Annotated in this window: 59 protein-coding genes and 2 pseudogenes (1 of these 61 running past the window's edge); 28 read left to right on the top strand and 33 right to left on the bottom strand. The window is 62.9% G+C overall.

Translation table 11 applies throughout. The annotated features are described in order from the left end of the window. A protein-coding gene (locus P9230_RS18480; RefSeq protein WP_245322389.1) for an efflux RND transporter periplasmic adaptor subunit crosses the window boundary here: on the bottom strand, positions 1-679 show its 5' portion. Its footprint begins 458 nt before the window's first position; 679 of the gene's 1,137 nt are visible here — the first part of the coding sequence; its start codon is at positions 677-679; its stop codon lies off the left edge, out of view. Between the two features lie 9 nt (positions 680-688). On the opposite strand from P9230_RS18480, the gene P9230_RS18475 reads away from it, so the two are divergent. Continuing rightward, positions 689-916: a hypothetical protein gene (locus tag P9230_RS18475; RefSeq protein WP_127240133.1), complete on the top strand. Its 228-nt coding sequence runs from the start codon at positions 689-691 to the stop codon at positions 914-916. Here P9230_RS18475 and P9230_RS18470 read toward each other — a convergent pair. From P9230_RS18470 to P9230_RS18445, 6 genes are read right to left on the bottom strand one after another with little or no spacing between them, the layout of a single operon-like run. Further along, on the bottom strand, positions 898-1,833 hold the full coding sequence (locus tag P9230_RS18470; protein WP_278120325.1) for a phosphatidate cytidylyltransferase: 936 nt from the start codon (positions 1,831-1,833) through the stop codon (positions 898-900). The genes P9230_RS18475 and P9230_RS18470 overlap by 19 nt on opposite strands. Next, positions 1,833-2,492 carry a lysophospholipid acyltransferase family protein gene (locus P9230_RS18465; RefSeq protein ID WP_067324862.1) on the bottom strand — a complete coding sequence of 220 codons (660 nt, stop codon included), beginning with the start codon at positions 2,490-2,492 and terminating at the stop codon, positions 1,833-1,835. The genes P9230_RS18470 and P9230_RS18465 overlap by 1 nt, the downstream gene beginning before the upstream one ends. Next, complete coding sequence (locus P9230_RS18460) at positions 2,489-2,932, bottom strand: hypothetical protein (protein WP_278120323.1); 444 nt, start codon at positions 2,930-2,932, stop codon at positions 2,489-2,491. Before P9230_RS18460 ends, P9230_RS18465 begins: the two co-directional genes overlap by 4 nt. Next, positions 2,929-4,260: a phosphatase PAP2/dual specificity phosphatase family protein gene (locus P9230_RS18455; protein WP_278120321.1), complete on the bottom strand. Its 1,332-nt coding sequence runs from the start codon at positions 4,258-4,260 to the stop codon at positions 2,929-2,931. The genes P9230_RS18460 and P9230_RS18455 overlap by 4 nt, the downstream gene beginning before the upstream one ends. Positions 4,261-4,272: 12 nt before the next feature. Beyond that, the gene (locus P9230_RS18450) at positions 4,273-6,060 is read right to left on the bottom strand and encodes a bifunctional alpha/beta hydrolase/class I SAM-dependent methyltransferase (RefSeq protein WP_278120320.1); all 1,788 of its coding nucleotides are present in this window, start codon (positions 6,058-6,060) and stop codon (positions 4,273-4,275) included. A 36-nt stretch (positions 6,061-6,096) separates the two neighbouring features. Beyond that, positions 6,097-6,705 carry a CDP-alcohol phosphatidyltransferase family protein gene (locus P9230_RS18445; RefSeq protein WP_278120318.1) on the bottom strand — a complete coding sequence of 203 codons (609 nt, stop codon included), beginning with the start codon at positions 6,703-6,705 and terminating at the stop codon, positions 6,097-6,099. 272 nt (positions 6,706-6,977) lie between these two features. Here P9230_RS18445 and P9230_RS18440 point away from each other — a divergent pair, with 272 nt between their 5' ends. The 8 genes from P9230_RS18440 to P9230_RS18405 all read left to right on the top strand — a co-directional run bounded on the left by P9230_RS18440 (position 6,978) and on the right by P9230_RS18405 (position 17,789). Then, positions 6,978-7,457, top strand: a complete 480-nt coding sequence (locus P9230_RS18440) for a MarR family transcriptional regulator (RefSeq protein WP_095801336.1) — start codon at positions 6,978-6,980, stop codon at positions 7,455-7,457. Next, positions 7,454-8,638: an HlyD family secretion protein gene (locus P9230_RS18435; RefSeq protein WP_278120316.1), complete on the top strand. Its 1,185-nt coding sequence runs from the start codon at positions 7,454-7,456 to the stop codon at positions 8,636-8,638. The genes P9230_RS18440 and P9230_RS18435 overlap by 4 nt, the downstream gene beginning before the upstream one ends. A 298-nt stretch (positions 8,639-8,936) precedes the next feature. After that, positions 8,937-10,469, top strand: a complete 1,533-nt coding sequence (locus tag P9230_RS18430) for a DHA2 family efflux MFS transporter permease subunit (RefSeq protein WP_278120314.1) — start codon at positions 8,937-8,939, stop codon at positions 10,467-10,469. 303 nt (positions 10,470-10,772) lie between these two features. Further along, a complete protein-coding gene (locus P9230_RS18425) occupies positions 10,773-13,934 on the top strand; it encodes an AAA family ATPase (protein WP_278120312.1) in 3,162 nt (1,053 codons plus the stop codon). Between the two features lie 23 nt (positions 13,935-13,957). After that, positions 13,958-15,112 (top strand): YcaO-like family protein, encoded by a 1,155-nt coding sequence (locus tag P9230_RS18420; RefSeq protein WP_278120310.1) that lies wholly within the window; start codon positions 13,958-13,960, stop codon positions 15,110-15,112. 5 nt (positions 15,113-15,117) lie between these two features. Next, positions 15,118-15,840 carry a TfuA-like protein gene (locus P9230_RS18415; RefSeq protein ID WP_278120308.1) on the top strand — a complete coding sequence of 241 codons (723 nt, stop codon included), beginning with the start codon at positions 15,118-15,120 and terminating at the stop codon, positions 15,838-15,840. A 79-nt stretch (positions 15,841-15,919) separates the two neighbouring features. Continuing rightward, positions 15,920-17,101 carry a hypothetical protein gene (locus tag P9230_RS18410; protein ID WP_164748165.1) on the top strand — a complete coding sequence of 394 codons (1,182 nt, stop codon included), beginning with the start codon at positions 15,920-15,922 and terminating at the stop codon, positions 17,099-17,101. Positions 17,102-17,135: 34 nt separating this feature from the next. After that, complete coding sequence (locus P9230_RS18405; protein WP_127334840.1) at positions 17,136-17,789, top strand: hypothetical protein; 654 nt, start codon at positions 17,136-17,138, stop codon at positions 17,787-17,789. A gap of 230 nt (positions 17,790-18,019) precedes the next feature. Here the strand turns inward: P9230_RS18405 and P9230_RS18400 are convergent, their stop codons facing one another. Beyond that, positions 18,020-18,148, bottom strand: a complete 129-nt coding sequence (locus tag P9230_RS18400) for a hypothetical protein (RefSeq protein WP_278120304.1) — start codon at positions 18,146-18,148, stop codon at positions 18,020-18,022. A 121-nt stretch (positions 18,149-18,269) separates the two neighbouring features. Beyond that, positions 18,270-18,776 carry a CAP domain-containing protein gene (locus P9230_RS18395; RefSeq protein ID WP_278056957.1) on the bottom strand — a complete coding sequence of 169 codons (507 nt, stop codon included), beginning with the start codon at positions 18,774-18,776 and terminating at the stop codon, positions 18,270-18,272. Positions 18,777-18,942: 166 nt separating this feature from the next. On the opposite strand from P9230_RS18395, the gene P9230_RS18390 reads away from it, so the two are divergent. Together P9230_RS18390 and P9230_RS18385 are read left to right on the top strand one after the other, a co-directional pair. Next, positions 18,943-19,767 carry a DUF2189 domain-containing protein gene (locus P9230_RS18390; protein ID WP_278120302.1) on the top strand — a complete coding sequence of 275 codons (825 nt, stop codon included), beginning with the start codon at positions 18,943-18,945 and terminating at the stop codon, positions 19,765-19,767. 55 nt (positions 19,768-19,822) lie between these two features. Then, positions 19,823-20,704 (top strand): dienelactone hydrolase family protein, encoded by an 882-nt coding sequence (locus P9230_RS18385; protein ID WP_278120300.1) that lies wholly within the window; start codon positions 19,823-19,825, stop codon positions 20,702-20,704. A 25-nt stretch (positions 20,705-20,729) separates the two neighbouring features. On the opposite strand, the pseudogene P9230_RS18380 reads toward P9230_RS18385, so the two are convergent. The 3 genes and pseudogenes from P9230_RS18380 to P9230_RS18370 form a co-directional block, all read right to left on the bottom strand. Beyond that, positions 20,730-21,284: pseudogene (locus tag P9230_RS18380) on the bottom strand (LysE family translocator); the annotation flags it as partial. Between the two features lie 209 nt (positions 21,285-21,493). Beyond that, complete coding sequence (locus P9230_RS18375) at positions 21,494-21,709, bottom strand: hypothetical protein (protein ID WP_278120299.1); 216 nt, start codon at positions 21,707-21,709, stop codon at positions 21,494-21,496. Next, positions 21,706-22,539, bottom strand: a complete 834-nt coding sequence (locus P9230_RS18370) for a hypothetical protein (protein ID WP_278120297.1) — start codon at positions 22,537-22,539, stop codon at positions 21,706-21,708. The genes P9230_RS18375 and P9230_RS18370 overlap by 4 nt, the downstream gene beginning before the upstream one ends. A gap of 128 nt (positions 22,540-22,667) precedes the next feature. Here P9230_RS18370 and P9230_RS18365 point away from each other — a divergent pair, with 128 nt between their 5' ends. Both P9230_RS18365 and P9230_RS18360 read left to right on the top strand, forming a co-directional pair. Next, positions 22,668-22,910: a helix-turn-helix transcriptional regulator gene (locus tag P9230_RS18365; protein WP_278120295.1), complete on the top strand. Its 243-nt coding sequence runs from the start codon at positions 22,668-22,670 to the stop codon at positions 22,908-22,910. A 14-nt stretch (positions 22,911-22,924) separates the two neighbouring features. Next, entirely contained in the window at positions 22,925-23,077 is a 153-nt protein-coding gene (locus P9230_RS18360; protein ID WP_278120293.1) for a hypothetical protein, read from the top strand. A gap of 38 nt (positions 23,078-23,115) precedes the next feature. Here P9230_RS18360 and P9230_RS18355 read toward each other — a convergent pair whose 3' ends face one another. The 14 genes from P9230_RS18355 to P9230_RS18290 all read right to left on the bottom strand — a co-directional run bounded on the left by P9230_RS18355 (position 23,116) and on the right by P9230_RS18290 (position 30,048). Beyond that, entirely contained in the window at positions 23,116-23,553 is a 438-nt protein-coding gene (locus P9230_RS18355) for a hypothetical protein (RefSeq protein WP_278120291.1), read from the bottom strand. Between the two features lie 183 nt (positions 23,554-23,736). Next, positions 23,737-24,387 carry a LamG domain-containing protein gene (locus P9230_RS18350; RefSeq protein ID WP_127324822.1) on the bottom strand — a complete coding sequence of 217 codons (651 nt, stop codon included), beginning with the start codon at positions 24,385-24,387 and terminating at the stop codon, positions 23,737-23,739. Positions 24,388-24,389: 2 nt separating this feature from the next. Continuing rightward, positions 24,390-24,605 (bottom strand): hypothetical protein, encoded by a 216-nt coding sequence (locus P9230_RS18345; RefSeq protein ID WP_278120288.1) that lies wholly within the window; start codon positions 24,603-24,605, stop codon positions 24,390-24,392. Next, a complete protein-coding gene (locus tag P9230_RS18340; RefSeq protein WP_278120286.1) occupies positions 24,602-24,901 on the bottom strand; it encodes a hypothetical protein in 300 nt (99 codons plus the stop codon). Before P9230_RS18340 ends, P9230_RS18345 begins: the two co-directional genes overlap by 4 nt. Positions 24,902-25,047: 146 nt before the next feature. Further along, positions 25,048-25,287, bottom strand: coding sequence for a hypothetical protein (locus tag P9230_RS18335; RefSeq protein ID WP_278120284.1), 240 nt, complete (start codon positions 25,285-25,287; stop codon positions 25,048-25,050). Next, complete coding sequence (locus P9230_RS18330; RefSeq protein ID WP_278120282.1) at positions 25,284-25,493, bottom strand: hypothetical protein; 210 nt, start codon at positions 25,491-25,493, stop codon at positions 25,284-25,286. The genes P9230_RS18335 and P9230_RS18330 overlap by 4 nt, the downstream gene beginning before the upstream one ends. Beyond that, a complete protein-coding gene (locus P9230_RS18325) occupies positions 25,490-25,669 on the bottom strand; it encodes a hypothetical protein (protein WP_278120280.1) in 180 nt (59 codons plus the stop codon). Before P9230_RS18325 ends, P9230_RS18330 begins: the two co-directional genes overlap by 4 nt. A 17-nt stretch (positions 25,670-25,686) precedes the next feature. After that, positions 25,687-26,586 (bottom strand): HK97 family phage prohead protease, encoded by a 900-nt coding sequence (locus P9230_RS18320; RefSeq protein ID WP_278120279.1) that lies wholly within the window; start codon positions 26,584-26,586, stop codon positions 25,687-25,689. Between the two features lie 10 nt (positions 26,587-26,596). Continuing rightward, on the bottom strand, positions 26,597-27,640 hold the full coding sequence (locus tag P9230_RS18315) for a phage major capsid protein (RefSeq protein ID WP_278120277.1): 1,044 nt from the start codon (positions 27,638-27,640) through the stop codon (positions 26,597-26,599). Positions 27,641-27,715: 75 nt separating this feature from the next. Further along, positions 27,716-27,952, bottom strand: coding sequence for a hypothetical protein (locus P9230_RS18310; RefSeq protein WP_278120275.1), 237 nt, complete (start codon positions 27,950-27,952; stop codon positions 27,716-27,718). Between the two features lie 94 nt (positions 27,953-28,046). Next, positions 28,047-29,258 (bottom strand): DUF3631 domain-containing protein, encoded by a 1,212-nt coding sequence (locus P9230_RS18305; protein WP_278120273.1) that lies wholly within the window; start codon positions 29,256-29,258, stop codon positions 28,047-28,049. Then, a complete protein-coding gene (locus P9230_RS18300) occupies positions 29,174-29,449 on the bottom strand; it encodes a hypothetical protein (protein WP_278120271.1) in 276 nt (91 codons plus the stop codon). Before P9230_RS18300 ends, P9230_RS18305 begins: the two co-directional genes overlap by 85 nt. Before the next feature lie 174 nt (positions 29,450-29,623). After that, a complete protein-coding gene (locus P9230_RS18295) occupies positions 29,624-29,845 on the bottom strand; it encodes a hypothetical protein (protein WP_278120269.1) in 222 nt (73 codons plus the stop codon). Continuing rightward, positions 29,845-30,048, bottom strand: a complete 204-nt coding sequence (locus tag P9230_RS18290; RefSeq protein WP_278120267.1) for a hypothetical protein — start codon at positions 30,046-30,048, stop codon at positions 29,845-29,847. The genes P9230_RS18295 and P9230_RS18290 overlap by 1 nt, the downstream gene beginning before the upstream one ends. Positions 30,049-30,163: 115 nt before the next feature. Between P9230_RS18290 and P9230_RS18285 the strand changes: the two genes are divergently transcribed. Further along, complete coding sequence (locus tag P9230_RS18285) at positions 30,164-30,463, top strand: Arc family DNA-binding protein (RefSeq protein ID WP_278120265.1); 300 nt, start codon at positions 30,164-30,166, stop codon at positions 30,461-30,463. A gap of 8 nt (positions 30,464-30,471) precedes the next feature. After that, complete coding sequence (locus P9230_RS18280) at positions 30,472-31,587, top strand: site-specific integrase (protein ID WP_278120263.1); 1,116 nt, start codon at positions 30,472-30,474, stop codon at positions 31,585-31,587. Between the two features lie 76 nt (positions 31,588-31,663). On the opposite strand, the pseudogene P9230_RS18275 reads toward P9230_RS18280, so the two are convergent. The 4 genes and pseudogenes from P9230_RS18275 to P9230_RS18260 form a co-directional block, all read right to left on the bottom strand. Beyond that, positions 31,664-31,750 (bottom strand): annotated as a pseudogene (locus P9230_RS18275) (LysE family translocator); the annotation flags it as partial. A gap of 144 nt (positions 31,751-31,894) precedes the next feature. Continuing rightward, entirely contained in the window at positions 31,895-32,245 is a 351-nt protein-coding gene (locus tag P9230_RS18270; protein WP_278120260.1) for a nuclear transport factor 2 family protein, read from the bottom strand. A 177-nt stretch (positions 32,246-32,422) separates the two neighbouring features. After that, entirely contained in the window at positions 32,423-34,396 is a 1,974-nt protein-coding gene (locus P9230_RS18265) for a pilus assembly protein TadG-related protein (RefSeq protein ID WP_278120498.1), read from the bottom strand. A gap of 26 nt (positions 34,397-34,422) precedes the next feature. After that, entirely contained in the window at positions 34,423-36,384 is a 1,962-nt protein-coding gene (locus P9230_RS18260) for a pilus assembly protein (protein WP_278120258.1), read from the bottom strand. Positions 36,385-36,682: 298 nt separating this feature from the next. Here P9230_RS18260 and P9230_RS18255 point away from each other — a divergent pair, with 298 nt between their 5' ends. Both P9230_RS18255 and P9230_RS18250 read left to right on the top strand, forming a co-directional pair. After that, positions 36,683-37,543: a TIGR01459 family HAD-type hydrolase gene (locus P9230_RS18255; protein ID WP_095801161.1), complete on the top strand. Its 861-nt coding sequence runs from the start codon at positions 36,683-36,685 to the stop codon at positions 37,541-37,543. Positions 37,544-37,590: 47 nt separating this feature from the next. Then, a complete protein-coding gene (locus P9230_RS18250) occupies positions 37,591-38,574 on the top strand; it encodes a bifunctional riboflavin kinase/FAD synthetase (RefSeq protein ID WP_278120255.1) in 984 nt (327 codons plus the stop codon). A 192-nt stretch (positions 38,575-38,766) separates the two neighbouring features. Here the strand turns inward: P9230_RS18250 and P9230_RS18245 are convergent, their stop codons facing one another. Continuing rightward, the gene (locus tag P9230_RS18245) at positions 38,767-39,321 is read right to left on the bottom strand and encodes an HdeD family acid-resistance protein (protein WP_066996639.1); all 555 of its coding nucleotides are present in this window, start codon (positions 39,319-39,321) and stop codon (positions 38,767-38,769) included. 143 nt (positions 39,322-39,464) lie between these two features. On the opposite strand from P9230_RS18245, the gene P9230_RS18240 reads away from it, so the two are divergent. The 3 genes from P9230_RS18240 (at position 39,465) to P9230_RS18230 (ending at position 42,184) form a co-directional block, all read left to right on the top strand. Further along, positions 39,465-41,015: an acid phosphatase gene (locus tag P9230_RS18240; RefSeq protein ID WP_278120253.1), complete on the top strand. Its 1,551-nt coding sequence runs from the start codon at positions 39,465-39,467 to the stop codon at positions 41,013-41,015. A gap of 23 nt (positions 41,016-41,038) precedes the next feature. Beyond that, the gene (locus P9230_RS18235; protein ID WP_278120251.1) at positions 41,039-41,251 is read left to right on the top strand and encodes a hypothetical protein; all 213 of its coding nucleotides are present in this window, start codon (positions 41,039-41,041) and stop codon (positions 41,249-41,251) included. 135 nt (positions 41,252-41,386) lie between these two features. After that, entirely contained in the window at positions 41,387-42,184 is a 798-nt protein-coding gene (locus P9230_RS18230; RefSeq protein ID WP_095778378.1) for a MipA/OmpV family protein, read from the top strand. Position 42,185: 1 nt separating this feature from the next. On the opposite strand, the gene P9230_RS18225 is transcribed toward P9230_RS18230, so the two are convergent. Beyond that, positions 42,186-42,383: a hypothetical protein gene (locus P9230_RS18225; RefSeq protein ID WP_067325119.1), complete on the bottom strand. Its 198-nt coding sequence runs from the start codon at positions 42,381-42,383 to the stop codon at positions 42,186-42,188. 53 nt (positions 42,384-42,436) lie between these two features. Here P9230_RS18225 and ileS point away from each other — a divergent pair, with 53 nt between their 5' ends. Beyond that, complete coding sequence (ileS, locus tag P9230_RS18220; RefSeq protein ID WP_278120249.1) at positions 42,437-45,421, top strand: isoleucine--tRNA ligase; 2,985 nt, start codon at positions 42,437-42,439, stop codon at positions 45,419-45,421. A 247-nt stretch (positions 45,422-45,668) separates the two neighbouring features. After that, positions 45,669-46,346, top strand: a complete 678-nt coding sequence (locus P9230_RS18215) for a hypothetical protein (RefSeq protein ID WP_082980518.1) — start codon at positions 45,669-45,671, stop codon at positions 46,344-46,346. A gap of 113 nt (positions 46,347-46,459) precedes the next feature. On the opposite strand, the gene P9230_RS18210 is transcribed toward P9230_RS18215, so the two are convergent. Continuing rightward, positions 46,460-46,921: a nucleoside deaminase gene (locus tag P9230_RS18210; RefSeq protein ID WP_066996659.1), complete on the bottom strand. Its 462-nt coding sequence runs from the start codon at positions 46,919-46,921 to the stop codon at positions 46,460-46,462. A 181-nt stretch (positions 46,922-47,102) separates the two neighbouring features. Between P9230_RS18210 and P9230_RS18205 the strand changes: the two genes are divergently transcribed. The 6 genes from P9230_RS18205 to P9230_RS18180 form a co-directional block, all read left to right on the top strand. Continuing rightward, complete coding sequence (locus tag P9230_RS18205) at positions 47,103-49,178, top strand: pseudouridine synthase (protein WP_278120247.1); 2,076 nt, start codon at positions 47,103-47,105, stop codon at positions 49,176-49,178. After that, positions 49,159-49,713, top strand: a complete 555-nt coding sequence (rsmD, locus tag P9230_RS18200) for a 16S rRNA (guanine(966)-N(2))-methyltransferase RsmD (RefSeq protein ID WP_067325125.1) — start codon at positions 49,159-49,161, stop codon at positions 49,711-49,713. The genes P9230_RS18205 and rsmD overlap by 20 nt, the downstream gene beginning before the upstream one ends. 125 nt (positions 49,714-49,838) lie before the next feature. After that, a complete protein-coding gene (locus P9230_RS18195) occupies positions 49,839-51,200 on the top strand; it encodes a pitrilysin family protein (RefSeq protein ID WP_066996668.1) in 1,362 nt (453 codons plus the stop codon). Between the two features lie 209 nt (positions 51,201-51,409). Beyond that, a complete protein-coding gene (locus tag P9230_RS18190; RefSeq protein ID WP_278056268.1) occupies positions 51,410-52,735 on the top strand; it encodes a pitrilysin family protein in 1,326 nt (441 codons plus the stop codon). Next, the gene (locus tag P9230_RS18185) at positions 52,732-53,583 is read left to right on the top strand and encodes a patatin-like phospholipase family protein (RefSeq protein ID WP_127215101.1); all 852 of its coding nucleotides are present in this window, start codon (positions 52,732-52,734) and stop codon (positions 53,581-53,583) included. Before P9230_RS18190 ends, P9230_RS18185 begins: the two co-directional genes overlap by 4 nt. A gap of 459 nt (positions 53,584-54,042) precedes the next feature. Next, a partial coding sequence (locus P9230_RS18180) for a VCBS domain-containing protein (protein WP_278120245.1) occupies positions 54,043-55,031 on the top strand: 989 nt, incomplete at its 3' end.

The following is a 55,031-nucleotide window of genomic DNA, read 5'->3' as shown; positions in this document are numbered from 1 at the left end:
CGATCGAGAACACGGCGTCGCGGCTCTCCGGATCGGCAACCCGCGCCACCATCTGTCCGACATTGACCGACTGGCCGGCTTCGGCACCGGTGGCGGTGACGATGCCGTCGAATTCCGCATGCAGCTCGGTATAGCCGAGTTGGTCCTTGGCCATCTCGAAGGCGATGTTCGCCGACTTGAGCTTGGCCTGCGCCGAACGCAGATTCTTCAGTGTCGCGTCATAATTGGCTCGGGTGGTAAAACCCTTGCCGAGCAGCGCACCGATCCGGGCCTCCGCAGCTTTTGCTTCGACAAGCACGGCCTGTGCCGCCGCGACATCGGCCTCGGCGCTGGCGAGCCGGTTGCGATAGTCCTGGTCTTCGATGCGGGCCAGCACCTCGCCTTTCTTCACCGTCGAACCGATCTCGGCGACACGTTCGAGCAGCTTGCCCGACACGCGGAAGCCGAGGTCGCTTTCTAGCCTCGGCCGGATCTCGCCGATGGCGATGCGGGTATCGGCGCTGAGCATCGGGACGGCCGCGATGGCCTTGACAAGCTTTGTCTCGGCTGCGGCGGGCTTCACGTTCGAGGCCTCGCTTCTGGCGCCGTGCCAGACCATGGCGCCGCCGCAGGCAAGAACGGCGATCGATCCGGCGACAAGGCGGCGCCGCAGCGGCCTGTTATGAAAAAGTGCAATCATGTTGTCTCCATGACCAAGGTTGCGGCCGCGCTGGGAGGATGCGGCGACCGGGAAATCAGTTGGCTGGAGAGGGAGATCGGGCTTTGCGGCCTGTCTTTTCGCCAGCCCGATCTTCTTGGCGCTTCCGGCTCCGGAAATCCCGAACGGTTTCTGAAAATTTTCCGATGTTTGGGTGAGGCGACCTTGGAATTGCGCAGGGGAGACGCCGATGCCGACGCTCAAACCGTCCAGAAATAGCGCACCAGGTGGAAGAAGATCGGCGCGGCGAAGACCAGGCTGTCGGTGCGGTCGAGCATGCCGCCATGGCCCTCGATCAGATGCCCCCAATCCTTCACGCCCTGGTCGCGCTTGATGGCGGAAGCGACCAACCCGCCGAGGAACCCCATCGTGCAGGCGACGAAGGCGACGGCCGAGGCCTGCAATGGCGAGAAGGGCGTGATGAAGGCGAGCAGCGCGCCGAGCAGGCTCGAGGCGAAGAGCCCGCCGATCAGCCCCTCCCAGGTCTTCGACGGCGAGACCTTTGGCGAGAAGCGGTGCTTTCCGAACAGCTTGCCGAAGATGTACTGCAGCACGTCGCTGCCCTGCACGACGATGATCAGGAAGGCGACGAGCAGCAGGTTGCGGCCCTCGAAGCCGGGCACGTTCAGCGTCAGCAGAGCAGGGACGTGGCTGACGCAATAGACCGCGATCATGATAGCCCATTGCTGCGCCGACACGCGCTCCAGGAAGCGCTCGGTATCGCCGTGCAGCGCCGTGATCGCCGGCATCAGCAGGAAGCAGTAGACCGGGATGAAGATCACGAACAGCCCGTACCAGGCCGTCCACACCAGCCAGTACTGGAACGGAATGACGATGCCGAACATGCCGAGCAGAACCCAATGGTCGCTGCGGCGGCTGTGCGTCAAGGTCACGAACTCGCGCAGCGCCGCGAACGAGATCAGCGCGAACAGGATAGTCATGCCGTAGCGGCCGAAGAAGAAGGCGACCGTCATCAGCGCCACCATCACCCACCAGGCATTGATGCGCTGGGTGAGGTTGGTGAGCGTCGCGCTGAGCGGCTTCGGCGCGCGCGCCGACAGCACGGCGGCGGTGGCGCTGGCGGTGGTCAGCACCACGAAAAGGCCGATGATCAGGATGCTGATTTCGTGGCGCATCATTCGTCTCGATCAGGGCGGGGATTGAGCGCCAGAAGTTCGGCCCGGGCGCGTTCGAGGAAGGCGCGGCGTTCCTCGCCCGGCGCTACCGCCACCGGCGCGCCGAATACCACGCGGCAAAGCAGCGGCACCGGCAGGAACTGGCCCTTGGGCAACACGCGCGACATGTTCTCGATCCAGCACGGGATCAGCTCCACTTCCGGCCGCGCCATCGACAGATTGTAGAGCCCGGAGCGGAACGGCAGCAGCTCGTCGCTCATGTTGCGCGTGCCTTCCGGGAAGATGATCAACGAATGACCCCGGTCGAGGACGGAAAGCATGACGGAGATCGGGTTCTCTTCCGGGCTCGTCCATTGCCGGCTGATCAGCACGGAGGACAGCATGTCCTCGGCGATGAAGCGGCGCAGCCGCGACTTTCGCCAATATTCGGCGGCGGCGATCGCATGTGTGGTGGCGCGTTCTCTTTCGCTGAGGCAGGCCGACAAAAGGATGAAATCGCCATGGCTGGTGTGGTTGGCGAAATAGATGCGCTGCCGGTCCGATGGCTGGCAGCCGCTCCAGATCGGACGCACGCCGGTCACCGCCCGGGCCAGCGCCGACAGGCCGACCGAAGTCGCCGTCTGCAGCAGCGTGAAGGTCCGGAGCGACAGCTTGTTCATCCCGGCATCCAGAATCCGGCTGTCAGGAACGCGATGACGAAGATCGCGAAGGCGATGCGCTGCCGGGCAAGCAGGCGGCGCGTTCCGGCGATGCGGTCCTCGAGCGGGCGCGGAGACGAGGAGACAGGCTTGAGCCGCATGCGCGCCAGCACGTCGTCGACCGCGGCGCATCCCGAACGCTCATTGTCATGGCTCGTCATCAGCCGGAACAACAGCGCGTCGAAGGCGAGAAGCGCCGAAAACCCAAGCACCACGACGGCGCTTGCCGCGGCGACCAGCAGCGCCAGCACCGCGATCGGCGCCTGGAGCGCGCCGCGCGCCGAAGCGACCAAAGGCGCGAAGCCGTCGCAGACGAGCACGATCGCGGCCGGCCATGCGGCGTGCTTGATCAGCATCGCGGCAAAGGCGGCTGTCCGCTGCTGATAGGCTTCGTCCGTCATGCCGGCTCGTCCAGTCCGACCTGAAGATGCACCGGTCGTCCGGACGCGGCGAGCTGCTTGCGCGCCTGTGACGGCGTGTGCGAGCGGCCGCTCGCGACGAGCCATCCGGCGATGACGGTGGCACTGCGCTGGAAGCCGAGCGCGCAGCAGACCAGCACCGTGCCATGCCGGCGCGCCGGCTCGATCGCCGCCACCGCTTGGTCGAGCGTGTCCGCCGGCGGCGACAGCAGATCGAGCATGCCGAAGCTTTGCCAGCGGCCCGGCGCGTCGCCCGGCCGCTCAAGCTCGGCGGCGAGATCGATCACCGTGCCGAAGCCGTCAGCCTCGGCGGCGTTCGGGAACCGCCCAAGGAAGACGCCGTCGCTGACCGGCACGACCGGTGGCAGCTTGCGCGTCCATGCCCAGACATTGACCCTGGCGCCTAGGCGATAAGGCCAAAGCAGGATGCGGCTTGCCAGCGACACACGGCCATCAACCGCCTTCTGGAACACTTTCGCGCCGGCCCCGGCATAGGCGAAGGCGACGATGGCCAGCGCCAGCGAAGGCCATAGGAGCAACAAGGCGAGGGCGGAGAAGAAGACGCCGACCACAGCGCCCGTTAGCGCCAGGGCGGCGCCCAGCGCGTAGTATAGCGCAAGCCGCCATGCCTTGCCGTCGGCAGTCAGGCGGAAACCGGCGAACGGCAGCTGGCCCTGTGCCGGAAAGAGCCACAGGGCAAAGAAGCCGAGCAGCGCGCCGGTCGGGATGTCGATGAAATGATGCTGCCAGGTGGTCAGCACCGAGGCGCCGATCAGAAAGCACCAGCCGTGCCAGAGCCCCAGCAAAGGACCGGCGAGGCGCTGGCGCCCATGATCCCAGATGATCACCAACAGCGCGATATGCAGCGACGGCGCCTGGTTGAACGGCTTGTCGAAGCCGCCGAGCACCGCAAACAGGAAACCCGGCAGGCCGCTCGATTCCGGCCGCACGAAGGTGGCGGTCAACGGAAACAGGATGAAGCAGGCGACGGCGACGATCTGCGCGGTGAGGTAGCGGCCGGCAAGCCGGTCGACGCCCTGGCGGCTGTCGTTGAGCAGGAGCGACAGTCCGTAGAACAGGTTGATCGACCAGTAGGGCACGATCGTCCAGGCGACGAACGGAACATGGTGTTCCCAGGAGAACACGATGCTGCCGACATGGTCGCGCGTCGAGGCGAGCCAATTGGCGAAGCCGTAGGTCGAATAGAAGAACGGCGCGAGGAAGGCGAGCCACAGCGCTGCGCGCAGGACGACACGCCCATAGGGCTCGGCGCTGGGTGAAAGTGGCGGGGGCTCGGCACTGGAAGGCATGCGGCGGTGGTCCTAAAGCCGCCTTGCCAGCGAGACGGTGAAGATGCCCCATTGGTCGATGCGCTGGTCGAGCTTCTCGAAGCCTGCCGCCTCGACCAGCTGATCCATCTCGCCTTGCGTGCGCCGCCGCATCACCCAGGCCTGGCCGCCGCGATGCGAGGTCAGGCTGCGCGCGATCATTTCGAGCTGCGGGTGCCAGGGCTGGTTGGTGTAGATAAGCAGGCTGCCCGGTTGCATGGCGCGGGCAAGGCCACCGAGCGAGCGCGCAATCAGCGCATTGTCGGAGAAGAGCTCGTAAAGGCCGGAGACGATGGCGAGGTCCGGCGCCGGATCGAGCGCGGCGAGCCCGTCGCCGTCGAAGGCGTCGGCGCGCTGGAACGACACGCTAGCGGGGAATTGCCGCTCGGCGATCAGCTTGCGGCCAAGCTCGACATTGAGGTCGGAATAGTCGCGCAGCCGAACGCTGGTCGGTTGCTCCCGGCTCATGTCGATCGCATCGAGGACGTAGCGGCCGTGACCAGATGCAATGTCCACGATGTTGGTTGGCCGCCCAGCGGCCTTCAGCATTGCCAGCGCCGAGCCGATCAGCTCTTCGATGTGAAGCTTGCGCTGGCGGATGCCGCGCCAACCGATGGCGTCGAGGAAGGTCCGGTCGACCATGCGGCCGATCGGCCCCAGGCCGCGCGGCTCGTTCTCATAGACATAGTCGAGCGTCGAACCGGAATCGAAGCCGGTGGTAACGCCGACCTTCATGCCTTGCGAGAACCAACTGCCGATGCGGATGAAGGCGCGGCTCGTCGCCCAGTAGAGGCCCCTGGGCGAAAGCAGATCGAGCGGCGAGGCGAGGCGGTCGGCCTCGTCGCGCGTGTAGCCGGCGATGTCCGCCTGCTTCAGGTCGACAGCTTCCGCCGGTGCCGCGAACTGCGCTTCGAGGAACGGCCGGATCAGGTCGAGCGCCTTGGCGCGGTCGCGCTCGCCCAGCGTATCGTGGAAGAAGCCTGGCAGCACCTGGCGCTCCTTCGCCCGGCTGCCGAGATTGACGAAGAACTCGTGCTGCGGCGCGTGCCGCACCACCCAGTCGCTGCCCGACAGAAGAAGCTGCGTCGGCACGGTGATGGCGCGCGCATCGGCAACGATGCGCGCCGCGTGCTGATAGAGCTCGACCAGGATGTTCGAGGCGATCGGCCTTGTGATCAGCTTGTCGTTTTCGAAGGAAGCAATGCGCACAGGGTCATGAGTGAGAAGGGTCGCCTTCACGTAGGAATTGACGAAGAAGCGCCCCTTGATCTTTTGCCACAGCGCGATGCCTTCCTTGGCGAAAGGGACATAGAGTTTCACCGAGAAGGCGGGCGAGGCGAGCACCATGGCGCGCAGCTTGGGCGCATAGTCGTGCACCCACGCGGCCGCCAGGACCGCGCCGAAGGACTGCGCGATCAACGCGATGTCCTGCGCGGCAAAGCCGTCCCTGGCCGCGATCTCGCGCATGAAACAGTCGATATCGCGCACCAGCGCGGCGAAAGACGGAGCATAGCCGCGCTCACCGGCAGAGCGGCCGTTGCCGCGCGCATCCCAGGCATAGAAGGCGTAGTCGGGCAGGCTGAGTTCGTCGACGAGATGCGCCATGCGGCCGCCATGCTCGTGTCCGCGATGGAAGAGCACGACCGCGCCCTTGGCCGTGGCCTGCATCGCCGGCCAGTAGCGGTAAAAGATCTGCGTGCCGTCATGGCTGCGGAAGGTGCGTTCCTGCGCCTGCCGCGCAAGGCTTTCCGCCGGCGCGCTGGCGACCTGTTCGTGAAGCATGGTGGTTCCCCCGGACGGCATGGCGAGTCTCGGTGCTCAGCCGGTGCTGCCAATAAGACCGGCGCGTATCCGGTTTATGGCGGTCAGCAGCGAAAGCGTAGCCATGGCCGGAAACACAAACGGCGCGATTGCCTCCGGCCAGAGCCCGGCCGCGGCGAGCACGGCGACCACGCCGAGCGCCAGCGCCCTGTCGCTCTTGCCGAACGGCCCGGCATAGTTTCGCCCGATCCCGGCGGCGATGCCGAGCACGCCGGCGAACTCGGTGAGCGCCGCGGCGATGGCAAAGGCGACGACGCCCCAGGCGCCGAATTGGGGGAAGGCGGCAAACGGCAGGATCAGCGCAAGGTCGGAGACGACATCGCAGATCTCGTTGAGGTACATGCCGAGCGTCGAGGCCTGGCCATGTTCCCGCGCCAGCATGCCGTCAATCGCGTTGAGCGCCATGCGAAGGAAAAGCACCAGGGGGATGAGGAAGAGCAGCGGGCTCCAATCGGGGAGGATCGCGATCGCCGATCCAGCCGCGATGGACAGCAGCGCAGCCGCGACCGTTATGCCGTTGGCCATCACACCCATCGCCGCCAGCCTGTTGACCAGCGGCCGCAGCCTGTCCTGGAAAGCCGGCTTCAGCGCATAGAGCGTCGGCATTGCGATGATCCCCCGATCCTCGCCGCCAGATGTATCACAAACATGCCGAACGGCACCAGCACAGCTGCTAAAACACTGTGAATCCTAGACAGTTGGCACCATGCCATGCACCCATTGCCTGAAGACGACGCCGGAGCCGGCGCTCTGTGGCGCTCTCATGCCCGCCTTGGCGAGCTTCGACCATGCAGCCCTGGCATGGCCGCATGCGGTTGCCGGCTTCTGGAACAACGCAGCCACTTGAATAGTAAGCACGCTTATTATATATGCCGCTCATGGTTTCAGATGGCATCGACAGATTGGGATTTTTGATCCACGACGTGCAGCGCCTCATGCGCAAGCGCTTCGAGGCGCGCGCCAGCGGGTTGGGCCTTTCCTCCGCGCAATGGCGGCTTCTCGTCCGCGTCGCCAAGGAGGCCGGTGTCGCGCAGGCGCGGCTCGCCGAACTGCTCGAGATCGAGCCGATCAGCGTCTCGCGCCTCGTCGACCGGATGGAGGAGGGCGGCTGGATCGAGCGTCGCGCCGATGCGGCCGACCGGCGTGTGCGCATGATCTTCCCGACCGAAAAGGCCAACGCGGCCTACGCCGATGTCAAAAGCCTCGCCGGCGAGGTCTATGAGGAATCGCTCACCGGCGTATCGCTGGAGGACCGTCGCATCCTGATCCGGGTGCTCGACACCATCGTGCAGAATTTGACCGACGGCGAGACGTCGTCCCTCGAAAAGATCAAGAATACGGAAGGGCGGGCAGCATGAACGCGGCAGCCAAGAAAGCAGACGACAACGTCACCAAGCTCGAGATCGAGGCGCCGGCGAAGCCGGAGGCTGCGCCGGTCTCCGCGGCAGCGGAGCCGCAGGTCGCACCGGCAGCACCGAAGAAGAAGCGCCGCACCGGCCGCTTCCTTTTGATGGTCGCCCTGCCGCTGGCGCTGCTCGCCGGCGGCGCCTATGTATGGGTCACCGGCGGACGGTACCAGGAGACCGAGAACGCCAACCTGCAGCAGGCCCGGATTTCGATCGCCTCCGATACGGCCGGCCGCATCGTCCAGGTCGGCATTGCCGACAACCAGACGGTCAAGGCGGGCGACCTTCTCTTCGTCATCGACCCCGAGCCTTACAAGATCGCGCTGGCCCAGGCCGACGCGGCTGTCGCCGCCGCGCGGCTCAATGTCGAGCAGCTGCGCGCCGCCTACAGCCAGGCGATGGCGCAGCAGAAGTCGGCCAAGAGCGAGGTCGACTATGCGCAGTCGCAATATGACCGCGCCGCCGATCTCGCTGAGAAAGGCATCAATGCCAAGTCGTCGCTGGACGAGGCCCGCAACGACCTCGACAAGGCCAAGCAGCAGCTTGCGGTCGCCGAGCAGGGCATCATCAGCGCCAAGGCGGCGCTTGGCGGCAACCCCGACATCGAGACCGACAAGCATCCGAGTGTGATGTCGGCGCTCGCCGCGCGCAACAAGGCCGCCTACAACCTCTCGCAGACCACGGTGAAGGCGCCGTCCGATGGCATCATCTACCAGGCCTCGTCCTTCAAGGTCGGCCAGTATGTCTCCGTCGGCACGCCGCTGTTCGCGCTGGTCGAGACGGATGACACCTGGATCGACGCCAATTTCAAGGAAACCCAGCTGACCCATATGAAGCCGGGCCAGAAGGCCGAGATCGTGGTCGACACCTATCCGGGCCGGACCTTCGAGGCGACCGTCAAGGCGATCGGCGCCGGCACCGGCGCCGAGTTCTCGCTGCTGCCCGCCCAGAACGCCACCGGCAACTGGGTCAAGGTCACCCAGCGCATTCCCGTGCGCCTGGAAATGACCGACCCCGACGCCAAGATGGCGCTGCGCACCGGCATGAGCGCGACGGTCACCGTCGATACCGGCGTCGCGCGCGGATTGCCGTCGATCTTCGGTCACGCCACGGCCGGCGAGCACGCGCAATAAAGCAAGGTGAAGCCCGCGGGCATGAGCGGCCGCAAGGGAATGCTCTGAAGGGAGGGGTGTGAAAGCCGAGCGTTTGAGGCGAGCCGCGTCGCGGGTCGATCCAAGGCAGAGGCTTTCGACACGGATACGTCGGTCCTCAGGTTTCCGGGCGGCAGGCATCCGCTCCAACAGAGACTTTCGCTCGATGTAACCCCCACATCGATCCTCGCGTCCCACCGCGACGAGGGTCTCAAAGGAAGGCCTCGCCGCCCGGAATCCCAATGTACCCGTTTTTGTTACCTGCTGGAAGCTCAGCACCATGAGCACGCCCGAACCCTTCAAGGAAGTACCGCACCGCGGGCTGATCACGGTCGCGCTGATGCTGGCGACGGTCATGCAGGCGCTCGACACCACGATCGCCAATGTCGCGCTGCCGACCATGACCGGCGACCTCGGTGCCTCGCCTGACAACATCAACTGGGTGCTGACCTCCTATATCGTCGCCGCCGCCATCATGACGCCGGTCACCGGCTGGCTCGCCGACCGCCTCGGCCGCAAGGAGCTGTTCCTGGCCTCCGTCGTCGGCTTCACCATCTTCTCCATGCTTTGCGGCATGGCGTGGAGCCTCGAGACGATGGTGCTCTTCCGCCTGCTGCAGGGTGTGTTCGGAGCGGCGATCGTGCCGCTGTCGCAGACCTTCCTGCTCGATATCAATCCCCGCGAACGCCACGGCCAGGCCATGGCCATCTGGGGCGCCGGCATCATGCTGGGGCCGATCCTCGGCCCGACGCTCGGCGGCTGGCTGACCGAGAATTTCAACTGGCGCTGGGTGTTCTTCATCAACCTGCCGGTCGGCATCCTCGCCTTCATCGGCATGGCCGCCTACCTGCCTGTCGTCGCCAAGCGCGTGCGCAGCTTCGATTTCTTCGGCTTCGCCATGATCTCGCTCGGCGTCGGCGCGCTGCAGCTGATGCTCGACCGCGGCGGCGAGGTCGACTGGTTCTCCTCGACAGAGATCTGGATCGAGCTTGCGCTGTCGATCACCGGCTTCTGGGTGTTCATCATCCACACGGTGACGTCCGAACGTCCCTTCATCGATCCGAAAATCTTCCTCGACCGCAATTTCGTGACCGGGCTCGGTTTCATCTTCGTCATGGGCGTGCTGATCCTGGCTTCGATGTCGCTGCTGCCGCCGATGCTTGCCAACATCTTCGGCTACCCGACCGTCACCATCGGTGTCGTGCTCGGCCCGCGCGGTATCGGCACGATGATTTCGATGCTGTTCGTCGGCCGCATCATGCACAGGATCGACGCGCGTATTCTGGTCGCGATCGGCTTCCTGCTCACCGCGCAGTCGCTTTACACCATGGCGAGCTTCACGCCGCAGATGGACAACTGGCTGATCATCTCTTCGGGCGTCATCCAGGGCCTCGGCATGGGCATGGTGTTCGTGCCGCTCTCGGCGGTGGCCTTCGCCACGCTCGACGCGCGCTACCGCACCGACGCCACCTCGCTGTTCAGCCTTGTGCGCAATCTCGGCTCATCGATCGGCGTCTCGGTGGTTGCGGCGCTGATGGTGCAGAACACGCAGGTCAACCACAGCGAGCTCGGAGCCTTCATCAACCCCTACAACCCCAACCTGTGGGCAGCCTCGCCCGCGGCGGCGAGCGGTGATCCCATGGCCCTTTCGCAGGTCGACAGGCTGGTCAACGTCCAGGCGATGATGATCTCCCACATCAACGACTTCAAACTCCTGATGGTGATGACGCTGCTGGCCGTCCCGTTCGTCATCCTGCTGCGCAAGCCGAAGGAGGCTCCCGCAGGTAGCGCGCCGGCCGCTCATATGGATTGATGTTTTGGTGGCGGTCTCCGTGCCAGTCCCAATCACGCTGACATTGCGGCCATAAATGCAGCTCGGTTATGTCCGCCGAATTGACCGCTAAGCGCCGCATGTCGGTCATTGAAGTCATCCCGGCCGCCCACCAAAAGCGGTCACAACTGGTGTCAGGGCCACGGGAAGTTTGCTGCATGAGCATAGCTCCATAATGATCCCAGCATCGGCTTTTTCCAGCCCTGCCCACCGGCCAACTGTTTTGTGGACAGCATCGCACTTTGCTAATATTGCCGTCACTGCACTCGGCGAGGAAATCGCAGCATGTCGGACAAGGGTCCGGTCGCTTTGCCGGCGGCGCCGGTGGCAACAGGTTTTCTGGGCGGCAACGGCAACAATGCGTCCGAAGCCCGGCATGAGCGCCGGATCCTGACCGCGCTCTGCTACGATCTGGTCGGATCGACCGACCTTCTTGCCATCCTGGACATCGAAGAGTTCGAGGAACTGATATCAGCCTTCCAGCGGGCGGCTAGACAGGCGGTCGCGTCATGCTCGGGTGCCGTCCAGGTTGAGGTCGGCGATGGCGGCGTTGCTTTGTTTCCTGCCGAGATGGACGCCAAGGACGCGGCATCGCTGGCGATCCGAGCCGGGCTCGAAATCATCGACGCCTGCAGGCGCGTCGGTTCGGACAAAGGCCGCGCCGATTTGCATGTCCGGGTCGGAATCGCGACATCGATGACCCTGATCCACAAGGGTGACGCCGACACCGGTCATGACAATGTCACCGGCCCTGCCTTCGCGATGGCCACGCGGCTCCAGGCCATCGCGCAGCCGGATACGGTGGTCGTCTCGGACGCGACGCGCAACCTGGCGCGACGGTCACATGTGTTCAGCTTTAGGGGCACCCATGCGATCAAGGGGTTTGCCGAGCCGGAGCTGGTCTGGCGCGCGCTGAGTCACAAGCGGGAGGTCGATCGATTCTTCGCCTTCGGGCGGCTGAGCAGTCCGCTCGTCGCTCGCGAGGCCGAGCTCGCCACGATCGCCGAAGCATGGGCCAGCGCCGTTGCGGGAAACGGCGGCGTGGTGGTGATCGAGGGCGAGGCCGGAATCGGCAAGTCGCGCATTCTTCACGAAGTGCGCCGGCGCACGCGTCACCAGCGCGCGAAACTGCTGTTCTTCCAGTGCACGCCCGGCGGCTTGCACTCGGCGCTGCATCCGCTGCTACAGAACGTACGCGGCGATCTCGCCGGCAACGAAGGACAGCTGAGCGCTGCCGCCGTGGCGGAGGCATTTCGCCATCATGACGTCCGCGATCCCGAAATCATCGACATCTTCTCGTTCCTGCTCGGCGCTGCGGGAGCCGATCCGATGCTCAAGGAGATCGACGCCGAGGCGATGCGCGCGAAAGCCAATTGGGCGGTTCGCCACTCGCTCGAAGCCTTGTGCGCCAGCGGGCCGATCCTCCTGGTGGTCGAGGACATCCATTGGATCGACCTGACGTCGAGACAATTGTTGGCTGAGCTTGCACAGTCGACCCGTCACTTCCCGGCGCTTGTCATCGCGACCACGCGCCTTGAATCCGGGAGCTGGCTGGCAGCATCGAATCCTAGGCAAATCTCGCTAAAGCCGCTCAACCGCGAGCAAACGCGGCTGGCGATCGCGGCGATGTGGCCGCAAGGCAAGCCGTCAACTTCCCCGGAATTGCTCGACGTGGTGGAACGCGTGACCGGAGGCGTCCCGCTGTTCATCGAGGAAATCTGCCAGTGGATGACCGAGAACGCGGCCTCGGCAACAGATCGGCTGGCGCAGACCGCGACGCGCAGTCATGCCTCGGTGTTCGAAAGCGTAATCGAGGCCAGGCTCGAAACGCTGGGGCCGGCACGCGAAGTCGCGCGAGCCGCGGCCGTCGCGGGCAATCGTTTCAATCAGGAATTGCTGCGCGCGCTGGTGCCGGAGCTCGACGACGAAATCATCGCAAACGCGCTGGACTCGCTGAGTGAGGCCGGGTTCCTGATCCGCGTGCGGCCTTCCGGCGTTCCGGTCTATGGCGTGCGCCATGCGCTTATCCAGGAGACGATCTACAACGCAACACTGCGCAAGAGACGGCAGGCCTTGCATCGCCGCCTGTTTACCGCGGTGAGCCGCAACCGAAACCTGGCCGGGTGGCTGGGCACCGCCGAGGTCGCCGAGCACGCCGAGCGCGCAGGCCTTGTGGAGGACGCGATCGCTCAGTTCGTGATCGCAGGCACGGAAAGCTCGTCCCGCTCGGCAATGGCGGAAGCGAGGCAGATACTCGAGCATGCATTGGCGCTCTGCGAGCGCGTTGCGGCAGCCGACACGCGAGACGCGCTGCGGCTATCGGCAATGATCGTGCTCGGTCCCATCCTGACCGCTGTCGAAGGTCCGAACTCAGCGCCCGCCCGCAAATTGTACGAGGACGGCGTGGTGATCGCCCGGCGGCGGCCGGTGGCCGAGCGGGCCAAGTGGTTCCCGATCTACTGGGGCTGGTGGTTCACAGATACTGTCATGGACGGTGAGCGCGCGGAAGTCGTGCTCAGCGATCTCAGGGATGTCAAGGATGCCGAAGTGCAACTCCAGGCCAGGCATTGCGTGTGGGCAATCGACTTCAATCTTGGCCGCCACTACCGCTGCATCGCGGCCGTCGACGCCGGACTGTCGCTCTATGAGCACGGCCAGGGCAAAGCCAATGCTGCGTTGTTCGGCGGGCATGACGCGAGGGTCTGCGGGCTCGCCCACCGCGCCTTGTCGATGTGGTTCGTCGGAAAGCCGGCGAGCGCGATCCATTCGATGTCGGAAGCTAAGAGCTGGGCGCAGCAAACCGGACATGCCGGCAGCATCGCGCATGCCTACCTCAACGAGGCGATGCTGCATTGCTATCGTCGCGATTTTTCGATGCTGCGAAGCGTGATAGCGGATCTGCGCCACTTGACGGAGCACCACAATATGCCCGCGCTCGCCGCCGCAGCGCAAATCTTCGAAGGCTGGTGCGACGGCAACGCCGGCAAGGTCGAGAGCGGCAGGGAAAAAATGCGGCAGGGCCTTGGCCTGCATGGCGAGTTCCAGACGCCTGAGGACGAGCCGGTCTATTGCGGCATGCTGGCAGAGCTTTTGACACGAACTGCCGAGGTTGATGAGGCGCTCGCTCTGCTGGGCTCGGCTGTGGCGCAGGCCGAGGCCGGCGGCAGCCGCTTCTGGCTGGCAGAACTCTATAGGCGAAAGGCGGAGCTACTTCTTCTCCAGGGCGATGCGGAGGCGGACGTAATCGCTGCCCTCGAAAAGAGCATCGCCATAGCCGCGGAGCAAAGCGCCGTGCCTTTCCTCGTCAGTACATACCAGACCCTTCAATCATCAGGCCTGGCACCTGAACTGTTGTCGCGCTATCGCGATCGGGTCGAACGTGCGAAATCCGCTCTCGAGCCGGGCGCCGCGCTGATCGTCAATCCCGAATCGGCCGTTCGGCACTAGCCGGCCCTGCAAGAGCATCCGCGATGCTGGAGCGATATAAACGCCTGGGTCCGCCGCCCGACGAGGCGCTGGCGAGGCTGATGAAGATGCGCGAAGGCCTGGGCATCACGCGGATCGCCGACATTACCGGGCTCGACCAACTCGGCATCCCGGTCGTGCAGGTGACAAGACCTTTCTCGCTCTCCAACGCGGTCGCGCAAGGCAAGGGCGCCACCTTGGCGCAAGCCGCGATATCGGCCCTGCTGGAATCGGCCGAGAGCTTCTTTGCAGAGCAGGTGGCGAATTTCGACACAGTCGTCGGCTGCGCCGATCAATTGCACATTCCGCCGGATCGTTTCGAAAGGCATCTCCAGGGAGGCACCGCGCCCGGATGGCGCGGCAGGGAAACGACGTGGGTAGCCGCAGACAATCTTCTTACCGGCAGACGCGACCTGGTCCCGTTCGAGCTCGCGCACACCGCCTATGTGTTGCCGTCACTGCCCCACGACGGCATTTTCGCGGCATCGACGAGCGGTTTGGCCGCAGGCTTCGAGGAGACGGATGCCATCGTTCATGGCATGCTTGAATGCATCGAACGCGACGCGATCGCCACGGCATACCGGACCCACGGGTTTTTCCATCGTCAACGCATCGATCCCGAGACGATCGACGATCCGTCGCTCCGCGATCTCCTGGAAACTTTGGCGGCCAAGAACGTGCTGGTCGGCCTTTGGCAAGCTTTGTCGCCGTTGGGCATCCCGGTGGTGTGGTGCCATCTGCTGGAAGACGAACCGACGGAAACGGTCCTTTTGGATCATCCGGCTGATGGCTCGGCTGCCGGTTTCAGTCTCGCCGGCGCGGCGGCACACGCCATCTACGAAGCGGCCCAGGCCCGTCTGGCGGCGATCTCGGGCGCGCGCGATGACCTGACGCGCGCGTTCTATCCGAAATACCCGGATCGGCAGATGATCGCAGCGCATCGCCGGCTCCTCCGCGATGGCCCGCGCAGCGTGGATTTCCGCGCTCTCGCCGAGCAGAAGTTCAACACGGCATCGGACGGGCTCTCGGTCCTCTTGGCAATTCTCGAAGAAAGAGGGTTCGAGGCGGTTCACCTAATCCGGGTGGGAACGCGACCGCTCGACGCCCTGTCGGTTGTCAGGATCGTCATCCCTGCCTTGCAGCCGCTTTTGCAGGGGTAGAGATTATGCGCCCGAAACTCGTCTTCACCGGCCCTACCGTGTCCCATGCCGACGCGTTGAAGGTCGTCGATGCGGTATGCCTTCCCCCGGCCGTGCAAGGCTCGATCGTTTCGGCCGTGCAGCATTTCGACCCGAGTGCGATCCTTGTCATAGACGGCGGTTTTCAGGCCGAGCCGGCGGTTCGGCACAAGGAAATCCTGTGGGCCCTCAGCCGCGGCATTCATGTCTTCGGCGCGGCAAGCATGGGTGCCCTTCGAGCAGCCGAGCTGTTCCCCCATATGCAAGGCGTCGGGCTAATCTACAGATGGTATCGCCGCTTCGCCTTTGCACCCGACGACGCAGTAGCAGTATTGCATGGACCGGCCGAGGTGAATTTCGCTCAATTGACGCATGCGCTGATTGATCTGCGCCGGACCCTTCGCGCTGCTTTCCGGCGCGGCGTGATTTCACCCGAACAGCGGGCGAGGCTCGAGGGTGCGGCACAGGCCGTCAACTTTCGCCAGCGCACCCTGGCACGGATGGTCCGGGATGCGCACGACGGCAAGTACGACGTCGAGAAATTGTGCAGGGAGCTAGGCGCGGTTTTCGTCCAGCAAAAGAAGCAAGATGCCCTGCGGGCACTTGAAGTTTTGCGGGAGCAAGCATTTGAAAAAGCACACCCGATGCCGAAATTACAGCTAACCTCGGCCTTCTCCAAGGATATGCATGATGCGGGGCTGGCGCTATAGGCCCTGACCTCTTGGCGGCCGACGATTTACGCAACGTAAGGGCCGTGATAGCGTGGTAGTGTCAGAGGGGGCCAAGCAATTGGACGCGGTCGATCGTGCCGTTGCGCAAGATCCGTTGCTGGGAACGCGGTTCCTGGTCTACCCGCAGGTCCCTCACCTTTCGGGTTACGGAACACCCGAAACAGTATGGATTTCTACTCCACCCGATCTGATCCGCTCCGGCCCGGAAGATCACCGCATCTACGTTCGCGATCCGCTCCTCGACAAGGAGCCTTACGACTACCCTTATCTGCCACCGTTTGTCGGCGAAATCTTTCCGCCTGCCGAGGCTGGCTTTGACGGCCATTTCGATCAGCTTTCCCTGACCTCGCGCCAGTTCCTTTCTGCGCACGCTTTCGCCTCGGTCAGCCGCGTGCTGGACATCTGGGAAAGCTACCTCGGCAAACCGATTGTCTGGTATTTTGCCGAGACGTACGAGCGGCTCGAAATCATCCCCTTCGTTGACTGGGAAAATGCGCAATCGGGCTATGGCTATCTGGAACTCGGCCGAGAGCGCGGCATCGACGGAGGCAGGTATCCCTATGCGCTCAACTTCGATGTGATCGCACATGAGGTCGGCCACGCGATCTTGTTTTCGCTGTTCGGGACACCAGCAGGCGGCCTGACTCAAGGCGATTTCGGACCGTTCCACGAAGCCAACTCGGATCTGGTCTCCCTCTTGTCCTTCCTGAATTTCGACAGCGGCATGGACCGTCTGCTGCGGCACTGCGATGGCAACCTGCTTGTTCTCAATGAATTGAGCCGGATTGCCGAACTGACTGGCGATCGGCAGATCCGCCTCGCCAGCAATGCACGCCGCATGTCGGAGGTGACGGCCGAAATCCACGACAGGTCACGCCCGTTCACGGGAGCTGTGTTCGACACGATCGTCGACGTCTACCACGCGGCATTGGTGCACGAGGGGTTGGCCGACGAGCGGCTGCTGGGGATCGATATCAAGGATGTCGACCAGTCCGATATGCAGCGCATCTCGGATTTCACGTCCCGCGCCTTTCGCGCTCGGCCCTTCATGTTCAAAAGCATGCTGATCAGAGCAAGGGACGAAGTCGCCCTCGCACTTGCTCAGGCATGGCCGCGCCTCGATGCAGATGACCTGACCTTTGAGAATGCCGCTGCCACGCTGGTCGATGTCAGCGACCGGGTGGCACCCGCGCTTGCGGAAAAGTTTGGAGAAAACTTCAGATGGCGGGAGATTCTATGAACTGATCGACTGCAACAAAAAAGGAGGGAGTAAAATGAGCGACGATTATCACAGACCAACCTACACTACGCGTGATCCCCACAGTGCATTCAATGCCACGCAAGTACGCTTGTATGGAATACCTGGCTTGCCGCGATTGAAAACAAGAAATGATATAGCAGAGATAAATACTGCAATCTTAAATAATCAATTTGCCCTTGTTGGCGCTAGAATCGGAATTGATCCCCCTGCAAGCGATGACACAATGACAGTTCTGAAAGATATATTTGATATCAATGCAACCAATAGTTCATACGTTTTTGTCAATTCGATAATAGCCAACTACATGGTCATGATCGGCGCAATCGACGTTAAGCCATCGGTGCCCAAGACGGAATTCACCTCCGGGGTGATATTCGGTTACGCATATGAAGGGCACACGTATGATTTGCCAAAACCCAAGATCATGCTGATTCCAGCAGCTCCGGAACCAAAGATTCCCGACGATGACTCCGGATATGACAAGAAGCAGCTAGAGGGCTACGCGGTCTGGATCGTGGACAAACTCAACCAATGCGTCGAATTCGAAATGAACCAGGGGTTCGTCGAGCAGATCGTCCTCGAGGCGAACCTTCCAGGCAAGCGTTCACCGACGATGTACGCATCCAAGATGACGATGGGACACCGTGGCGGAAAGCTAAACGACTAGTCTCTCATGTTCCCTGTCAAGGTTGAAGGCAAGAAGGCTCGCCTGCTTGGCAGGTTTGCCATGCAGTTGGGCTGAAGCTGCACAGGGCTGGGAGCGGAACTAGAGACGACGGTTGATCAGACTCTCATCCGCAGGTTGGGTACCGGCCTTCCGTGTCTTCGTCTCGGGGCTGTCGTCGTTCTAGAGAGCGGGCGTCGGGCGCATAGAGCGCAACGCAATGCTTGTCGTTGTCACCGCCGGCCGAGATCATTGAATCCTGTCGACACGAGCGCGAAACGATTCATCACATCGATATACCAGAGGCCCTCGGCATCCTCGCCGTGTCCGGCAAACGGCATTTTAGCGGTCGCACCAGTCAACGAGTGTGTCCGCTTTCCGAATGCTACCACCCGAAACCGGACAGGCAGGAGCGGGTCAAAAGGCGAGCTTAGTCGGTCATATGCTAGTGGCGGAGCCGCTCGCTAGAGGCCGCTCTTGAGTTTAACGGCCCAGCACCAGTGCCCAGTAGCGCAGGCTGGGATCGCGGCCGTCGCGCACGTAAGCCAACCCGAAGCGGCTGAAGTCCGGGTCGAGCATGTTGCGCCGGTGGCCGTCCGAATGCATCCAGATGTCGAACAGCTTTTGCAGGTCGAAACGTCCCTCGGCGATGTTTTCGCCCGCGGCGCCACGCACGCCGTTGCCCTTCATGCGCGAGGCGAAATCCTTGCCCCAGCCGGTCGTGTGGCTCATGCGGGCGCGCGATGCCATGTAGCCGGCCTGCTGCAGCGCCGCCTGTTCGAGCTGCGCGTCCGGGATGAGCGCCGGCAGTCCGGCCGATGTGCGGATAGTGCTCAACGTACCTGTGGCGGAAGACGACACGCCGGCGGCTTCGCCGGTCGGCAGCGGGACGCTGGTGCAGGCGGCAATGCCGCCGAGCGCCGCAAGGCCGACGGTCTTGAGCAATGTGCGTCTGTCGAGATGGGGGGAATCGGTGGTCAGGCTGGTCATCCGGCCTCTGATACCGGCGATCGTGGCTTTTGCCGGGCAGCCGATGAATCGCGTTATGCGGCGACATCCTCCGGGAGATCGGATATCATCCCGGCGTTCTAGAAGTGGCAGCCACGGGCGGGCCACCCAGGCGGTGACCGCCCCCCGAGCGATACGGAGGACGGTTATGGCTGGTTTTCATGTCATGGCGGACGCGCAAGGGCTGCATGTGCAGCCCACGGTGCGCCACATCACCACGTCGGATCTATGGGACGCGCTAAGGCTCGGCGCCGAGGATTTCTGGGCCAAGCCCTCGCACTACGTGTTCCTGTGCCTGATCTATCCGGTCGTCGGCCTGATCCTGACGCGGTGGACCTCCGGCTCCAGTGCCATCCAGCTCGTCTATCCGCTGATGTCGGGCTTTGCATTGATCGGTCCCTTTGCTGCCATCGGCCTCTACGAGATCAGCCGCCGGCGCGAGCTCGGCATGAGCAGCCGCTGGCACCATGCGCTCGACGTGCGCCGTTCGCCGGCGCTACCCTCGATCGCGGCGATCGGCGTCCTGCTTTTCGCGCTCTTCCTTCTGTGGCTGTTCACCGCGCAGTCGATCTACACCAGCCTGTTCGGCGCAGAGCCGCCGGCCTCCGTCGGAACCTTCCTGCGCGACGTGCTGACGACCGGCAAGGGCTGGACGCTGATCCTGCTCGGCAACGGTGCCGGCCTCGTCTTCGCAGTCGTCGTGCTTGCCACCACCGTGATTGCCTTCCCGTTGCTGCTCGACCGCGATGTCGGCGCGGTCTCGGCGATCGAGACCTCGGCGCGCGCCGTGATAGTCAACCCGCTGCAGATGGCGCTCTGGGGCCTGACGGTCGCGGTGCTGCTGGTGATCGGCTCGATCCCGCTGTTTGCCGGCCTTGCCGTCGTCATGCCGGTCCTCGGCCACGCGACTTGGCATCTCTATCGCAAGGTGGTGGAGCCGCAGGATATTCGGCCCATCCGCCGGCCGATGTAGGCCGCGCCGGCTCGAACAAAGCAGACGGCCCGAAGCGGTTTACCGAGCCTGGTTCATGAAGATGTTCTTGAGGTCACTCAAGGGGGCGGCATTCGTGGCCGGGCTTTGGGCTGTCGGCTGCATTGATACTACGCGTGCCAACGCTGACGAGTTGGTGCACTTTGAAAGCGCGGCCGTGAAGCCGACGCCGTTTCAGGAGCGCATTGCGCAACAAAACGGGCGAGCGCTCCAGGCCATTCCTGACACGCCATTGAATGGGTATCTGACGCGACCGCCGGGTGAGGGGCCGTTCCCGGCGGTCGTCGTTCTCCATGGATGTTCGGGCCTATTCCCAACTGTAGAGAAAACCTGGTCGCAGCGGCTGTCTTCCTGGGGTTACGTCGTACTCGTTGTCGACAGCTTCAGCACGCGCGGTATTCGCGAGACGTGTGATCACGGCCTGCTCGCTGATGGCAGCCTGTTTGCTGATCGCGTTTATGACGCCTACGGCGCCTTGGAGTTCCTGTCCAAATTGAGTTTCGTCGACCCGCAGCGCACAGCGTTGATGGGGTTCTCCGCCGGTGGGATCGCAACGCTCGCGGCCGTGCAACTTGGCGGCGCCGAGCGGCTGATGGATCGCAAGTTCAAGGCGGCTGTCGCTTACTATCCGAATTGTTCGGCTACGAATGGCGACGTGGCGGTCCCGACATTGATCCTCATCGGCGAGCTCGACGATTGGACCCCTGCCAAAAATTGCCGGGAGATGATGGCGCAGCGCAGCGGCAAGGGCAGCGCCGTGCAGCTTGATGTCTTCAAGGGCGCTCGCCACGCCTTTGCCTCCCCGTCATTCAAGACGGGCACCGAGCAGTACGGCCACCGGGTGGAGTACAACGCAGCTGCGGCCGAAAAATCGGCAAGCGACGTCCACACGTTTTTGAAGCAGGCCTTCAGCGGATAACAGCCATAGCCCTGATCATCCGATCTCAGCGCTGCGCTTCGGTCGCCATCTTCAAAGCCAGCGCCGTCAGCACTGTGCCCATCATCCAGCGCTGGACGACCAGCCAGAACGGCCGTCCGGCGAGGAAGGTGGCGATCGAGCCCGCCGTCACCGCGATGATGGCGTTGACGGTCAGGCTGATCGAGATCTGCGTCACGCCGAGCACCAGAAGCTGCGACAGCACATGGCCCTTGGCCGGGTTGATGAACTGCGGCAAGAGCGACAGATAGAGCACCGCCACCTTCGGATTGAGCAGGTTGGTCATCAGCCCCATGACGAACAGCTTGCGCGGCCTGTCCTTCGGCAGCTCGCGCACCTGGAATGGCGAGCGGCCGCCGGGCCTTAGCGCCTGCCAGGCGAGCCACAGCAAATAAAGCGCGCCGGCAAAGCGCAGCGCGTCATAGGCATAAGGCACGGCGAAGATGAGCGCGGTGATGCCAAAGGCCGCGGACACCACATAGAACAGGAAGCCCAGCGCCACGCCGCCCAGCGAGATCAGCCCGGCCCTCGGCCCTTGCGACAGCGAGCGCGAGATCAGATATCTCGTTTTCGATTTTCAAGAAAATATAGGAATTTCAACACGGTAGGGGAGAACATGCCCTGTTTTCATGTTGCACCGTGTTGCGAGCCAACACCGTTGATTTCCAACTATTACAAACCGCTTGCGGCAACTCCATGCAACATGGAATGCGACATGAAAAAGGCCCGGAAGCGAACCGCCGAGCCTTCAAGTGTCCGAAGGGCAATTTATCAGTTTGATTTCTCGCGGATCGCTTGGAAAATAAGATTTCTGAACTTCGCGCCCAACTCCGGCGAGAGACGGAATGAGCGCCCGACGCGGTCTTCTTCGAGGGCATAAACCAGGATCATGTCCCCGTTCGCCGGATCAAAGCTGGGGATGATCGCCTCAACGCGCTTGGCTCTATCCAGATAGACTTCCTCGGCGGATTTCATGACGTCGATCATGCTGCACCGCCTTTCCGAACTTGCCAGTCCATCTCGGCGGCGAGCTTTGCCATTTCAGCAATGGCGTTTGCGGGATTGTCGCAGCCGCTAGAATATTGCCTCACCAGAATGCCGAACTTCCATTCCGCTTCGTCGACTGTGGCTACAGAACGCCCCTCGACTTCGCCCCAGACGTCATCTATCTCGCAATTGATCTGGTCATGAAGGTCCTCCAGCAGCCTGCCAGCTTGGTTATAGGTGCTGTCGCCAGCAAACCGGGGCTGTTCCCGCAGCGCACCCAGCACATCGCTGACGGTTTGGAGCGCGTCTACCAGTGCGGCCAATTGCTCTATGGGAAGGTTCTTCGTCTCAAATCCGAGAGGATGGACAGGGCGCCTTATGCTGCCGAGATCGTTCATAGGCCCGCCTCCCGAATCGAGGAATGCCAGCGCTGCCTTGATGACTTTTTCGGCTCCGTAGTCGATGAATGCATCCTCTTCAATCGCATAACGCATGGCTTCCGCCACGCCCCGCAACGTTGTGGGTTGCGGTGTCTCATTCCATAGACGATCGGACGCCGGTCCATAGGTGGCCTTGATCAGGTCTTCCTCGTTGTCTTCCGTGATCATCTCGGAAGGGATGGCGCGGAATTCGGCCCTCCTGGCGATGAGTTCAGCTAAAAGATCGGCGAGCGGGTCGGATATGGTTGCTGCTGCTGTAGCCGCCAGAGCCACCGGAAGCGCGGTTGCGCCCGCCATGGCCGGCAGCGTGGCTAGAGCGCCGAGAGCGGCGCGACGGTTGAGTTTAGGCAAAGCAAGGCCATCCGCCGGAGCGGTGATATTCTCAGACATTTTCGGTTGCCCCCCTTGGGCTCGCGACGTGATTGCCGCTGAGCAAGCGTGGCAAATCCATTTATTTGTTGTCAATAATTTTTTTATAGGTCTGGCGAGAATTTATTGGATAAGCTACTTTTGGGGGAATGGAAATGACGCCGGATCAATGCCGCGCCGCGCGCGCGCTTATCAAATGGAACCAGCAGCGCCTCGCCGATGCTGCCGGGATCGGAATTGCGACCTTGACCCTATTCGAGACCGGCACCTCCGCGCCCCGACCGGCCACTGTAGAGGTGCTAGAACGCGCGCTGCGCGATGCCGGCGTGGTTTTCCTTGAGGAAGGGGAAATGATCGATGGCGGCGCCGGGGTGAGGCTCAGGAAGCCTTAATCGGTGCTAGACCGGTGACGTTGGCTGTGGCTGTTGCAAATGCGGATGTCTTTGTGGGTAAGGCCGATATCGGCGGCGGTAGCAAAATTCTGCTCTGGAAGTTTGCTCCTGTCCCCACCAGCAGCGGCGATCTCGCCCCGCTCCTGCGCCGCATCATAGCCAAATAGCGAAGCGCGCGACGCATACCTTTGTACTCGTCGGGAACTTAGGCCGGAGCGAACTTCGCCGCAACCAACTGTGCAAGGGTCTGGACGGCCGGCACGGCTTCTTTCCCCTGCGCCTCTCGCGCGGCAGCGATTGTCTTCTGCCAGTCCTCGTCGGAAATGCCCTGCAGCTTGCGAAGCTCCTCGATCCTGGCCTCGAACCAGAGATAGATCGGAACGGCAGAGCGGAGGCCGACCACCAAGCCAACCTCATACTCGCGGATGCGTTGCACGCCACCGGCGCCTTCCTCGGCATCGATGTTTTCACACCATGCCTCGACGACGCTGACCGGCTGGAATGACGACTGCACGGGCAGTGGGAACCGCTCGCTGTAGAAGGAGCAATGGATGTCCCCGCGAGGGGTGATAGAGCCTTGGCAGCCATCCGCGTGGACGGTGCGAAAGAGCGTGCTTTTCTCAAAATGAGCTGTGACCTTCATTCGTCTTTTGTCCTCTATGGCGCGAATGTGTCATGGTCGAGGTGAATGCACCAGCCGTGCTGGTCGATCCATGAACGCCGCGCATCGAGTTGGTGGCCGTCTCCACCTGATTGTAATCTTCTGTCACGTTGCTGATCGAGGCGGCGCCAGTACCTTCATTTTTCAGCACCACAACGAAGCATTTTAGAACCAAGGCCCGACGACACGGGGGTGCACAGACACGGAAGTTCCTGTAACGGTCGGGACGAGGCCGGCTTTGAAGTCATTCACCTCGCGGATCAGCGGTATATTGGAGATCAACGAAGCAGGCCGAATTTTCGGGGGCGTGAAACCCTTCGCAAGGCCCGCAATTTCAGCCGCGTCTAGGTTTGCGCTCCAATGTCCAATTTGTGCCAGTTCACCGACATAGGATGGCCAGAAAGTGTCGTTGTTGTCGCCGAGCGCCAAGGCTGGCGATCCGGTCGGGTTCCATGAAGGACTGGTGGCGCCAGTGGCTTCAGATACCCCATTAACGAAAAGCTCGTTGGTTCCCGAGTTCCTCCGGTAGTTAAATGCGACGTGGTGCCAGTTGCCGTCATTGATGCTTGTCGTAGAAGTCAACTGGATCGACGCCGTCGAGGTGGTGTTGGTGCCCTGCGCAAGGATCTTGTTGAGGGTATTGTTGATCACGAATCCCCACCCGTTGCGGCTGGAACTGTTCCAGCACGCGATCGGACACGCATTGACGGTCGTTTGAGTGGTCTTCATCAGGAAAGCCACGCAGCCGTTGACCGGTTGCGAAGTCGGTGGCGACCACAGCAACTGATTGGTGCCGCCTGCGAAGTTGATAGCCATCTCTACGACCTCGCCGCCTGCAGGGTGAGTTCGTTGTACATTTCGCGAGCGCGCTGCTTGGCGGTCTCGGTGCTTTCGCCAGCCGAGGCGTAATAGTTCAGCGTGATATCCGAACCTGTGCCGCCAAGCCGCTGCCCGTCACCTGGAACGCCATCTCGATTCCGGCCACGATCAGGTTTCGAGCTAAGTGAAGTCGTTTCATCCTGGGTCATGATCATTCCCATGGCTTCTGGAAGTTCGGAGTTGATGCCAGCGTGCCAGCCTTGGTCGGCCGATATCGGCTTTGATTGGTGAGGCGCAGCGCCCTTGCGGTGGCCAGCAAGTTGCGAACCTCTACTTCCCGAAGCTTGACCAGCTTGGAATAGCGATCGAGGCCGGCATCCTGGGCCAACCACTCGTCCTTGAAGTTGTCGATCAGATTCGAGAGCCGCCTCGCCACACAGACACTTCGGCAATAGCTGGCGAGCGTGTCGAAGGATTCGGCCGGAAAGAAATCCGCCGGAAGCGTATCCACTATGCCGCGCCACACTGCCGCTTGCTCGTCCGTGAGGTCATAGGGAGCATCGGGTGCGGTGGCAGTAACCAGCGGTCTAACCGCCAATGCTGCAACGGATTTTCTGCCTCTAGATCCCATGTGTCAGAAACTTTTTTTGTACACGTTTAGCGAAGGAAAACGGCCCGAGCGGTCTGGGCTCGTTTGCTGTTTTGGATGTCGATACCCCCCCCGGTGCTTGGGTATGGTCCCACACGCTTGCGGGTCTCTCGGCAGACCTCCATGGCTTCGGCGAAGGTCAGATTGAACTTGCGCTTCAGCTGTTCGTAGGCTGTGCCGTCAACGCCGCGCCTGTCGGTCTCGTGCTCTGCGAACCATTCAACTGCTTCGGCCAGGTGTGCGCTCATAGCTTCATCCATTGGTCTGGCTTTGCTCTGTCGCGCCACTTGCCGGCCTCGATCACCTCGACCGTGTCGGCATCGAGTGGCGTTGTTGATGTGTGGACACGCTGGAGATAGATCGCTTCGCCGCAATACGCGTAGAGCAGGACGCTCTTGCCATCCTCGGCCAGGGTCACATCGATCTGGTCGAATGGGATAAGCTGAGTTCTCATTGCATGCTGACCTTGTAGTCGGTCTTGCCGTGGATGATGTGCGCCGTCAGCGCCTCTATCATCATCAGCTGCTCGCGCTCACTCGGCGCCCTTTGGAAGCTTTCAGCGAAGCGGCCGAAGGCAATGTAGATCGAGGTCTCCAGCCGTTTCTTGTCGCGCTGAACTTCCCCCTTCATGGCTTCGCCTCCTAAGGTCATGATGCTCGCCTCATCTGCCTGACAGTTTTGGGGACGTCGTTGCCTGACTTGGCGCAAAGGGTCCAAGCCATAGGGCTCTCGCCAGGGGCAATGCCTTTGATGTCAACGTTGGCGTGCCACAGGCTGCCGCCAGACGTAACCAGGTCACCGGCCCGATATTCGATCTGCTTCTGGAATACGCCCTTGTAGCCGGTGCCTGATGATATCCCGGCCTCAAGCTCACGGATGCGGGCTTCGAGCCTGTCGCATTTTCGATCCGTCATCACATGGAGTTGCGCGAATAGATCGAATGTCAGGCGAGTCGAGAGCGGCTTGGCGATGTCCTCAAATTTGTAGGTCCGCGTAAGCAGGTCAACGACCTCTCCCACATCCTTGAGGAATGCCTCCTCGATAGCCTTTTGGTTTGTCCTGGCCGTTTCCCTGCCGCCGAGCTCGAAGCGCTTGACGTTTGCGATGGTGGCCTCTTCGTTGGCTGGGATCGCCACCAGGGACAATTCCATCACCTCGACGGCCTTGAAGCGAATACCGCCCGAAGCCATACGCTCCACGCCGTTTTCAAGCGGCCGGAAACCGACGCTCACGGCGCGGATCAGGCCGCTTTCGACGGACTGCCAAGCTTCCTCTGTGCGGTCCCTTAGAACGCCAGGAGCCTCGATTTTCGGGATCTCAGCCCGGAACGTTACCCCGGCTTTCGTCGGCTTGTTGAAAAATGCGCGGCCAACGGGGAGTTTCGAATCGTGGTGAAGCAGCAACGGAAGGTCGGGAGCCGCCTTCACGCCGAGCGGCTCGATGATGTCCCCGACTCGATCAACAGCGGGGGTTGTGGCCCAGCCCGAGAAGGTCCGCTTCTTCGGGTCAAACTGTTTGACGGTGATTACGGAATAGGCGCGATCCATTAGCGTCACCTCACGGGCTATTCGCCGAGCCCCAATCAACGCCGGTCAGCTTGTAGACCGAATTCGACCGGACCACCTTGGCGCCGCCATAGGTCGATGCCTGGATGGCGGTCAAGCCGCGCTGGAACAGGTTGATCACCGTGGTGCTTGCCGTTGGCGGGCTATCTGGCGCGTCGTCAAACTGGATCGTGGCATGCCGGAAGTTGTCTACCTGGATGGCATCGGCATTGCCGGCGAGGCCACTTGCATCGACCACGTAGAAGGCGTCGGATGCGCAGGCATCGCAGGGAAGCAAGGGCGTTCTCAGAAGCGTGCCGCCGGTTACCGGGTTGACATCGGCGAAGGCAAAGCCGCCGTCGATGGTCATGGTGGCAAGCAGTTTCACGCGGTCAGGATGCGCGATGAAGAACAGACGGGACTGCGCGCCGAGATCGGTCGCCGCCAGTGCGACTTTGAGATCCTGTTGAACGCCATTGACCGTGCTGCCAACGCTGGCTGAGGTGTTCGCGCCGGCATCGAGGATGGTGAGGAACTGCTCATCGGCGGTGAAGCTGACAGCGCCGCGCAGCTCGTTCGCGATGAGCGGATCGGCGAGCGCGCCGAGCTTCAGCAACTCGTTGCTGACGACGACGAAGGCAACTGCCCGAAACGCATCCACATATTCGCGCTCGAAGGCCGAGCGCGTCATGCGCTTCGCCGAGCCTTCGCCGGTGACATACCCGGTAGCGTTGGCGGTGAAGGCGACAAGCTGGCTGCGGAGCGGCACCTTCACCATCGAATCGAGGATGCGAAAAAATGCCCCGGTGTTGCGCAGGCTGTCCATGAAGGCATCGGACACCACCTTGTAGGGCGCCAATTCCGAGCCCCAGGTGCCGTTGCCGATGCTGCCGGCGGCGACGGCGCTTTTCATGGCTCGGATGGCATCGAGGACGCGGGGAGGCGCGTCGGCATAGTCCAGTTCGCCGGGTTCCTTGTACTGGGCCATGACACGCGCGACCCGGGCCAGGTCGATGCCCTTGTCGATGTCGATTGGAACGGAAATCGCGGCACGCATTTTTAGTGTCTCCAAATCAAAAAGATCATTCTCGAAAGCATCAGAAAGATTTGTCACACGTGACGCAAGGGGACTTTATTCGGTCACGATATCAACCGCCTTCAATGTTGCCAGCAAATCGGCCGTCGCTTCTGCCAGCGCCTTCTTGTCGTTGGCTAGCTCTGGCGGAATCTTCTTGAGGTTGAGCAAAAGCTGGGAGATATGCTGTCTGTTCATTGCCAGGTTAAGCAAGATGACGCCGGCTTCCTCGCGCTCTCGCTGTTCTTGCTTGCGGATGCGGTCGGCCTCGCGCCGTTGATCGGCGGATCTCATGGCCGCCCCCGTCGCAAAGTTACAAATTTTGTAAATCTCCCCCAGCGCTTCAGCTTCATCCGCTGGCGCGGTGTCCTAGAACAAGTCGCGTTGCTCATTCCGCCGCCTCCGCTGTTGCGCTTGTTGCGGATGTTGCGCTTTCTGAGGGAGGCAGAGGCAGATAGCGCTGCCAGGCGTCGATGAAGTCTGTTCGTTGATATCCTCTAGGTGTAGCAGTGCCGATACGCACCACTTTAGGTTTGATACCGTAGGGGCGAAGCTTGTTAGCCAAACCCCTATCATCCAAGGGTTTTCCCTTCATATCGACCCAGGGAGACTCATCGAGGTCACAGAGCCGGCGAAGGATGCTTTCCGTAGCAAGAACCTCGTCATGGCCGAAGATGGTCTTCACGTCGCCCAAGAGTTTGACGCCAAGGCTGGGTGTGCCCTCCTTAGAGAGCGCAACAAGCGCAACAGCCGCAACGCGAGCCCTTTCCGGCCAGTGGCCGCCGGCAGCATCAGCTATCGCCAGAAGCGGTTCCCAGACATCCGCATCACGGTCCTTGATGCCTGGAGGCATTTCCGGCCAGTCCTGGCCGATGTCGGCCGACATGAACGAAGCCCAGCCGGCGAGCCTGTCCTTGACCTCGTCGCCATCCGGCTTGTGCACGCGGCGTCTATAGGCCTCGACTGTTTCTTCTGGCGAACGGCGCCGCATGCGGATGATGACGGAGCGGGTAAGGATGGTATCAGGCAAATCGCCGAGGCCGGCGAGCGCCACCGCGCAGTAGGCTGGAATCTCTTCCGTCTCGACGAGCTTTCCTCGAACAACGCACCGGCCGGCGACGGCGCCGCGACGATGACCGGCATTGAGCAGCCCGCGAATCTCCTCGTTGTCCTTGGCCTTCGGCCCGAAGATGGTGTCGATCTCGTCGAAGAGGATGGTCGGGGCGCCAGCCTCATCCGCGACCTTGCGGAAGAGATATGCCGGCGTGACGTTCACCGCCTCGACAGGACGCGGCACCAGAAGCTCCGAAATCTCTAGCGCCCGGGTCTTTCCAGATCCTGGCTCGGGAGACAGGAACGCGATGCGCGGTGTCGATTCCCACGCATCCATCATGTGTGTGTGCGCTATCCAGAGAACATGCGCGACGTGCGCTTCTTCGGATGGGTAGGCGACGAAGCGGCCGACGAAGTTATAAACCTCGTCGAGGAGGTCGGCGGCGAAGGTATCTTCCTCCATCAATACGACCTCCTTGACGTGCGGCGGTATTCTTGCGCGGCGATCTGAATGTGCGATGGGATCGGCGCTGGCATTGGCCGCCAAGGCCTGTCATTGAACGAGGCCACGATGCCGGCGACGTAGCTGTACGACCGCGCGGTCGGATCGTGCTCATAGCCGGCGTCATCGAAGCGAAGCACCGCGCATTGCAAGTGATTGCGGGCAGCGGTGAGATGACGGACGGCTGCATCGATGTGGATGTCCTCAATGCTTGGGAGGTTCGGCCGAATCGTCATGCGGCGCCTCCGTAAGCGAGCCTGGCTGTAGCCAGCGCCAACGGGACCGACATCGGAAAGCGGCCCATGATGCAAGCCGCTTGCCTGAGGCGGAGGTCTTCGGCTATTGTTGTGATCTTGCTGCTTTGAATATCGACTTCGCGAAGCTCGCCCTGGCCGGCGGGCTTTCGCATTTCAGGAGGCTGCATTAGCGCCTCCCTGGTCGTTGGCCGGCCAATCGTCTCGTAGGCGGCTGATGCGGAGCACATGGCACGCCTCGCGCGGGCTGATGCCGAACAGGCGGCGCAAGTTGGGTATGATTGGCTTCTCAAGTTGGGTACGATTTTCGCGAAGCCATTCGATGGCTTGCTCCAAGTGCCCCATGTCGTCGGTATGATCGGACTTCGGGATCGCCATCAAACAGCTTCCCCCAAGACTGCGTTAAGCAACTTGCGGCGGGTGCTGACATAGCGGTCGCCAACCTTGTTGACGCCCGGCAGCTTGCCAGTGGCCACGAGGTGATAGGTTTGTCGCTCGCTGCGGTTGATAATCTTTGCGAAGTTCTCGATGCCCCAGATTGGAGCGTCGAAGTCCGAAATCGTCTCTGGAGTGGTTGTCATTGGCGGCTCCTTGATGTATGACAATGACACCATATTAGTGTCGCACCATTTTGGTGTCAAGGTTTGGTGTCGTTTTAGTGTCAAGGGCACTAAATGAGCCTGGGGAGAACCGCCGATGGCAGAAGATCACGAGACGCGCATCACCTTGCGATTGCCGCAAAAGCTGCATGCGGAGCTTGTCGCATCAGCCGAAAAGTTTTCCCGTTCGATGAACGGCGAAATAGTTTTTCGGCTTGAGGAATTCGGGAAAATGATGCGCGAGGTCGAGCGTGCGGAAGAGCGCGCCTCCAAGCTTGAGTGGGAGATCCACTCAAATGAACGCGCGAACGAAAGGACCTTCGAAAAAGCATTCATTGAGGGAATGGAGCGGCTCGCCCGCATTGAAGAAAAGCTAGACGCCAAGTTCAAAAAGTGAGGGCAGCTATGTCCATTCGTAAGCGCACATGGAAGACTGCGAAGGGCGAGGCCCGAGAATCATGGATCGTTGACTATTTCGACCAGGATCGGAAGCGCGCCATAAAGACATTCTCGACGCGCAAGGAAGCCCGAGAGTGGGAAACCACCATGCGCGGGGAGGTGAGGGAAAAGCGCCACGTCATCGCGTCCAAATCCCTCACCGTCGCCGAGGCGGGCGCCGAATGGCTGAAGGCCGTCGAGCATGGCCGGGACGATCGCGAGCCGGCCGAGAAGGCGACGCTTCGAGGCTACAAGCATCACCTCGACGCCTACATCGCGCCAGCGATGGGCACCAAGAAACTGACAGACTTGGCCAAGGTTGATGTCGTCACGTTTCGGAACGATCTGCTCAAGAAACTGACGCGCGCCACGGCAAAGAAGGTGTTGCAGAGCCTCAAGGGCATCCTATCGGAAATGGTTCATCAGGATCGGGTAGGGGTCAACGTCGCGTCGGCTGTGAAGATCGGCATTGGCGGTCGCCACGCCGAGGAAGTCGATATCCCGTCGATCGCCGATATCAAGCTGATCCGCGCCAAGGCCAAGGAACTGCCTCTAGTGCGCCGTGGCATGATCGAGACAGCCATTCACACCGGTATGCGCGCGTCGGAGATCCGGGGACTGCCTTGGGATGCTGTAGACCTGAAGGCTGGCACTATCGAAGTTCGGCAGCGCGCGGATGAATATGGCGTCATTGGCCCGCCGAAGTCGAGGGCAGGGAAGCGCACCATCACTCTGCCGGCCGACCTCGTGTCGCTGCTGAAAGAGCTAAGGCTCCAGGCAGGCAAAAACGAATTGGTGTTCCCAACTGAAGCCGGCACGCCATGGCTGTTGTCGAACTTCTACGCCCGCGTCTGGACGAAGCTGTTGAAGGATGCCGGGGTCAAGGCGGTCGGCTTCCATTGCCTGCGGCATTTCCATGCCAGCATGCTCATCGACAGCGACGCCAATCCGAAAGAGATCCAGACCGAGCTCGGCCATTCATCGATCCAGATGACCTATGACCTTTACGGGCACCTGCTCAAATCGAAGGACAGCAACGCCAAGCAGAAGGACCGCGCCGAGGCCCTGGCGAAACGTCTGTAGAACACTCACTGCGACATAAAAGGCCTGTTTTGCAACATGGCCGTTGAAAACAAAGCGTTTTTCGCCCTCATGAGTGGATCAGATAGATCATGTTCGGGCCGGGTGTGAGCACCATGCCGAGGCAGATCAGCGCGAAGGTCAGATGGTTGGCGGCGTCAGGCATCGCTCGATCTCCAGCACCTGCGGCAGGGAAGGTCCGATGCCGGCGGGGACGGACATGTGCCTTGTGCCGCGCACCAGCGCAAGGGACTTGCCGGCGCCGTTCGTTGCGCCAGGGCGGGCAGCGCCGCAGGCTTTGGTAGCCTTTCTACTCACCGACGATCGAGGCTGCCGGACGAGGCGAGGTAATAGGATCGGCATGACGAAGGACGATCTTCCACGCGCCTTTCTCCCGCCGAAATATAGTGGTGGTTCGAAGTGCGATCGGAACAAGCTTGTCGCTGCCGCCGACCTTGGATCGGACCCGCTCGATCTCGATGATGTAACCCAAGTCGGTCGTTGCGTACTCGGAAACACGGTCAAAGCCGATAACCTCTCCGTCTCGGTAGTTGGTAGCGGCCCGGTCCATCGTTTCGGCAGCCTTTTTCCATCCTTTTGCCGGCGGGCCGAATGGATTGGCGATGACGACGTCATCCCGTTGTGAGAAGAGACTTTTCAATGGTTCGGGATTGCCCTTGACGAAGGCATCCAGGGCTAAATGATCCTGCTGATGAGTTTCGCGAGGTCTGACAGCATCTCAGCATCCTCCGATAAAGGGGAAAGAGAATACTATCTGAAATCAAGCCCCTGATCCTGCCTTTTCGCTTCTTGGCGCGCCGGCGTCAGTTTATGTCCGTTACCCCACTACGCGCAAATTCGATAGCTCGTTCGCAATCTCCTTGAAATTGTCGGACAGCGTCGCGCCGGTTGCATTCCAGAAAAGCTTGGCGGGCTTGCTGGGATCGGCGGGATCCTTGCGGAAGCGGGAGTCGGATGAGCAGGTCTTCAGGGCGTCCATCGCCTGCTTGTCGCCGGCGTCGGTCGCGGACATGTCGAGCGCAACCGTCATCACCATGATGTTGGCCGCCTTGGCGTGGTCGCAGAGCTTGGCCATCTGCTCGTTGAGCGCGTTGGTGTAGTTGCCCGAGGAATAGTTGAACTGGCCGATGTCGCTGGAGGTGCCGCCGAACAGGCGGGTGACCGAGGTGCCTATGTAGCCGACGCCGGTATAGCCGTAGGCCGCATAGGTCGATTTGTTGCCGGCCGGATCGGAGTTCACCGTCGAATAGGTGTTCTCGCCGTCGGTAAGCACGATGACGACCTTGTCGTTGCCGCGTTCCGTCTCCGGCCGCCCTTCGGTGAACGGCGCGCTGCTGGAAACGGTGCGCCAGCCCCAGGCCATGCCTTCCGGCACGTTGGTGTTGCCGTTGGGCTGCATCAGGTCGACAGCCGCCTTGATGGCGGCCAGCCCGTCCGCGGTGGTGACGTCGGTGAGCGGCGTGACCGGCGTCGTGGTGCAGCTATAGTTGGGACCGGCGCCCGTAGCCAGCACCGGCGCATTGATCGGCCGCGGCATGAAATATTTGGCCATGTTGGATTGGCGCGTCTTGCCGGTGGTGCTCGACGGATCGTCGTTCCACCAGCTGTTGGCAGCGCGGTAGGTCACCGGGTTCGGCTCGTCGGGATCTTGCGTCACCTTCCAGTGGTTGCCGGGTTCGTCGGGCGCGAACATCGGCACGAACATTGTCGCCGGGTCGCCGACGCCGATGCCGGTGTTGTTCGGCCCCCCGGACGCAGGCGTATCGTCGACATTGTAAGGGTAGGGACGCACCTCGACGCAGCCCTGCCAGCTCGCGAACGGGCCGTAGGTGTCGTTGTAGTCGTATTCGTTGTGGCTTCGCTTGCAGGTGTTGTTGGACCGGTATTCGTCGCAGACGACGCGCTTGCTGCCGACGATGCGCTCGTGGCTGGTGACCACCTTCATGTCGCGATAGAGCGAAAAGCGGGTCAGTGCCTGGCCTTCCTCGGTCCCCCAGCCGGTGCCGTTCTTGTACCAGATGCCGTTGATCTTCTGGGCGTGCTTGTCGGCGGCGTTGAGCGTCGACCAGTCGAAATTCTCGTTGGCGACCGGCGACAGCCCGTAGACATCCATCCAGGAGGCGTTGTCGTTATCGGGCCCGACATTGACCGAAGCCGCGAAGGGCACCAGGCTGAACTGGACCGGCTTGTCGATCTGCTTGATCTGCGCCGCCTGCTGCGCAAGTGTGTCGACCAACTGCTTGGCGGCCTGTTTGAGCAGGTCGATGCGCTTCTGCCCCGTGCCGGATCCTTTCGTCGACATCGAGCCCGAATTGTCGAGCACCATCGCCACTTCCAGTGTGTTCTTCAAGCGCACCTGTGACTTCATCTCGATCTCAACGGGCTTTTTCGCGTCGACTTCGTCGACGCCGACGAGCATTGCCGAAGCCGGATAGAAATAGGGATGGTAGGTAAGAGTGGCGCTCATTGTCAGCAAGCCGCCGCCGGCCTGGCTGGTGGGTAGGGTGATGTTGAGCGCTACGTCCGCGGGGTCGATGGTGTTGAGGTTGGCGTTGAAGAAGTCGACGGCATAGGCCTTGATCTGGTCGTCGGTGGCGCCTTCCGCCAACCGCCTTGCGGCGGCAAAATTCGCCGCATCGAGCGCGTTGAGCACCATCTGTTTCTGACGGTTGAGTTCGGTGAAGTCGACCGCGATTGCGAGGGCGCCCATCAGCGGCACCATGGCGATCGCCGTCATCAGGGCATAGTTGCCGCGCCGGTCGCGGCAAAAGCGAAGCCAGAATTCGCGCATCTTCAGCAAGCGGTTGCTCTTTCGGATCAACTGACGATGCGCAGGTTCGACAATTCGTTGCCGATCGCCTTGAAGTCGTCAGAAAGCGTGGCGCCGGTCGAGTTCCAGAATAGCTTCGCCGGCTTGCTCGGGTCGGCAGGGTCTCTGCGGAAGCGGGAGTCGGAAGCGCAAGCCTTTAGCGCAGCCATGGCCTTCTTCTCGTCCGCCTTGGTGTCAACCAAATCGAGCGAGACCGTCATCACCATGATCCCAGCCGCCTTGGCATTGGCGCATAGCGTCTGCATCTGTTCGTCAAGCGCGGCGGTGTAGTTGCCGTCCGTATAGGTGGTCTTAGGCACCGCGGTGCTCGTATTCATGAACAGGCGCGTGGCGCTTGCCAGTGCGGAATTGACTTTGCCTGTATAGCCATAGGCCGCATAGGTGGAACGGTTGTTGGCGTAACTGGCGTCGCTGATCGCGCTGTAGGTATTGGCGCCGTCGGTCAGCACGATTACGACCTTGTCGTTGCCCTTTTCGTTGTTTGGCCGACCTTCGGTGAAGGGCTCGTTGCTTGAGACTGTCCGCCAGCCCCAGGCGAGCCCCTCGGGTACGTTCGTATTGCCAGTTGGCGCCATAGCATTGATGGCGTCAGTCAGTTGCTGCTTCTGCGCACTCACCGTGACGTCCTTGAGGGGCGTGATTGGACTGGTGGTGCAGGCTGCGTTCGGGCCGTCACCGGCACCGGCCGAAGTCGAACCGTAAGGCTTCACCAGAAAGTACTTCCGCATGTCCGATTGCCGCTGAACCGCGGTTGGGTTTAATGAATAAGGCCAGTCTGCCCACCAATTGTTCTCGTAGCCGTAGCTCAAGCTGTTGACATCATTCGTGCCGTCGCGGTTGAAGTCGCGCCACAGCGTGCCGGGCTCGTCCGGAGCGAACATGGGCACAAAGAGCGTCGCAGGATTGGACGTGGTCGGCGTCGTGTCGTCGTCGTTGTAGGGATAAGGCCTCGCTTCGACGCACCCCTGCCAACTCGCATAGCGGCTGGTAGTGTAGACATATTGCGGGTCAGTCCAATGTCCGTCGGTGCATTTGCCCTTTTTGTTGTACGCGTCGCAGATGTACTGCTTTGAGTTCGGCACCTCTTCGCGACCCGATTCCACGGTCATGTCGGCATAAAGGCTGAAGCGGGTCAGGGGCTCACCCTTGGTATCGCCCCAACCGTCACCGCGTTTGTACCAGGCGCCATTGACCTTCTCGGCGTACTTGTTCGGATCGTTGGCGGCGCTCATCGTCGTCCAGTCGAAGTTCTCGTGCTGGATCGGGGAGATACCATCTTGATCCATCCAGTTGTCGCCGTCATGCGTCGGCCCGACATTGACCGAGGCAGAGAACGGAACCAGCGAGAACTGCACTGGCTTGGAGATCTGCTTCATCTGCTGGGCCTGCAGCGCCAGCGTGTCGACCAACTGCTTGGCGGCGGCTTTCAGCAGGTCAATACGCTTCTGCCCGGTTCCCGAGCCCAGGGTCGACATCGATCCGGAATTATCCAGCACGAGCGCCACTTCCAGCGTGTTCTTAAGTCGGATTTCCGACCTCGCCGAAACATTGACTACGTGGTCGCCCGCAGTCCCGCCGAGCAGCATCGCCGCCGCCGGCAGGAAATAGGGGTGATATTTCAGGGACGCCTCCAGGACCAGGGTGCCGCCGCCGGCATTGTTGTTGGGCAGCGTGACGGTCAGCGTCGTGTTGGCCGGAGACACGTGCCTGAGATTGGCCTCGAAGAACTGCTTGGCGTAGGCCCTCGCGTCCGCGTCGCTCGCTCCGCTGACGATCTGTTGCGCTGTCGCGACCCCAGCAGCATCTAGGGCGTTGAGCGTCTCCTGCTTCTCTCTAACCAGTTCCGTAAAATCGACGGCCAGTGCCACGGCACCCATCAGCGGCACCATCGTGATGACTGTCAACAGGGCGTAGTTGCCCCGCTTGTCGCCTATAAATCTGCCGATCATTGCGCTCAGCCCCCGCAAAAGACCCATACCGGTATACGACCATGGTCCTAGTTCGGTGCTACCATGGTCATAGATCCTTAAATTTCAGCTTGCCCGAAACGTTCAAGCACGCACCGCCATTTTGACGGCGTGTTAACCCTGCGCTTCCGAACGGGCGTGGTCGCGGCTCGTCCCGGCGGCGATGGCGAAAGCTGGTGACAGGATGGAGCGCTTCGGTTATGCGGGACCGGCCGTGGCGGCCTCCGAACCAAAAGGATGGCTGTCGCGGCTTTGCCTAGACCAGTCTCAGGATAACGGCATGGCGGACTCGCCAAACATCATCGCTTCGCTCACCGATCTGACGGAAAACTACGCGGCCATCCTGTGCGACGTGTGGGGCGTGGTGCACAATGGCGAATGGCACTTCCCCGTCGCCGCGGAGGCGCTTGCCCGGGCGCGCGCGGCAAAAGTGCCGGTGGTGCTGATCACCAATTCGCCGCGGCGCAGCGCCGACGTCGTTGCGCAGATGCATGCGATCGGCGTTCCGGCTGAAGCCTACGACCGTGTCGTCACCTCGGGCGACGTCACGCGCGACTTGATCGCCGAGGGTCCGAGGAAGATCTTCCACATCGGGCCCGAGCGCGACTTCACCCTCTATGACGGCTTGGACGTCGAACTCGTGGAGGAATTCGAAGCCTCCGGCGTCGTCTGCACCGGGTTCTATGACGACGAGGTGGAGAAGCCCGCCGAATACGCGGAACTGCTGCAGCGGCTGCGTGCCCGCAACCTGCCCTTCATCTGCGCCAACCCCGACATCCTGGTCGAGCGCGGCGAGCGCACCATCTGGTGTGCCGGCGCGCTGGCGCGCGACTACGCGCAGCTTGGCGGCCGCACGCTGATCGCCGGCAAGCCTTTCGCGCCGATCTACAACCTCGCCATGAAGGAGGTCGCCGGGCTGCTCGGCCACGCGGCCGAGCGCAAACAGGTTCTCGCCATCGGCGATGGCATGATGACCGACGTCAAGGGTGCCGCCGACAACGGGTTCGACGTGCTCTATGTCTCGGGCGGGATTCATGCGCGCGACTATGGCGACCCGCTGCGGCCGGATCCCGAAAGGCTGGCGGGATTCCTCACGACGCACGGTTATCGCCCGGTCGCCGTCATCCCGCGGCTGCAATAGGCGGGAAGCCGGACCATGACGGGCGCCCCGACATCACGCAGGTCGACATGACGCACGATTTCCAACGCATTTCGGCGGTCACGCCGTTGCCCGGGCATCTGCGCGGCGGCGTCGTGGCGATCGGCAATTTCGACGGCGTCCACCGCGGCCATCTGTCGGTGCTGGAACGGGCGCTGGCCGAAGCCGGCCGCCGCCGCGTGCCGGCCCTGGTGCTCACCTTCGAGCCGCACCCGCGCAAGGTGTTCAGGCCGGACGTGCCGCTCTTCGTGCTGACGCCGCCGCCGATGAAGGCGCGGCTCCTGGCCAGGCTCGGCTTTGCCGCCCTCGTCGAGCAGCCGTTCACGCGCGACTTCGCCTCGCTCTCGGCCGAGGCATTCGTGACCGATGTGCTGGAAATCAGGCTGGGCGTCAGCCATGCCGTCACCGGTTTCGACTTCCACTTCGGCAAGGACCGCCAGGGCGGCCCGGCTTTCCTGATGGCGGCCGGCGAACGCCACGGCTTCGGCGTCACGCTGGTCGACGCCTTCCGCGACGAAGGTGCCGAGGTCGTCTCGTCCAGCCGCATCCGCGCCCTGCTTTGCGAAGGCAAGGTCGGGGAAGCAGCCGGCCTGCTCGGCTATCGCTTCACCGTCGAGAGCGAGGTGATCGCCGGCCAGCAGCTCGGCCGCACGCTTGGCTTTCCGACCGCCAATATGAAGCTTTCGCCGGAAGCCACTCTGAAGGAAGGCATTTACGCCGTCCGCTTGCGCCGCGCCGATGGCACGCTCCATAACGGCGTCGCCAGCTTCGGCCGCCGGCCGACCGTCGACGATAATGGCGTGCCGCTGCTCGAAACCTATGTCTTCGATTTCTCCGGCGATCTCTATGGCGAGATCTGCCAGGTGTCGTTCTTCGGCTATCTGCGCCCCGAGCTCAAATTCGATGGGCTCGATGCGCTGGTCGCGCAGATGAAGCGCGACGAGGCCGAGGCGAGGGCGCTGCTCGCAGGTGTGCGTCCGCTATCGGAGCTGGACGCCGCCATCTGTTTCTGAGGTCTGGAAGGCGCGGTGGCGAAGAGAAGCGTCAAAGCGCCTGCGTCCGGCTAGCAGATTGCAAACCTTGGCGATTGGCGAAACGCCCTCTCATGTCGTCATCCCAGGGTCTTCGCGACGGAGCTTCGCTCCTGCTTCGCCCTGGGATGACCATGTTGGGCAGGCTTCGGCCGATCGCGAAGGTCGAGTTCCCTACCGCTTGAGCGCCAGCCCGGTGGCAATGAAGCTCCAGCCTTGGAAGACCAGGTCGACGGCCAGGAACATGCCGAGCACCCACAGGCTGTTGACCGGCCAGCCCATGGCGATGATCAGGCCAAGCAGGATGGTGATGATCGCGGCTGCCAGCAGCCATCCCCAGCCTTGCTGCGGCCGATGGTTCCAGGCGACCCAGGCCCTCAGCAGCCCGGAAGCAATGAGGGCGACGGCGAGCAGAAACGTCAGCACTGCCGAGGCGAGCAGCGGGTTGTAGAAGGCGAAAAAGCCGGCGACGGCATAGAGCAGGCCGCTGAGCAACCAGTAGAAGAAGCGCCCCCAGGTCTTGACGCCGAAAGCATGGATGATCTCGATGACGCCCGCCATCAGCATCAGCCAGCCGACGACATAGACCGAAGCGACGGTGGCGATGAAGAGATTGCCGAAGGCTATGCCGCCGAAAATCAGCAGCAGCACGCCGAGCGCCACGAACCATCCCCATTTGTCGCGCGTGCGTCCGATCGCGTCTTCCAGGGTATTGCCTTGCAAGCTCATGGCTTCGTCTCCCTGCAGAGTTCTCCGCGCATCCTGCGGTTGAACGAAGGTAATCCCGATGTGATCACCCGTCCAGCGCGGTGCCTATTGCCAAGATGCAACGAAGCTGGTGTCATTTGACTTTGCGCAATGGAGGTACGGCGATGAAGCGATCCTATGGGCTCGCCCTGTTTTCCTCGGCTCTCGCCTTGTCCACTGTCGCTTCGCCTCCCGCCTTCGCGGCGCAGCCCGGCGATCCGCCGGACGGCATCGCCAAGATAGAGACGGTGGTCGTCATCTTCGCCGAGAACCGCGCCTTCGATAATCTCTATGGCCATTTTCCGGGTGCGGAGGGCATCGACAAGGCGAGCAAGGAAAGCTTGCAGCAGCGCGACCGTGACGGCTCGGTCCTGTCAGAGCTGCCGCCGGTCTGGGACGGGCTGACCGCCAAGGGCGTCACGCCGCCGGTGACGCAGGCAATGACCGAGCACCTTCCGAACGAACCGTTCACGGTGAACGACCCAAAAGGGTTCAACGTGCCGCTCAGCGTCGTGACGCATGATCTGTGGCATCGCTTTTACCAGAACCAGATGCAGATCAACGGTGGCAAGAACGACATGTTCGTCGCCTGGGCCGATTCAGGCGCCATGCCGATGAGCAACTGGGACGCCTCCAAGACCGATATGTGGGCCATTGCGCAAAAATACGTGCTCGCTGACCATTTCTTCATGGGCGGCTTCGGCGGCTCCTTCTTCAATCACCAGTGGCTGATCTGCGCCTGCGCGCCGTACTACGCGAATGCCGACAAGAGCCCGGCCAAGCCGTCGATCGCGGTGACGGACGCTAGCGGCACAGCGCTGAAGATCGCCGACAATTCGCCGAAATCGGCGCGCGACGGGATCCCGAAATTCGTCTCCGACGGCAACCTGACGCCGGATTTCTACGCGGTGAACACCATGCAGCCGCCATACCAGCCGAGCGGCAACGATCCGGCGCCCGGCGGCGATCGGCTGCTCGCGGATCCTACCAAGCCCACCACGCTGCCGCCGCAGACGGAACCGACCATCGGCGACATGCTCAGCCTCAAGCACATAAACTGGGCGTGGTATTCCGGAGCCTGGCAGTACACGCTCGACCACGGCAACAAAACACCGATCCCGAACTTCCAATATCATCATCAGCCGTTCAACTATTACGCCAATTACGCTCCGGGCACCGAGGCCAGGCGCGAACATCTGCGCGACGCCGGGTTGGCTGGCGCGAGCTTCATCCAGGCCATCGACGACGGCGCCCTGCCGCAGGTCTCTTTCTATAAGCCGCAGGGCAATCTCAACGAGCACTCCGGCTATGCCGACATCCAGGCCGGCGACCGCCATATCGCCGACGTCGTGGCTCATCTGGAAAAGAGCCCGCAATGGCCGCACATGCTGGTCGTCGTCACCTATGATGAGAACGGCGGCATCTGGGATCACGTCGCACCGCCAAAGGGCGACCGCTGGGGACCGGGCACGCGCATTCCCGCGATCATCATTTCGCCTTTCGCCAAGCGCGGCTATGTCGATCATACCCCTTATGACACGACGTCGATCCTGCGCTTCATCACCGAGCGTTTCGAATTGCCGGTCCTGCACGGCATCGTGGTTCGCGACAAGGCCGTAGCCGCGCATGGCGAGCCGCCGCTCGGCGATCTTACCGGCGGGCTTGACCTGAATTGAGGGCGCGTTTTCGGAGGACCAACATGGACGCCGACCGGATCGTCGCGCTGGTCACGGCTGCCGGCATCGAGCTCACCGACCGGCGCCGCAACGCCAAAGGTGATGGTTGGTCGCTTAGATTCTCCAGCGGCGCCACCGTTGAGGTGGGTGACGACGGATCGGCACGCGTCGCGGGGAAGGGCTCGAAGGCCGTGGCCAAGCTGCTGGACATGTCGCACGCGCCGCGCGGCAGCTGAGCCGGGCGGCCGATCTCCATGCTGGCGGTCCGCGCCGTCTCTGTTACGGATCTTAAGTCAAAATTTACCGCACTGACGCCATGCCTTCTGCGCTGCCCGGTGTTCCTGCCGGCCTGTTTCGCGTAAGGGTTGACGATGCGTATTGTCGGGACGATTCCGCTGGTTCTCGCCTCTGGCCTGATGGCCGTCACCTCTGCCCAGGCCGGCGAGGGGAGCTGGATTTCCGGCGACTGGTACCTGACGCTCGGCGCCACCGGTCTCGTTGCCCCGAATTTCGAGGGCGGCAAGAAATATATGCTGAGCGCCCAGCCCATCATCTCGCTCGGCAAGGCAGGGCCGGAGGCGCGTTTCACCTCGCGCAACGACAACATCTCGCTGGCGCTGATCGACGACGGCAGCGTGCGCGCCGGCTTGACCGGCAAGTTCCTGTTCTCGCGTTCCAGCAAGGACGAATTGCAAGGCCTTGATCCGGTGCGCTGGGGCGGCGAGGTCGGCGGCTTCTTCGAATTCTATCCGCTGGATTGGGTGCGGGCCCGGGCGGAGCTCAGACACGGCATCCGCGCCCACAACGGTTTCGTCGCCGACATCGCGGCGGACGCCTTCTACGACGTCACCCCGACCGTCCGCATATCCGGCGGCCCCCGTGTCTCCTTCGCCTCGGCCGGGTATTTCGACGCCTATTACGGCGTCAACGCCACGGAAGCGGCGGCCTCGGGCCTCAGCGAATACCATCCCGGCGGCGGACTGAAGTCGACCGGGCTCGGCGGTGCGATCACCTGGAAAGTGACCGAGCCGATGACGGCCAGCGTCTTCACCGAATATTCGCGCCTGATGGGGCCGGCGGCCGATTCCAGTCTGGTCAAGGAGCGCGGCGACCGCGATCAGTGGACCGTTGGCGTGTCGACCACCTACCGTTTCAATTTCTCGATGTAAGTCAAAATACCGGCGCTTTGGCTTGAAATCCGCGCTTTATTCCTGCCGCGGCATCCGCTAAAAGCCACGCCATGACGAGCTTTTCGCGCCTTTTTGCGATCGCGATACGAATTACGGGCCCGGTGTTCCGGGTGGCCTGAGCGCCGCCGGAGCCGCCGGGACTTTTGCGCGCGGCCCCCTCGCGCTTTTTCCAGATCATGATAGTTCAACGCCCGAGCTATTTTGCCAACGGGCAATGCACATGGCAGACCAATGACCGACACCCCCGTGACCGATACTGCTGAAACCATCGACTATTCCAAAACGCTTTACCTGCCGCAGACCAATTTCCCGATGCGCGCCGGCCTGCCCGAGAAGGAGCCCGGCCTGGTCAGGCGCTGGCAGGACATGGAGCTTTACCGCAAGCTGCGCGATGAAGCCGCCGGTCGAGAGAAATTCGTGCTGCATGACGGCCCGCCCTACGCCAATGGCAACATCCATATCGGCCACGCCCTCAACAAGATCCTTAAGGACGTCATCAACCGCTCCTTCCAGATGCGCGGCTACGACGCCAATTACGTGCCGGGCTGGGACTGCCACGGCCTGCCGATCGAGTGGAAGATCGAGGAACAGTACCGGGCCAAGGGCAAGAACAAGGACGAGGTGCCGGTCAACGAGTTCCGAAGGGAATGCCGCGACTTCGCCGCCCACTGGATCAAGGTGCAGGGCGACGAGTTCCAGCGGCTCGGCGTCATCGGCGATTTCGACAATCCCTATACGACCATGGCCTATCACGCCGAGGCGCGGATCGCCGGCGAGCTTTTGAAATTCGCCATGTCCGGCCAGCTCTATCGCGGCTCGAAGCCGGTGATGTGGAGCGTGGTCGAGCGCACCGCGCTCGCCGAGGCCGAGGTCGAATACCAGGACTATGAGAGCGACACGATCTGGGCGAAGTTCCCGGTGGCGAGCCTTGCCCGGCCGGTCGACGCCGCCGATGCCGCGCCGGCGCTGAATGGGACGGCACTCGACCTGCTGGAGGCGCATGTCGTCATCTGGACAACGACGCCCTGGACGCTGCCCGGCAATCGCGCTGTCAGCTTTTCGCCGCGCGTCGCCTATGGCCTCTACGAAGTGACCGCGGCCGAGAACAGCTTCGGGCCGCAGCCCGGCGAGAAGCTGATCTTCGCCGACGCGCTGGCGGAGGACGCCGCTTCCAAAGCCAAGGTCACCTTGAACCGGCTTCACAACGTCTCCCCTGAACAGCTTGCAAGTCTTACGCTTTCGCATCCTTTCAGAGGACTGGGCGGCGGCTACGAGTTCCCCGTGCCGATGATCGCCGGCGAGCACGTCACCGACGATGCCGGCACCGGCTTCGTGCACACCGCGCCCAGCCACGGCCGCGAGGACTTCGATGCCTGGATGGATGCGGTGGCCGAACTCATCAAGCGCGGCGTCGACACCTCGATCCCGTTCCCGGTCGACGATGCCGGCTTCTTCACCAAGGATGCGCCGGGCTTCGGCCCGGACCGCGAGGGCGGCCCCGCGCGCGTCATCGACGACAACGGCAAGAAGGGCAACGCGAACCAGGCGGTGATCGAGGAACTGATCAAGCGCAACGCGCTGTTCGCGCGCGGCCGGCTGAAGCACAGCTATCCGCATTCCTGGCGCTCGAAGAAGCCCGTCATCTTCCGCAACACGCCGCAATGGTTCGTCTATATGGACAAGGACCTCGGCGACGGCACGACGCTGCGCAGCCGCGCGCTGCAGGCGATCGACGACACGCGCTTCGTGCCGGCGGCCGGCCAGAACCGCATCCGCGCCATGATCGAGGAGCGCCCCGACTGGGTGCTGTCGCGCCAGCGTGCCTGGGGCGTGCCGATCGCCGTCTTCGCCGATGCCGACGGCAATGTGCTGAAGGACGAGGCGGTCAACCAGCGCATCATGGACGCCTTCGAGCAGGAGGGCGCCGACGCATGGTTCGCGCCGGGCGCCAAGGAGCGCTTCCTCGGCAACCACGACGCCTCGAAATGGCACCAGGTGACGGACATCCTCGACGTCTGGTTCGATTCCGGCTCGACGCATGTCTTCACGCTGGAGGATCGGCCCGACCTCAAATGGCCGGCCGACGTCTATCTCGAAGGCTCCGACCAGCATCGCGGCTGGTTCCACTCCTCGCTGCTCGAAAGCTGCGGGACGAGGGGCAGGGCGCCTTACGAGACGGTCATCACCCATGGCTTCACCATGGACGAGGAAGGCCGCAAGATGTCGAAGTCGCTCGGCAACACGGTCGTGCCGCAGGACGTGATAAAACAGTCCGGCGCCGATATCCTGCGGCTCTGGGTGGTGACGACCGACTACTGGGAAGACCAGCGGCTCGGCAAGAACGTGCTGCAGACCAATATCGACGCCTACCGCAAGCTGAGGAACACCATTCGCTGGATGCTGGGCACGCTCGCCCATGACGATGGCGAGGACGTGCCGCTGGACAAGATGCCGGAGCTGGAGCGGCTGATGCTGCACCGGCTGTCCGAACTCGACGAGGCGGTGCGCCAGGGCTACGACGCCTTCGAGTTCAAGCGCATCACCCGCGCGCTGCTCGACTTCATGGTGGTGGAGCTTTCGGCCTTCTATTTCGACATACGCAAGGACGCGCTCTACTGCGACGCGCCGTCCAGCTTGCGCCGCAAGGCGGCAGTGCAGGTCGTGCGCCATCTCTTCGAATGCCTGGTGAAGTGGCTGGCACCGATGCTGCCTTTCACGATGGAAGAGGCCTGGCTCGACCGTCACCCCGAAGCCGCCTCGGTGCATCTCGACCAGTTCCCGGCCATTCCGGATAACTGGAGGAACGAGGCGCTGGCCGAGAAATGGCGCAAGGTCCGGCAGGTGCGCCGCGTCGTCACCGGCGCGCTTGAGATCGCGCGCGCCGATAAACTGATCGGCTCCTCGCTGGAAGCCGTGCCGGTGGTCACCATCGACGATGCGGCGCTGGAAGCAGCCATCGCCGATGTCGACATGGCCGAGATGGCGATCACCAGCGATCTGGTCATCAGCCATGGCAAGGCGCCGCAAGGCGCTTTCACGCTGGATGACGTCAAGGGCGTCGCGGTCGTCGTCGAGAAGGCCCAGGATCGCGGTCTGGTCAAATGCGCGCGCTCCTGGCGCTACACGGCCGATGTCGGGCAGGATCCGGAATTTCACGATGTCTCGGCCCGCGATGCTGCCGTGCTGCGTGAACTGAGGGCGCTCGGGCGTTTGTAGGTGCATGTCGCCCAAGAGTGCGCAGCGGTTTTGGGCTAACGATATGCACCCATGAAATAAGTGCAAAAGTGCCACGCCGGGCGGCGCAAATTCGCCCGCGCGTTGCCCTTGACAAGTGGTTGAGGTAAACACGCGAGACTCCGGCAGACAAATTGTCGCCGGATTTCCATCGCAAACGCGGGGAAGAAGGGGACCGCGCCCCTGTGGCCGGTGGCGACCGAAAGGCTTTAAAGTGGGACTTTTTGGCATGACCGAAAGAACGTTTGCGCGCGCCGCGCTGCTGGCGCCGCTTGTGGCATCGGCCATGGCCATGTCGGGCTGCGTCGGCTCTCCGACCTACGGAACCGACAAGACCGCCGCCGAGCAACTCGCCGACGACGTTTCGGGCGCCGTCGCGATCACGCCGAAGCGCCGCGATCCTATCGACTATAAGCCGCGCCCGGACCTGGTGAAGCCCGCGCCGGGACAGAAGGAAACTCTGCCGCCACCGCAGGAAAGCATCCAGACGGCGAGCGCCGACTGGCCCGAATCGCCCGAGGCGCGCCGCGCCCGCATTCGCGCCGACGCGACCGCCCACCAGAACGACCCGAACTACCAGCCGGAAGCGGTCGAGGACGTTCAGACCGACCCGGTGGCGGTGAAGAAGGCTTTGGCCGATTCTGCATCCAGCCATCCGCCGCGCTGGTCGCCGGACGATTCCAGCGCGACCCGAACCGCCGAGATCCAGCGCCGCCTCGCGGAGCAGAAGCAGGGCAATCCCAATGTCCGCAAGTATTTGAGCGAGCCGCCGCTTGCCTATCGTCAGGCCGCCGACACCGCGCCGCAAAACGAGCTCGGCGAGGACGAGTACAAGAAGGAGCGCCGGCTCAAGGCGCAGGCGGAAGGCAAGAAGGGCGGCGGCTGGTTTGACTGGCTGGGGCTGTAAGTAGCGAATAGCGAATAGCGAATAGCGAATAGCGAATAGCGAATAGCGAATAGGTCTCTGTTGCTCACTACTCACGACCTGCTTCTTTGCTACTCACTGCTTGCGTCAATTATTCACCATTCACTGCCATTCCGCCTCTCGCGAAAGAACTCCTTCAGGATGAGGGCCGCTTCGCTTTCGCCCAAGCCGGAATAGACGTCCGGCGCGTGGTGGCAGGTGGGCGAGGCGAAGAAGCGCACGCCGTTGACCACCGCGCCGCCCTTCTCGTCGGCCGCGCCGAAATAGAGCCGGCGGAGTCTCGCGAACGAAATGGCGCCGGCGCACATGGCGCAGGGCTCGAGCGTCACATAGAGATCGTGACCGGTAAGCCGCTCGCTGGCGAGTTGCCGGCAGGCTTCGCGGATCGCCAGCATTTCGGCATGCGCAGTCGGATCGGCCAGCTCGCGCGTGCGGTTGCCGGCCTTGGCTACGACAATGTTGCCGTTGGCGATCACCGCGCCGACCGGCACTTCGCCCCGGCTTGCGGCCGCTTCGGCTTCCTTGAGCGCCAAAGCCATGAAATCCGGCCGCTTCACGCGCTTTGCATTCCGATTACTCCTCGCCACCCGACGGTGATCCTGTTATCTAGCGCGTGACCCTGAAAACCGGAATCGGTTTTTGCCGCGCTGCTGCATGCGCAAATCAAGATGACACTGCCTGCATAACGCGTCCGACCGGGCGCGTACGCCGCGGCAGTCCAAGAAGAGCAAGATCCATATGGACGACGACAAGAAATCATCACGCAAAGGGCCGGGCAAAGGCGGATCGAAACCGACGCCGCGCGGCGACAAGCCGTTCCGCCAGGGAGCGCGTTCGCAGGGCAAGCCCTTCGAGAAGCGCGGTGGCGCGCGCAAGCCTTACACGCAGCGTGACGACAGGCCGATGGCCGCCGATGGCGAGCGCCCCGCGCGCGATTTCAAGCGCAGCTACAAGCCGCGCGCCGTCGAGGGCGCGGAACGCGGAGAACGACCGTTCCGCAAAGGACCGCGCCCCGAGGGAAAGCCGTTCGAAAAACGCGATGGCGCCCGCAAGCCCTATACGCCACGTGGCGATCGGCCAGCGGCCGCGGAAGGCGAGCGCCGCGATTTCAAACGCAGCTACAAGCCTCGTGACGGGGGCGAAGGTGGAGAGCGTGGCGAACGACCGCTCCGCAAAGGTCCGCCGCGCGACGGCAAACCCTTCGACAAGCGCGAAGGCCGCAAGCCCTACACGCCGCGCGGCGACCGGCCGATGGCCGCCGAAGGCGAACGCGCCGAACGGCGCTTCGATCGCCCCAAGCGCGAGTTCGGCGATCGGCCCAAGCGGGATTTCGGCGGTTGGCCCAAGCGCGACTTGGCCGACCGGCCGCAGCGCGAAGACGGAGGCGACTTCGCGCAGCGCCCGAAGCGGGATTTCGCCGATCGAGCGCCGCGCGACAGCGCCGCGAGAAAGCCGGAAGGCGGCTTCAAGCCGCGCCCGCGGCCCTCAGAAGCAGCGCCGGAGGCCGGCGAGCGCATCGCCAAGCGGCTGGCGCGCGCCGGCATCGCCTCGCGCCGCGACGCCGAGGAACTCATCGCCGCCGGCCGCGTCAAGGTCAACGGCAAGGTGCTGTCGTCGCCGGCCTTCAACGTCATGCCCGACGACGTCATCCATCTCGACGGCACGGAGATCCCGCCGATCGAGCGCACAAGGCTGTTCCTGTTCCACAAGCCGGCAGGCGTGGTCACCACCAACCGCGATCCGGAAGGCCGCAAGACCGTCTTCGACGTGCTGCCGGCCGATCTGCCGCGGCTGATGACCGTCGGCCGCCTCGACATCAACACCGAAGGGCTGCTGCTGCTGACCAATGACGGCGGGCTGTCGCGGGTGCTCGAACTGCCGGCCACCGGCTGGCTGCGGCGCTATCGCGTGCGCGTCCACGGCAAGGTCGAGGAGAGCAAGCTCACCGCCCTGCGTGACGGCATTGCCGTCGACGGCGTGTTCTACGGCTCGGTCGAGGCCTCGCTCGACCGCGAGCAGGGCAGCAATGCCTGGCTGACGATCGGCCTGCGCGAGGGCAAGAACCGCGAGGTCAAGAACATCCTCGGCGCGTTGGGGCTGGAGGTGACGCGGCTGATCCGCATCTCCTACGGGCCGTTCCAGCTCAACGAGCTGCCCGAGGGCCACGTGCTGGAAATAAAGGGCCGCACGCTGCGCGAGCAGCTCGGCGAGCGGCTGGTTGAAGAGTCCGGCGCCAATTTCGACGCCGAGATCCAAAAACCGTTCTCCAACAAGCCGGTGCGACGCAGCGAGCCGCGCCGCGATGAGGACGAGCGGCCGAAATTCACGCGCGAGGGCGACCGCCGGCCGATCGGCGAGGGCGGGCTGATCAAGGCCCGCAAGCGCCGTGAGGGCAGCCGCGACGAGGCGCTGAGCAAGCTTTCGACGAAGCCCGAGCGAGCCTTCGGCGAACGCGGTCCCCAGTCTCGCTTCGACAAGTCTGGCTTCGACAAATCCGAGCGCGGCTTCGGCAAGTCCGAGCGCGGCTTCGGCGGCAAGGCCGGCAAGAAAGGCGAACCGCGGCCGATCGAACCGCCCGGCCAGCGCAAGGCCAATGTCTGGATGGCGCCGGGCGCGCGTCCCATCGGCAAGGGCAGGGCGGAGGCCGACGCCGCGAAGGCCGCGGAAGCGAAGGCGCGGAAGGCGTCGTTCAGGCCGGGCGGCAAGGGCACGCCGTTCGGCAAGCCAAGAGACGATCGGCCGGAGGGAAGCGGCGGCGACAGGCCGCGCGGTCCGAAGGGGCCGAGGGGTGGCAATGCGGATCGTCGGCGGTGAGTTTCGCGGGCGTCCGCTGGCGACGCCGCGTTCCAATGCCATCCGTCCGACCACCGATCGCACCCGCGAGGCGGTGTTCAACGTGCTTGCGCATCGCTATGCCGAAAAGCTCGAAGGCGGCCGTGTGCTCGATCTCTTCGCCGGCACCGGCGCGCTCGGGCTGGAGGCGCTGTCGCGCGGCGCCCCCTATTGCGTCTTCATCGAGGAATCGGCGGAAGGGCGCGGGCTGATCCGCGACAATGTCGAGGCCTTCGGGCTCACCGGGCGGACCAAAATCTTCCGCCGCGACGCGACCCATTTGGGCGAAGCCGGCACGCTGTCGCCCTTCGGCCTGGTCTTTGCCGACCCGCCCTATGGCAAGGGCCTCGGCGAGCGCGCGCTGCGCTCGGCAAAAGCCGGCGGCTGGCTCCTGCCCGGCGCGCTCTGCGTGGTCGAGGAGGCGGCGTCCGCGCCGTTCGAACCGGGCGCCGGTTTTTCCGTGGTGGACGAGCGCGGCTATGGCGACACGGTGATCCGGTTTGTCGAGGTGGGGTGAGGGGCACGTCCCTTCTCCCGCAAGGGAAAAGGAAATGACGCACGCGCCTCGAAAATGACGAACAAATCACTTTGCCTCGCCATGGAACCTTTTCTATCGTCGCGCGACCGAAACCGGAGCATTTGATGACATTGAACACCAGAGGCCTGCGCGCAGCATTCCTTGCCGGCGCGCTGGCGTTCGCGGCGCAGGCTCCGGCACGCGCCGCCGACGAAGCCGCGGTCAAGGATTTCCTGCTCGAGAACGGCCTGGAAGTCGTCGTCATTCCGGACCATCGCGCCCCGATCGTCACTCATATGGTATGGTACAAGATCGGCAGCGCCGACGAGCCGCCCGGCAAATCCGGCATCGCGCATTTCTTTGAGCATCTGATGTTCAAGGCTACGAGCAACCACGCAGCCGGCGAGTTCGACCGCGCCGTGGCCGACATCGGCGGCTCGAACAACGCCTTCACCTCCTACGACTACACCGCCTTCCATGAGACGGTGCCGCCTTCGGCGCTCGAGGAGATGATGGGGTTCGAGGCCGACCGCATGCGCAACCTCGTCCTCACCGACGATGTCATCAAGACCGAGCGCGACGTTATCCTGGAAGAGCGCCGCTCGCGCATCGACAACGATCCGCAGGCAGTGCTGGACGAGGAGGTCGACGCGACGCTCTGGCAGAACCAGCCCTACCGCATTCCGGTGATCGGCTGGATGCAGGAGATGGAGCAATTGAACCGCGAGGATGCCAAGGCGTTCTACGACACCTTCTACCGGCCGAACAACGCCGTGGTGATCGTCGCCGGCGACGTCGATCCGGACGCGGTGAAGGCAATGGCCGAAAGGACTTACGGAAAGGTGGCGCGCGGGCCGGACCTGCGGCCGCGCATCCGCCCGGTCGAGCCGGAGCAGAACACCAAGCGCACCGTGACGCTGACCGATGCGCGCGTCTCGGTGCCGAGCTTTTCCACGCAATGGGTGGTGCCGTCCTATCACACCGCCAAGCCCGGCGAGGCGGAGGCGCTCGATCTCCTGGCCGAAATCCTGGGCGGCGACAACCGCAGCCGCCTCTACCAGCAGCTGGTGGTGAAGCAGGGCATCGCCTCCGGGACCGGCGCGTTCTTTCAGGGCACCATGCTCGACGCCACCAACTTCACCGTCTATGGCTCGCCGCGCGGCGACGCCAAGCTTTCCGATGTCGAAGCGGCGGTCGATGCCGAGGTCGCGCGCATTGCCAAGGACGGCGTGACCGGTGACGAGCTGGAGCGGGCCAAGACCCGCTATGTCCGTTCGATGGTCTTTGCTCGCGACAAGCAGGACGACATGGCCAATATGTACGGCTCGACGCTCGCCACCGGCGGCAACGTGAAGGATGTCGAGGAATGGCCCGACCGCATCCGCAAGGTCACTGCCGCAGAGGTCAAGGCCGCGGCCGCCCGCTACCTGGTGCTCGACCGCTCGACGACCGGCTATCTCCTGCCGCAACAACAGGCGGGGAATTGATGATGAGCATGGAACGTGGACGAATGGGCGCTTCTTCCCTTCTCCCCTTGTGGGGTCCGAGGGACGGGGCGAGACCCGTGGCTCGCCCCCGGGCGGTGGACGCGAAGCGGCCGGATGAGGGGCGCCCCAGCTGGGCGATATGCTCCTCCGTCTCGGCGCTGTGCGCCGATCCACCTTCTCCCACAAAGGGAGAAGGTGGGGTCTACCGTATCGTCGCAACCCTCTGCTTTGCCCTATTCTTCCTGCTCTTGCCGGCGCTGGCCGCCCACGCGGAGATGAACATCCAGGAGGTGAAGTCGAAGAAAGGCATCACCGCCTGGCTGGTGGAAGACCATTCGATCCCGCTGGTTGCCATCCGCTTCGTCTTCGACGGCGGCACCGCGCAGGACCCTGCCGGCAAGGAAGGTCTGGTCAATCTGATGAGCGGCCTGTTCGACGAGGGCGCCGGCGACCTCGACAGCGAGGCCTTCCAGTCGAAGCTGGACGACGCCGGCGCCGAGATGAGTTTTCAGGCTGCACGCGACGGCCTTTATGGCTCGATGCGCATGCTGTCCGATCAAAAGGACGAGGCGTTCGGCCTGCTGAAGCTGGCGGTGAACAGCCCGCGCTTCGACCAGGCGCCGATCGACCGCATCCGCGCCCAGATGCTTTCGGGCATTCTCGCCAATGAGCGCGACCCCAACACGATCGCCCAGCAGCGCTGGCTGCGCGCGATCTATGGCAAGCATCCCTATGCGCGGCCGGATGAGGGGACGAAGGAGAGCCTGGCCACCATAACGGCCGCCGACCTCAAGACCTTTCGCAAAGCGAGTTTCGCGCGCGCCGGCCTGCATGTGGCGGTGGTGGGCGACATCGACGCCGCCACGCTCTCCGGCAAGCTGGACGAGGTGTTCGGCGACCTGCCGCAGACGCAGACGCTGGCCCAGGTGGCGGACGTGTCGCTGAAGCTCGGCCAGCAGCTGGAAGTGAACTACGATCTGCCGCAGACCTCGCTGCAGCTTGCCTGGCCCGGCGTCAAACGGAGCGATCCCGATTTTTACGCGGCCGTGCTGATGAACGAGATCCTCGGCGGCTCGACTTTCACGTCGCGGCTTTACGAGGAGGTGCGCGAGAAGCGCGGCCTTGCCTATAGCGTCAGCTCCGATCTCGTCGATCACGAGCATTCCAACGCGCTGCTGGTCACGACGGCGACGCGTTCCGACCGCGCCGCCGAGACGCTCGCCATTGTGCGTCAGGTGGTGAAGGAGATGGCCGAGAACGGCCCGACCGAGGAGGAGCTCGCGGCGACCAAGAAATACATGATCGGCGCCTACGCCATCAACAATCTCGACTCCTCCAGTTCCATTGCCGCGACGCTGGTCGAGCTGCAGCTCGACGATCTCGGCATCGACTACATCAGGCGCCGCGCCGCGCTGATCAATGCGGTGACGCTTGCAGACGTCAAGGCGGCGGCAAGGAAGCTTCTGTCGGCCGACCCGGCGATAATGGTGATCGGACCGCCGCTGGTGCAGGTGGCGGGAGCCCGCAAGGGATGAGCCCGACCTTCGCGGTTGCCTTCGGCGGCGGCGGCGCGCGGGGGCTGGCGCATATCCACGCCATCGAGGCGTTGGACGAGCTCGGGATAAAACCGGTTGCGATCGCCGGCTCCTCGATCGGCGCCATCATGGGCGCCGGCATGGCCGCCGGCATGCGAGGGGCGGAGATCCACGAGTACAGCCGCTTGATCCTCGGCAGCCGCGCTGAGGTGGCCGCGCGCATGTGGCGCTCGCGGCCCGGCACGATCGCGGAAGCCATGCAGGGCGGCATCCGCGTCGGCCAGTTCAATATCGAGCGCATCCTGAAGGCCTTCCTGCCTGACGCCATTCCGGCGACCTTCGAAGAGCTGAAGATTCCGCTCAAGGTGACGGCGACCGACTATTTCGGCCACAAGCTCGCGGTGTTCTCGCAGGGCGATTTGCAATCGGCGCTGGCGGCCTCGGCCGCCATTCCGGCGGTGTTCCGCCCGGTGATGCGCGACGACCGATTGCTGATCGATGGCGGCATCTACAACCCGGTGCCCTTCGACCTGGTCGAGAAGGATGCCGACATCATCATCGCCATCGACGTGGTCGGGGCGCCGAGCGACGTCGAACGCAAGCATCCGACCACGGTCGACCTCATGTATGGCGCCACGCAGCTGATGATGCAGTCGATCATCGCCAACAAGCTGCGGCAGCACCCGCCGAATATTCTTATCCGTCCGGCCGTCTCGAAATACCGCGTGCTCGATTTCCTGAAGATCGAGACGCTGATGGCCGACACCGTCGAGATCAAGGACGAGCTGAAACGCGCCGTCGAGAAGGCGGTCGCCGAGCGCGGCGGCAAGCTAGGCAAGGCCGTGTGAGAGGTGGGACAGGCCTGATCCGCTACGTGGAAGGACCGAGTTCTATTTGCCTGTGCGATGCAGTTTATCCATGTCTGCGTACAAGTACGCATTTTGTCATTAACTCTTCTTCGAATTCGACATTGACGCGCGCTGCGGTAGAGTTAATAATATCCTAATATATAGGGTAGCGCGAATAATCTCCCGACCGGCAACAACGAGTTTCGGCGCTACTGGGGTAGGGGAAAAGCAACGCGGCGATCATCGCCGTCGTAGCCATCACCATCGAGCCACCACCTGTCTGTGAACCGCCTTGGGCTGGCCGTTCACGGCCGGACCGTCGGGTTGCGCCTGGTTGCATGGCACTCTGATCCTTTCCTCTCCCCGTCAGACTGGGCGCCGATTCGTCGGCATGGGGTAGTCAGCCGTCTCGGACGGCCAACGAGCAGGCGCGGAGCGCGTCTGCCAGGGGGATGAAAGATGGCCACTCAGGTTGCCGACGCAGGCGGGACGACCGTTTCCTTCTCTAACACGCCGCAAGCTAAGGATGACGCTTTCATCTTCGCTGAAGATTCGACCGGCATTCTGATTCTGAATGTACTGGCCAATGACCTGGGAGGCGCGGCCAAGCAGCTCTATTCCGTCGACAACTCAATCAGTCTTTCGACAGCTACGAAAATACCTGCGCCGTCGGACTTGCTGGTGCGCGACACCACATATTCCAGTTCCAACGACAGCGCTGGACTTGCCGGAACCACCGACACGAGTTTGCTCGGAGCGCGCATCTGGATCGCTAGCGATGGCACAATTCACTACAACACTGCGGATATCAACACGCTGTTGCAGTCGCTTGCTCAGGGACAGGTGCTTACCGACAAACTGACTTACGCCATTCAGCTCGGCAACGGCACGCTGAGCTGGGCCACGACCACTATTCAATTCACCGGCACCAACGACAAGCCGGTGATTGGCGCCGCCACGCTGGTCGGCGCCGTCATCGAGGACGCCCATACGCCCACCGAGACCGCGACCGGCACCATCGCTTTCAGCGATGTCGACCTTACTGACGTGCACCTGGTATCGGCGGCGTTTAAGGGCACAGACTATAGTGGCCAGCTCGGTTCGCTTGCCGCGGTCAAGACGACCGACACCACCGGGACCGGCTCGGGCGGCCTGATCACCTGGACGTTCATAGCGGCTGATTCGGCCCTCGACAAGCTTGCGGCCGGCCAGGTCGTGCACGAGACCTATACTGTCACGCTCGACGACCAGCATGGGGGCGTCATCACCCGCGATGTCGTCATTACCATCACCGGCACCAATGACGATCCGACGATCACGGTTGCCGGCACCGATGCGGCGGGTTCGGTGACGGAGGATGCGGCCGCTCCGACGCTGTCGGACAGCGGCACCATCGCCTTCAACGATGTCGACCTGATCGACGTGCACACGACCAGTGTGGCGCCGGA

It is taken from the genome of Mesorhizobium sp. WSM4887, from assembly GCF_029625865.1.
GTDB lineage: Bacteria > Pseudomonadota > Alphaproteobacteria > Rhizobiales > Rhizobiaceae > Mesorhizobium.
This window is presented reverse-complemented; position numbering and strand designations above follow the sequence as displayed.

What these genes read in the sequence shown, in the direction of transcription:
- P9230_RS18415 (WP_278120308.1), top strand. Translation starts at nt 15,118, where the DNA reads ATGCGCCCGAAACTCGTCTTCACCGGCCCTACCGTGTCCCATGCCGAC.
- P9230_RS18235 (WP_278120251.1), top strand. Translation starts at nt 41,039, where the DNA reads ATGGACGCCGACCGGATCGTCGCGCTGGTCACGGCTGCCGGCATCGAG.
- P9230_RS18395 (WP_278056957.1), bottom strand. Translation starts at nt 18,776, where the DNA reads ATGACCAGCCTGACCACCGATTCCCCCCATCTCGACAGACGCACATTG.
- P9230_RS18205 (WP_278120247.1), top strand. Translation starts at nt 47,103, where the DNA reads ATGGACGACGACAAGAAATCATCACGCAAAGGGCCGGGCAAAGGCGGA.
- P9230_RS18455 (WP_278120321.1), bottom strand. Translation starts at nt 4,260, where the DNA reads ATGCCTTCCAGTGCCGAGCCCCCGCCACTTTCACCCAGCGCCGAGCCC.
- P9230_RS18370 (WP_278120297.1), bottom strand. Translation starts at nt 22,539, where the DNA reads ATGTCTGAGAATATCACCGCTCCGGCGGATGGCCTTGCTTTGCCTAAA.
- rsmD (WP_067325125.1), top strand. Translation starts at nt 49,159, where the DNA reads ATGCGGATCGTCGGCGGTGAGTTTCGCGGGCGTCCGCTGGCGACGCCG.
- P9230_RS18310 (WP_278120275.1), bottom strand. Translation starts at nt 27,952, where the DNA reads ATGAGATCCGCCGATCAACGGCGCGAGGCCGACCGCATCCGCAAGCAA.
- P9230_RS18255 (WP_095801161.1), top strand. Translation starts at nt 36,683, where the DNA reads ATGGCGGACTCGCCAAACATCATCGCTTCGCTCACCGATCTGACGGAA.
- P9230_RS18245 (WP_066996639.1), bottom strand. Translation starts at nt 39,321, where the DNA reads ATGAGCTTGCAAGGCAATACCCTGGAAGACGCGATCGGACGCACGCGC.
- P9230_RS18375 (WP_278120299.1), bottom strand. Translation starts at nt 21,709, where the DNA reads ATGATCGACGTCATGAAATCCGCCGAGGAAGTCTATCTGGATAGAGCC.
- P9230_RS18390 (WP_278120302.1), top strand. Translation starts at nt 18,943, where the DNA reads ATGGCTGGTTTTCATGTCATGGCGGACGCGCAAGGGCTGCATGTGCAG.
- P9230_RS18475 (WP_127240133.1), top strand. Translation starts at nt 689, where the DNA reads ATGACCAAGGTTGCGGCCGCGCTGGGAGGATGCGGCGACCGGGAAATC.
- P9230_RS18230 (WP_095778378.1), top strand. Translation starts at nt 41,387, where the DNA reads ATGCGTATTGTCGGGACGATTCCGCTGGTTCTCGCCTCTGGCCTGATG.
- P9230_RS18325 (WP_278120280.1), bottom strand. Translation starts at nt 25,669, where the DNA reads ATGAAGGGGGAAGTTCAGCGCGACAAGAAACGGCTGGAGACCTCGATC.
- P9230_RS18185 (WP_127215101.1), top strand. Translation starts at nt 52,732, where the DNA reads ATGAGCCCGACCTTCGCGGTTGCCTTCGGCGGCGGCGGCGCGCGGGGG.
- ileS (WP_278120249.1), top strand. Translation starts at nt 42,437, where the DNA reads ATGACCGACACCCCCGTGACCGATACTGCTGAAACCATCGACTATTCC.
- P9230_RS18225 (WP_067325119.1), bottom strand. Translation starts at nt 42,383, where the DNA reads ATGATCTGGAAAAAGCGCGAGGGGGCCGCGCGCAAAAGTCCCGGCGGC.
- P9230_RS18445 (WP_278120318.1), bottom strand. Translation starts at nt 6,705, where the DNA reads ATGCCGACGCTCTATGCGCTGAAGCCGGCTTTCCAGGACAGGCTGCGG.
- P9230_RS18350 (WP_127324822.1), bottom strand. Translation starts at nt 24,387, where the DNA reads ATGGCTATCAACTTCGCAGGCGGCACCAATCAGTTGCTGTGGTCGCCA.
- P9230_RS18285 (WP_278120265.1), top strand. Translation starts at nt 30,164, where the DNA reads ATGGCAGAAGATCACGAGACGCGCATCACCTTGCGATTGCCGCAAAAG.
- P9230_RS18240 (WP_278120253.1), top strand. Translation starts at nt 39,465, where the DNA reads ATGAAGCGATCCTATGGGCTCGCCCTGTTTTCCTCGGCTCTCGCCTTG.
- P9230_RS18365 (WP_278120295.1), top strand. Translation starts at nt 22,668, where the DNA reads ATGGAAATGACGCCGGATCAATGCCGCGCCGCGCGCGCGCTTATCAAA.
- P9230_RS18295 (WP_278120269.1), bottom strand. Translation starts at nt 29,845, where the DNA reads ATGGCGATCCCGAAGTCCGATCATACCGACGACATGGGGCACTTGGAG.
- P9230_RS18355 (WP_278120291.1), bottom strand. Translation starts at nt 23,553, where the DNA reads ATGAAGGTCACAGCTCATTTTGAGAAAAGCACGCTCTTTCGCACCGTC.
- P9230_RS18215 (WP_082980518.1), top strand. Translation starts at nt 45,669, where the DNA reads ATGACCGAAAGAACGTTTGCGCGCGCCGCGCTGCTGGCGCCGCTTGTG.
- P9230_RS18300 (WP_278120271.1), bottom strand. Translation starts at nt 29,449, where the DNA reads ATGACGATTCGGCCGAACCTCCCAAGCATTGAGGACATCCACATCGAT.
- P9230_RS18280 (WP_278120263.1), top strand. Translation starts at nt 30,472, where the DNA reads ATGTCCATTCGTAAGCGCACATGGAAGACTGCGAAGGGCGAGGCCCGA.
- P9230_RS18260 (WP_278120258.1), bottom strand. Translation starts at nt 36,384, where the DNA reads ATGATCGGCAGATTTATAGGCGACAAGCGGGGCAACTACGCCCTGTTG.
- P9230_RS18320 (WP_278120279.1), bottom strand. Translation starts at nt 26,586, where the DNA reads ATGGATCGCGCCTATTCCGTAATCACCGTCAAACAGTTTGACCCGAAG.
- P9230_RS18460 (WP_278120323.1), bottom strand. Translation starts at nt 2,932, where the DNA reads ATGACGGACGAAGCCTATCAGCAGCGGACAGCCGCCTTTGCCGCGATG.
- P9230_RS18265 (WP_278120498.1), bottom strand. Translation starts at nt 34,396, where the DNA reads ATGCGCGAATTCTGGCTTCGCTTTTGCCGCGACCGGCGCGGCAACTAT.
- P9230_RS18195 (WP_066996668.1), top strand. Translation starts at nt 49,839, where the DNA reads ATGACATTGAACACCAGAGGCCTGCGCGCAGCATTCCTTGCCGGCGCG.
- P9230_RS18430 (WP_278120314.1), top strand. Translation starts at nt 8,937, where the DNA reads ATGAGCACGCCCGAACCCTTCAAGGAAGTACCGCACCGCGGGCTGATC.
- P9230_RS18405 (WP_127334840.1), top strand. Translation starts at nt 17,136, where the DNA reads ATGAGCGACGATTATCACAGACCAACCTACACTACGCGTGATCCCCAC.
- P9230_RS18315 (WP_278120277.1), bottom strand. Translation starts at nt 27,640, where the DNA reads ATGCGTGCCGCGATTTCCGTTCCAATCGACATCGACAAGGGCATCGAC.
- P9230_RS18385 (WP_278120300.1), top strand. Translation starts at nt 19,823, where the DNA reads ATGAAGATGTTCTTGAGGTCACTCAAGGGGGCGGCATTCGTGGCCGGG.
- P9230_RS18440 (WP_095801336.1), top strand. Translation starts at nt 6,978, where the DNA reads ATGGTTTCAGATGGCATCGACAGATTGGGATTTTTGATCCACGACGTG.
- P9230_RS18330 (WP_278120282.1), bottom strand. Translation starts at nt 25,493, where the DNA reads ATGAGAACTCAGCTTATCCCATTCGACCAGATCGATGTGACCCTGGCC.
- P9230_RS18450 (WP_278120320.1), bottom strand. Translation starts at nt 6,060, where the DNA reads ATGCTTCACGAACAGGTCGCCAGCGCGCCGGCGGAAAGCCTTGCGCGG.
- P9230_RS18250 (WP_278120255.1), top strand. Translation starts at nt 37,591, where the DNA reads ATGACGCACGATTTCCAACGCATTTCGGCGGTCACGCCGTTGCCCGGG.
- P9230_RS18420 (WP_278120310.1), top strand. Translation starts at nt 13,958, where the DNA reads ATGCTGGAGCGATATAAACGCCTGGGTCCGCCGCCCGACGAGGCGCTG.
- P9230_RS18345 (WP_278120288.1), bottom strand. Translation starts at nt 24,605, where the DNA reads ATGATCATGACCCAGGATGAAACGACTTCACTTAGCTCGAAACCTGAT.
- P9230_RS18425 (WP_278120312.1), top strand. Translation starts at nt 10,773, where the DNA reads ATGTCGGACAAGGGTCCGGTCGCTTTGCCGGCGGCGCCGGTGGCAACA.
- P9230_RS18465 (WP_067324862.1), bottom strand. Translation starts at nt 2,492, where the DNA reads ATGAACAAGCTGTCGCTCCGGACCTTCACGCTGCTGCAGACGGCGACT.
- P9230_RS18435 (WP_278120316.1), top strand. Translation starts at nt 7,454, where the DNA reads ATGAACGCGGCAGCCAAGAAAGCAGACGACAACGTCACCAAGCTCGAG.
- P9230_RS18470 (WP_278120325.1), bottom strand. Translation starts at nt 1,833, where the DNA reads ATGCGCCACGAAATCAGCATCCTGATCATCGGCCTTTTCGTGGTGCTG.
- P9230_RS18290 (WP_278120267.1), bottom strand. Translation starts at nt 30,048, where the DNA reads ATGACAACCACTCCAGAGACGATTTCGGACTTCGACGCTCCAATCTGG.
- P9230_RS18335 (WP_278120284.1), bottom strand. Translation starts at nt 25,287, where the DNA reads ATGAGCGCACACCTGGCCGAAGCAGTTGAATGGTTCGCAGAGCACGAG.